The organism is Vibrio pomeroyi, from assembly GCA_041879425.1.
In the GTDB taxonomy this organism is placed as follows: Bacteria; Pseudomonadota; Gammaproteobacteria; order Enterobacterales; family Vibrionaceae; genus Vibrio; species Vibrio pomeroyi_A.
This window is the reverse complement of record CP090854.1, coordinates 3,460,286-3,517,956: the sequence shown is the minus strand read 5'-3', so window position 1 is coordinate 3,517,956 and position 57,671 is coordinate 3,460,286. Positions and strand designations below refer to the sequence as shown.

The following is a 57,671-nucleotide window of genomic DNA, read 5'->3' as shown; positions in this document are numbered from 1 at the left end:
TGGACTAGTCTTAGTTTTAGTGCTAATTTATCGCACGTTAATTGAACGAATTTCTCTTCTTGGTCGATCCTGCGTGACCAAATCCTTCTTAACTTAAGAAAACAGATCCTATTTTGACTAAACAAACTTCCACCACTATGAATCTTACTGAACTGAAGAACAGACCAGTGTCTGAACTTGTTAAACTTAGCGAAAGCCTAGGTCTTGAAAATCAAGCTCGCTTAAGAAAACAAGACATTATCTTCTCCATCCTTAAAGCGCATGCAAAAAGTGGTGAAGACATCTTTGGTGATGGTGTTCTAGAAATTCTTCAAGACGGTTTTGGTTTCCTGCGTAGCGGCGACAGCTCATACCTTGCTGGGCCAGATGATATTTATGTATCACCAAGCCAGATTCGTCGTTTTAACCTTCGCACAGGTGATTCTATTGGCGGTAAAATCCGCCCACCTAAAGATGGCGAGCGTTACTTTGCACTGCTTAAAGTAAACACGGTTAACTACGACAAGCCAGACAACGCACGTAACAAAATCCTTTTTGAAAACCTTACTCCTCTTCATGCCAACGAACGTATGGTGATGGAAGCTGGTAATGGTGCGACTGAAGATATCACAGCCCGAATCCTTGACCTTGCTTCACCAATTGGTAAAGGTCAGCGTGGTCTGATTGTTGCTCCGCCTAAAGCGGGTAAAACAATGCTGCTGCAAAATATCGCTCAAAGCATTGCTCGCAACCATCCAGAGTGTGAACTAATGGTTCTACTTATCGATGAGCGTCCAGAAGAAGTAACAGAAATGCAGCGCCTAGTTAAAGGTGAAGTAATTGCATCGACTTTCGATGAGCCAGCATCTCGCCACGTACAAGTAGCAGAAATGGTAATCGAGAAGGCGAAGCGCCTTGTTGAACACAAGAAAGACGTGGTTATCCTACTGGACTCAATCACTCGTCTCGCTCGTGCTTACAACACCGTGATTCCTTCATCTGGTAAAGTTCTTACTGGTGGTGTTGATGCGAATGCTCTACATCGTCCAAAGCGCTTCTTTGGTGCGGCACGTAACGTAGAAGAAGGCGGTAGCTTAACTATCATCGCAACAGCACTGGTTGATACTGGTTCTAAGATGGATGAAGTTATCTACGAAGAGTTCAAAGGTACAGGTAACATGGAACTGCACCTTAACCGTAAGATTGCGGAAAAACGCGTATTCCCAGCGATTGATTTCAACCGCTCTGGTACTCGTCGTGAAGAGCTTCTTACTAAGAACGATGAATTACAGAAGATGTGGATCCTGCGTAAGATTGTTCACCCAATGGGCGAAATCGACGCGATGGAATTCCTTATCGACAAGCTAGCAATGACTAAAACGAACGATGAGTTCTTTGACGCAATGCGCCGTCAGTAACCTTGACGGGTTTATAGTTATCAAAAAGCGCTGCCTTCGGGTGGCGCTTTTTATTTGCATTTTACAGCGCTAGCTTGCAGAATGACCAAAAGTGTTAAAAGGAAGTTAAAATGCAACATGGACTGTTGTCATCATTACTCCTGTCTACTTCACTGTTATTTTCACCGGTTGGTATGAGCTATGCCACCGAGATGTCTCCACTTACAGTTGAGTCTTGGCTTGAGAATGATCAAGTAAAACTGAAAACTGCTGAATTACTCGAGCTTGTTGTGCGTGATGAAGTCAATTCGTTACGTTTCGCGCTTGAGCGTCTGACATTTCCTCAGCAAGAGGTAGCTCGTTACCAACTTTTGAAGAAGATTGAGCAACAAAAAATTGCACTCACTCCTAAGATGTCTATCTTCATCGAGCAACAACTTGATCTCACGCCGACTTACCAAGTTTTAGAGCGTGGTGATGGATATGAGTTCACGGTACCTGCCTTTAATTACCCTTCGATTGCTAATCGATTAATCAAACAGTGGCACCAAGACCAAACAACATTGGTATTTGTGTTAGATGCAGAAAAACAAGAGCTCGACCTAAAAGAGTGGCTATCTGGCCCTGAGCATCAAGTTCAAACGCGAGAGGCTCTGTTAATAAGAGAGCTAGATAGTTTGTCACCTGAAGCGGTTGATTATCTGACTAAGCAACTCACCGCACCTTCTATTGTTAGTTGGTTACCTTCTACAGAGGTGGTGGTTCGATTAGCGCAAGTCAGCGAAGACCCGGAGGTCTACAAGATTCTATGGCGAATGAAGGCCGATTATCATAGTCAAGCCGAACTAGTGCGCCTTGCTGAAACTAAACAAACGTTCGCGCTTGAACAGGTAATGGCAGCGACTAAGAATCCGCGCTTGAAAGATGAGGCGATAACTTTGCTTACCAAGGTTAATCCGTTATCAGAAGAAGTGAAGCAGTTCCTTGTCTCTCGGATGGCGATTGCCGATGAAGCGCCATTAGTCGCGCGTGAACTGGCCAAACAAGGTCACACTCGCTGGTTGCAAGACCTCGTCAATGATAACCCTCAGGTGAAGAGCTCTTTGATCGAGCAAGCATTACCGTAAAGTGGATTTTGCCTCTCAATAACCACATTAAAAAGGGGGATCTCAGCGTCACCCTTTTTGATATACTGAGCGCAGAATAATCAGCATGTAGAAGTCCTATGAGTTTTAAAGATTTACGTGATTTTATCGACCATCTTGAAAGTATTGGTCAGTTGAAACGCATTTCTCACCCTGTCGATCCAGACTACGAAATGACCGAGATTAGCGACCGTACTCTACGTGCTGGTGGCCCGGCTCTTTTGTTTGAAAATCCTGTAGGCTATGACATGCCTGTTTTGACTAACCTATTTGGTACACCTAACCGTGTGGCTATTGGTATGGGTCGTCAGGAAGTAAAAGAACTGCGTGAAGTGGGCAAGTTGCTTGCTTACCTAAAAGAGCCTGAGCCCCCAAAAGGCTTTAAAGACGCTCTTGATAAGCTGCCAGTGTTTAAGCAAGTCTTAAACATGCCGGCTAAACGCCTTCGCAAAGCGGCTTGCCAACAAGTGGTTTGGCAAGGTAATGAGGTCGACCTAGATAAAATTCCTGTGATGAGTTGCTGGGCCGACGATGTCGCGCCATTGCTAACATGGGGTTTAACGGTTACTCGTGGTCCAAATAAAAAACGCCAAAACTTAGGTATCTATCGCCAGCAAAAGATCGGTAAAAACAAAATCATCATGCGTTGGTTAGCCCATCGTGGTGGTGCGCTTGATCTACGCGATTGGATGGAAACCAACCCAGGTAAACCATTTCCGATATCTGTAGCATTTGGCGCAGACCCTGCCACCATTCTTGGCGCGGTGACACCAGTACCAGATACCTTATCGGAATACGCATTTGCAGGATTGCTGCGTGGTAGTAAAACTGAGGTCGTTAAATCAATCAGTAATGACCTAGAGGTACCAGCAAGTGCGGAAATCGTAATGGAAGGCTACATCGACCCGAATGAGTTCGCGGACGAAGGCCCATACGGAGACCACACGGGTTACTACAACGAGAAAGAAAAGCACCACGTATTTACGATTACTCATGTAACCATGCGCGAGAACCCTATTTATCACAGCACGTATACTGGCCGTCCGCCTGATGAGCCAGCGGTATTGGGTGTTGCACTAAATGAAGTGTTTGTTCCTATTCTTCAAAAGCAGTTCCCTGAGATCGAAGATTTCTACCTGCCGCCTGAAGGTTGTTCGTACCGAATGGCGGTAGTGACAATGAAGAAGCAATACCCAGGTCACGCTAAGCGAGTGATGATGGGTGTATGGTCTTTCTTGCGTCAATTCATGTACACCAAATTTGTATTGGTGTGCGATGAGGATGTGAACGCACGTGATTGGTCTCAAGTAACCGCTGCGATGTGTAAATATATGGATCCGTCACGCGATAGCTTGATGATAGAGAACACACCGATCGACTCGTTAGATTTTGCGTCTCCAGTGGTTGGATTGGGTTCTAAGATGGGCTTAGACATCACCAAGAAGTGGGATGCGGAGTTAGCATTATCGCCAGACGTTGAATCTGCGCCTGTAAGTAGTGAACATATCGAAGGTAGCCTGGCTGAGTTAACTAAGGCTCACCCTGAAATTATTGATATTCATCTACAGAACGACAACGCCAGCATGGTTGTTGTGTCTATTGATAAGCAAGTTGCAGGGAATGGTAAGAAAATCATGGAAGCGGTTTGGTCTCAATTTGATGAGAACAAGTTTGTTATCGTGTGTGATGGTGATGTCAACGTGAGTGACTGGAATGACATCATTTGGGCGGTAACCACCAGAATGGATCCGGCCAGAGATACATTGTTCCTACAGAACGAAACTGGACACTCCAAAATGGGACTAGATGCGACCAATAAATGGGAAGGCGAATGTCTTCGCGAGTGGGGCGTTCCTATTACAAAAGATCCTGATGTGGTTAAAAAGATTGATAGCATCTGGGAACAGCTAGGAATTTCATGAGCTACCAAGTAGTCTTATATCCAGAAAACATCAGTTTCACAGTAGAAAAAGGGCAAACGGTCTTGGATGCTGCGCTCAACAGCGATATCTATTTCCCAAACCGTTGCCAAGTTGGCGCATGCGCGATGTGTATGTGCAAAAAATTAGAAGGACAAGTGAGTTACCACCTTGAACCCATGCTCACAGAGAAAGAGCAGGAACAGGGCTGGATTTTCGCTTGCCAAGCATTTGCAGAAAGTAATTTAGTTCTAACCTTTGCCGATTAAGGGTTAGTAAGAGGAAGAACATGACTATTAAATGTAAAGTGAAGTCTATCGAGCCTTTGGCTTGTAACACTTACCAAATCCTACTTCACCCAGAAACACCAGTCGCTTTTAAAGCGGGTCAGTACCTGATGGTTGAAATGGGCGAGAAAGATAAACGTCCATTTTCTATTGCAAGCAGCCCATGCCGCCATGAAGGTGAGCTTGAGTTACACATTGGTGCCGCTGAGCACAATGCTTACGCATTAGAAGTTGTTGAGGCGATGAAGAAAGCACAAGCTGAAGATGGCGATATTGCTATTGATGCACCACACGGTGATGCGTGGGTTAAAGAAGAAAGCGAACGTCCTCTATTATTGATTGCTGGTGGTACTGGTTTTAGCTATGTGCGTTCTATCCTAGACCACTGCATCGCGCAAAACAGCAAAAAAGAGATTCACTTATACTGGGGTGCAAAAGACGAGTGCCAGCTATACGCAAAAGAAGAGCTAGTAGGCATCGCAGAAAAGCACAGCAATGTGCACTTTGTACCAGTAGTAGAAGAAGCACCTGAAGTATGGCACGGCCAAACTGGTAATGTACTTGAAGCAATTACGCAAAGTTTCGAATCACTGGCTGATTTCGATATCTATATTGCAGGTCGTTTTGAAATGGCAGGTGCTGCAAGAGACCTATTTACTCAGAATAAAGAAGCAAAGCGTGACCATATGTACGCTGATGCTTACGCCTTTATCTAATAATACTCTTAGATTTTGAGTAAAAAGAGAGCAGAAATGCTTTCTTTTTTACGTTTAGGTGAACTATTAGGCAGTTAACCTCTATTTATTCATTTTTTATGAAAAAGTAGTTGCTAACCTGAGAGGGTTCCCTATAATGCGACCCCACTGAGACGGCAGACGCCACAAGGCTTCAGCAAGAATCAGTAAGACGGAAAGCGACAAAAAATTAATTTTCAAAAAGTGTTTGACACTGAATGTTAATTCGCTAGAATGGCCGTCCACTTCGAGAGGCTCCTTACTTAAAAGGAACGCTCAACAAGTAAAGCTCTTTAACAATTTAAACCTATCAATCTGTGTGGGCACTCGTTGATGAATATCAAAACGTTTTATCGTTAGATAAAACAGATTCTTCGGAATCAAAATGATTTCAATGAACTGAGTGACCAATACAAATAACTTCGGTTATTTGGCACAGTCAATTCATTATCATTCTGTTGGAATGATAATAACTTTAAAATTACACAGTAGTTTTGAAGTCAGTATTCATTGAGTCGACAAAATCTTAAATTGAAGAGTTTGATCATGGCTCAGATTGAACGCTGGCGGCAGGCCTAACACATGCAAGTCGAGCGGAAACGACACTAACAATCCTTCGGGTGCGTTAATGGGCGTCGAGCGGCGGACGGGTGAGTAATGCCTAGGAAATTGCCTTGATGTGGGGGATAACCATTGGAAACGATGGCTAATACCGCATAATGCCTACGGGCCAAAGAGGGGGACCTTCGGGCCTCTCGCGTCAAGATATGCCTAGGTGGGATTAGCTAGTTGGTGAGGTAATGGCTCACCAAGGCGACGATCCCTAGCTGGTCTGAGAGGATGATCAGCCACACTGGAACTGAGACACGGTCCAGACTCCTACGGGAGGCAGCAGTGGGGAATATTGCACAATGGGCGAAAGCCTGATGCAGCCATGCCGCGTGTATGAAGAAGGCCTTCGGGTTGTAAAGTACTTTCAGTTGTGAGGAAGGGGGTGTAGTTAATAGCTGCATCTCTTGACGTTAGCAACAGAAGAAGCACCGGCTAACTCCGTGCCAGCAGCCGCGGTAATACGGAGGGTGCGAGCGTTAATCGGAATTACTGGGCGTAAAGCGCATGCAGGTGGTTCATTAAGTCAGATGTGAAAGCCCGGGGCTCAACCTCGGAACTGCATTTGAAACTGGTGAACTAGAGTACTGTAGAGGGGGGTAGAATTTCAGGTGTAGCGGTGAAATGCGTAGAGATCTGAAGGAATACCAGTGGCGAAGGCGGCCCCCTGGACAGATACTGACACTCAGATGCGAAAGCGTGGGGAGCAAACAGGATTAGATACCCTGGTAGTCCACGCCGTAAACGATGTCTACTTGGAGGTTGTGGCCTTGAGCCGTGGCTTTCGGAGCTAACGCGTTAAGTAGACCGCCTGGGGAGTACGGTCGCAAGATTAAAACTCAAATGAATTGACGGGGGCCCGCACAAGCGGTGGAGCATGTGGTTTAATTCGATGCAACGCGAAGAACCTTACCTACTCTTGACATCCAGAGAAGCCAGCGGAGACGCAGGTGTGCCTTCGGGAGCTCTGAGACAGGTGCTGCATGGCTGTCGTCAGCTCGTGTTGTGAAATGTTGGGTTAAGTCCCGCAACGAGCGCAACCCTTATCCTTGTTTGCCAGCGAGTAATGTCGGGAACTCCAGGGAGACTGCCGGTGATAAACCGGAGGAAGGTGGGGACGACGTCAAGTCATCATGGCCCTTACGAGTAGGGCTACACACGTGCTACAATGGCGCATACAGAGGGCAGCAAGCCAGCGATGGTAAGCGAATCCCAAAAAGTGCGTCGTAGTCCGGATTGGAGTCTGCAACTCGACTCCATGAAGTCGGAATCGCTAGTAATCGTAGATCAGAATGCTACGGTGAATACGTTCCCGGGCCTTGTACACACCGCCCGTCACACCATGGGAGTGGGCTGCAAAAGAAGTGGGTAGTTTAACCTTTCGGGGAGGACGCTCACCACTTTGTGGTTCATGACTGGGGTGAAGTCGTAACAAGGTAGCCCTAGGGGAACCTGGGGCTGGATCACCTCCTTATACGAAGATATTCACGATAAGTGTCCACACAGATTGATGGTTTAGATTTAGTTAAAGCCAGAGCTTTAATTAATAACGCAAGTTATTGATTAAAGCTTTTTGCTTTATGCTCTTTAACAATTTGGAAAGCTGACTGATTGATTACTTACGAGTAATTCAATCAAATTTAAAAGTTCTCAATGTTTATCTGCTCTTAGTTAATAAGAACGGTATAAACACAACAAACACATTCAAGTGTCTTGTATTCGAATCAAACTTAGTTTGATTCACATTGAGTCCGGCAAACAGTCATTGAGAATTAACCCTTCTTAATGACAACCAAAAACCTTGGTTAGTTGCCATACTAGTTTGTTTTCACTTTTCAAAAGTGAAAGTAAAACAGAGACCCTTTCGGGTTGTATGGTTAAGTGACTAAGCGTACACGGTGGATGCCTTGGCAGTCAGAGGCGATGAAAGGCGTAATAACTTGCGATAAGCCCAGATTAGGTAGTAATAACCTTTAAGTCTGGGATTCCTGAATGGGGAAACCCACTTACATAAGTAAGTATCCTGTTGTGAATACATAGCAACAGGAGGCAAACCGGGGGAACTGAAACATCTAAGTACCCCGAGGAAGAGAAATCAACCGAGATTCCGAAAGTAGCGGCGAGCGAAATTGGATTAGCCCTTAAGCTTTTAATGAGACAGATGAAGGCTCTGGAAAGTGCCGCAATAAAGGGTGATAGCCCCGTAATCGACATCTCATCATCAGTGAAAACGAGTAGGGCGGGACACGTGATATCCTGTCTGAATATGGGGGGACCATCCTCCAAGGCTAAATACTACTGACTGACCGATAGTGAACCAGTACCGTGAGGGAAAGGCGAAAAGAACCCCTGTGAGGGGAGTGAAATAGAACCTGAAACCGTGTACGTACAAGCAGTAGGAGCACCTTCGTGGTGTGACTGCGTACCTTTTGTATAATGGGTCAGCGACTTAATTTTAGTAGCAAGGTTAACCGTTTAGGGGAGCCGTAGGGAAACCGAGTCTTAACTGGGCGTACAGTTGCTAGGATTAGACCCGAAACCAGGTGATCTAGCCATGGGCAGGTTGAAGGTTGAGTAACATCAACTGGAGGACCGAACCGACTAATGTTGAAAAATTAGCGGATGACTTGTGGCTAGGGGTGAAAGGCCAATCAAACCTGGAGATAGCTGGTTCTCCCCGAAAGCTATTTAGGTAGCGCCTCGGACGAATACTACTGGGGGTAGAGCACTGTTAAGGCTAGGGGGTCATCCCGACTTACCAACCCTTTGCAAACTCCGAATACCAGTAAGTACTATCCGGGAGACACACGGCGGGTGCTAACGTCCGTCGTGGAGAGGGAAACAACCCAGACCGCCAGCTAAGGTCCCAAAGTATAGCTAAGTGGGAAACGATGTGGGAAGGCTCAGACAGCCAGGATGTTGGCTTAGAAGCAGCCATCATTTAAAGAAAGCGTAATAGCTCACTGGTCGAGTCGGCCTGCGCGGAAGATGTAACGGGGCTAAGCTATACACCGAAGCTGCGGCTACGTACCTTAGGGTGCGTGGGGTAGGGGAGCGTTCTGTAAGCCGTTGAAGGTGGTCTGTAAGGGCTGCTGGAGGTATCAGAAGTGCGAATGCTGACATGAGTAACGATAAAGGGAGTGAAAAACTCCCTCGCCGGAAGACCAAGGGTTCCTGTCCAACGTTAATCGGGGCAGGGTAAGTCGACTCCTAAGGCGAGGCCGAAAGGCGTAGTCGATGGGAAACGGGTTAATATTCCCGTACTTCTTACAATTGCGATGGGGGGACGGAGAAGGCTAGGTGGGCCTGGCGACGGTTGTCCAGGTTCAAGTATGTAGGCGGAAAGTTTAGGTAAATCCGGACTTTCTTAACGCTGAGATACGATGTCGAGCTACTACGGTAGTGAAGTCATTGATGCCATGCTTCCAGGAAAAGCCTCTAAGCTTCAGATTGTAAGGAATCGTACCCCAAACCGACACAGGTGGTCGGGTAGAGAATACCAAGGCGCTTGAGAGAACTCGGGTGAAGGAACTAGGCAAAATGGTACCGTAACTTCGGGAGAAGGTACGCTCTTATCAGTGAAGTCCCTTGCGGATGGAGCAGACGAGAGTCGCAGATACCAGGTGGCTGCAACTGTTTATTAAAAACACAGCACTGTGCAAAATCGTAAGATGACGTATACGGTGTGACGCCTGCCCGGTGCCGGAAGGTTAATTGATGGGGTTAGACTTCGGTCGAAGCTCTTGATCGAAGCCCCGGTAAACGGCGGCCGTAACTATAACGGTCCTAAGGTAGCGAAATTCCTTGTCGGGTAAGTTCCGACCTGCACGAATGGCGTAATGATGGCCACGCTGTCTCCACCCGAGACTCAGTGAAATTGAAATCGCTGTGAAGATGCAGTGTACCCGCGGCTAGACGGAAAGACCCCGTGAACCTTTACTACAGCTTGGCACTGAACATTGAACCTACATGTGTAGGATAGGTGGGAGACTATGAAACCGCGTCGCTAGATGTGGTGGAGTCGTCCTTGAAATACCACCCTTGTAGTTTTGATGTTCTAACGTTGGTCCCTGAATCGGGATTACGGACAGTGCCTGGTGGGTAGTTTGACTGGGGCGGTCTCCTCCCAAAGAGTAACGGAGGAGCACGAAGGTGGGCTAAACACGGTTGGACATCGTGTGGTTAGTGCAATGGCATAAGCCCGCTTGACTGCGAGAATGACAATTCGAGCAGGTGCGAAAGCAGGTCATAGTGATCCGGTGGTTCTGAATGGAAGGGCCATCGCTCAACGGATAAAAGGTACTCCGGGGATAACAGGCTGATACCGCCCAAGAGTTCATATCGACGGCGGTGTTTGGCACCTCGATGTCGGCTCATCACATCCTGGGGCTGAAGTCGGTCCCAAGGGTATGGCTGTTCGCCATTTAAAGTGGTACGCGAGCTGGGTTTAGAACGTCGTGAGACAGTTCGGTCCCTATCTGCCGTGGGCGTTGGAAAATTGAAGGGGGCTGCTCCTAGTACGAGAGGACCGGAGTGGACGAACCTCTGGTGTTCGGGTTGTCATGCCAATGGCATTGCCCGGTAGCTAAGTTCGGAATCGATAACCGCTGAAAGCATCTAAGCGGGAAGCGAGCCCTGAGATGAGTTTTCCCTGACGCTATAAGCGTCCTTAAGGGTTGTTCAAGACTAGAACGTTGATAGGCAGGGTGTGTAAGTGCTGCGAGGCATTGAGCTAACCTGTACTAATTGCCCGTGAGGCTTAACCATACAACACCCAAGGGGTTTTGTGGACTCAAAGACAGACCTTGAATGAGTTTGAAGAGACACTTTTAAATACAGTTTTCCAGATTATTTTGCCTTCAGTTTTAAAAAACTGAAAGTAAAAGCAAAATTTGCTTGGCGACCATAGCATTGTGGACCCACCTGATTCCATGCCGAACTCAGAAGTGAAACACAATAGCGCCGATGGTAGTGTGGGGCTTCCCCATGTGAGAGTAGGACATCGCCAGGCTTTAATTTCGACTTTGTTTACTAAGTAGACAAGTCACCATAGAGTTCTAAGTTTTCTTAGTATTTTATGTTGACTTTCAAAGTAGAAAGCGTATTATACGCGTCCTGCTTAAGTGCTAAGGCACTGAAAGCAAAGCTCTTTAACAATTTAAACCTATCAATCTGTGTGGGCACTCGTTGATGAATATCAAAACGTTTTATCGTTAGATAAAACAGATTCTTCGGAATCAAAATTGATTTCAATGAACTGAGTGACCAATACAAATAACCTCGGTTATTTGGCACAGTCAATTCATTACCATTCTGTTGGAATGGTAATAGCTTTAGAATTACATGTTTACTTCGGTAAATATTAGTTTTGAAGTCAGTATTCGTTGAGTCACAAAATCTTAAATTGAAGAGTTTGATCATGGCTCAGATTGAACGCTGGCGGCAGGCCTAACACATGCAAGTCGAGCGGAAACGACACTAACAATCCTTCGGGTGCGTTAATGGGCGTCGAGCGGCGGACGGGTGAGTAATGCCTAGGAAATTGCCTTGATGTGGGGGATAACCATTGGAAACGATGGCTAATACCGCATAATGCCTACGGGCCAAAGAGGGGGACCTTCGGGCCTCTCGCGTCAAGATATGCCTAGGTGGGATTAGCTAGTTGGTGAGGTAATGGCTCACCAAGGCGACGATCCCTAGCTGGTCTGAGAGGATGATCAGCCACACTGGAACTGAGACACGGTCCAGACTCCTACGGGAGGCAGCAGTGGGGAATATTGCACAATGGGCGAAAGCCTGATGCAGCCATGCCGCGTGTATGAAGAAGGCCTTCGGGTTGTAAAGTACTTTCAGTTGTGAGGAAGGGGGTGTAGTTAATAGCTGCATCTCTTGACGTTAGCAACAGAAGAAGCACCGGCTAACTCCGTGCCAGCAGCCGCGGTAATACGGAGGGTGCGAGCGTTAATCGGAATTACTGGGCGTAAAGCGCATGCAGGTGGTTCATTAAGTCAGATGTGAAAGCCCGGGGCTCAACCTCGGAACTGCATTTGAAACTGGTGAACTAGAGTACTGTAGAGGGGGGTAGAATTTCAGGTGTAGCGGTGAAATGCGTAGAGATCTGAAGGAATACCAGTGGCGAAGGCGGCCCCCTGGACAGATACTGACACTCAGATGCGAAAGCGTGGGGAGCAAACAGGATTAGATACCCTGGTAGTCCACGCCGTAAACGATGTCTACTTGGAGGTTGTGGCCTTGAGCCGTGGCTTTCGGAGCTAACGCGTTAAGTAGACCGCCTGGGGAGTACGGTCGCAAGATTAAAACTCAAATGAATTGACGGGGGCCCGCACAAGCGGTGGAGCATGTGGTTTAATTCGATGCAACGCGAAGAACCTTACCTACTCTTGACATCCAGAGAAGCCAGCGGAGACGCAGGTGTGCCTTCGGGAGCTCTGAGACAGGTGCTGCATGGCTGTCGTCAGCTCGTGTTGTGAAATGTTGGGTTAAGTCCCGCAACGAGCGCAACCCTTATCCTTGTTTGCCAGCGAGTAATGTCGGGAACTCCAGGGAGACTGCCGGTGATAAACCGGAGGAAGGTGGGGACGACGTCAAGTCATCATGGCCCTTACGAGTAGGGCTACACACGTGCTACAATGGCGCATACAGAGGGCAGCAAGCTAGCGATAGTGAGCGAATCCCAAAAAGTGCGTCGTAGTCCGGATTGGAGTCTGCAACTCGACTCCATGAAGTCGGAATCGCTAGTAATCGTAGATCAGAATGCTACGGTGAATACGTTCCCGGGCCTTGTACACACCGCCCGTCACACCATGGGAGTGGGCTGCAAAAGAAGTGGGTAGTTTAACCTTTCGGGGAGGACGCTCACCACTTTGTGGTTCATGACTGGGGTGAAGTCGTAACAAGGTAGCCCTAGGGGAACCTGGGGCTGGATCACCTCCTTATACGAAGATATTCACGATAAGTGTCCACACAGATTGATTAGGTTTAGAAAAGTTAAGAGACGATATTGGGTCTGTAGCTCAGCTGGTTAGAGCGCTCGCCTGATAAGCGGGAGGTCGGTGGTTCAAGTCCACTCAGACCCACCAATATCGACCTAGATGGGGCTATAGCTCAGCTGGGAGAGCGCCTGCCTTGCACGCAGGAGGTCTGCGGTTCGATCCCGCATAGCTCCACCATCTTTAAGGGTTTTTCCCTAAGAATCTTTAAAAATGGTTTCGAAAGAAATCAAGCTCTTTAACAATTTGGAAAGCTGACTGATTGATTACTTACGAGTAATTCAATCAAATTTAAAAGTTCTCAATGTTTATCTGCTCTTAGTTAATAAGAACGGTATAAACACAACAAACACATTCAAGTGTCTTGTATTCGATTCAAATTCGTTTGAATCACATTGAGTCCGGCAAACAGTCATTGAGAATTAACCCTTCTTAATGACAACCAAAAACCTTGGTTAGTTGCCATACTAGTTTGTTTTCACTTTTCAAAAGTGAAAGTAAAACAGAGACCCTTTCGGGTTGTATGGTTAAGTGACTAAGCGTACACGGTGGATGCCTTGGCAGTCAGAGGCGATGAAAGGCGTAATAACTTGCGATAAGCCCAGATTAGGTAGTAATAACCTTTAAGTCTGGGATTCCTGAATGGGGAAACCCACTTACATAAGTAAGTATCCTGTTGTGAATACATAGCAACAGGAGGCAAACCGGGGGAACTGAAACATCTAAGTACCCCGAGGAAGAGAAATCAACCGAGATTCCGAAAGTAGCGGCGAGCGAAATTGGATTAGCCCTTAAGCTTTTAATGAGACAGATGAAGGCTCTGGAAAGTGCCGCAATAAAGGGTGATAGCCCCGTAATCGACATCTCATCATCAGTGAAAACGAGTAGGGCGGGACACGTGATATCCTGTCTGAATATGGGGGGACCATCCTCCAAGGCTAAATACTACTGACTGACCGATAGTGAACCAGTACCGTGAGGGAAAGGCGAAAAGAACCCCTGTGAGGGGAGTGAAATAGAACCTGAAACCGTGTACGTACAAGCAGTAGGAGCACCTTCGTGGTGTGACTGCGTACCTTTTGTATAATGGGTCAGCGACTTAATTTTAGTAGCAAGGTTAACCGTTTAGGGGAGCCGTAGGGAAACCGAGTCTTAACTGGGCGTACAGTTGCTAGGATTAGACCCGAAACCAGGTGATCTAGCCATGGGCAGGTTGAAGGTTGAGTAACATCAACTGGAGGACCGAACCGACTAATGTTGAAAAATTAGCGGATGACTTGTGGCTAGGGGTGAAAGGCCAATCAAACCTGGAGATAGCTGGTTCTCCCCGAAAGCTATTTAGGTAGCGCCTCGGACGAATACTACTGGGGGTAGAGCACTGTTAAGGCTAGGGGGTCATCCCGACTTACCAACCCTTTGCAAACTCCGAATACCAGTAAGTACTATCCGGGAGACACACGGCGGGTGCTAACGTCCGTCGTGGAGAGGGAAACAACCCAGACCGCCAGCTAAGGTCCCAAAGTATAGCTAAGTGGGAAACGATGTGGGAAGGCTCAGACAGCCAGGATGTTGGCTTAGAAGCAGCCATCATTTAAAGAAAGCGTAATAGCTCACTGGTCGAGTCGGCCTGCGCGGAAGATGTAACGGGGCTAAGCTATACACCGAAGCTGCGGCTACGTACCTTAGGGTGCGTGGGGTAGGGGAGCGTTCTGTAAGCCGTTGAAGGTGGTCTGTAAGGGCTGCTGGAGGTATCAGAAGTGCGAATGCTGACATGAGTAACGATAAAGGGAGTGAAAAACTCCCTCGCCGGAAGACCAAGGGTTCCTGTCCAACGTTAATCGGGGCAGGGTAAGTCGACTCCTAAGGCGAGGCCGAAAGGCGTAGTCGATGGGAAACGGGTTAATATTCCCGTACTTCTTACAATTGCGATGGGGGGACGGAGAAGGCTAGGTGGGCCTGGCGACGGTTGTCCAGGTTCAAGTATGTAGGCGGAAAGTTTAGGTAAATCCGGACTTTCTTAACGCTGAGATACGATGTCGAGCTACTACGGTAGTGAAGTCATTGATGCCATGCTTCCAGGAAAAGCCTCTAAGCTTCAGATTGTAAGGAATCGTACCCCAAACCGACACAGGTGGTCGGGTAGAGAATACCAAGGCGCTTGAGAGAACTCGGGTGAAGGAACTAGGCAAAATGGTACCGTAACTTCGGGAGAAGGTACGCTCTTATCAGTGAAGTCCCTTGCGGATGGAGCAGACGAGAGTCGCAGATACCAGGTGGCTGCAACTGTTTATTAAAAACACAGCACTGTGCAAAATCGTAAGATGACGTATACGGTGTGACGCCTGCCCGGTGCCGGAAGGTTAATTGATGGGGTTAGACTTCGGTCGAAGCTCTTGATCGAAGCCCCGGTAAACGGCGGCCGTAACTATAACGGTCCTAAGGTAGCGAAATTCCTTGTCGGGTAAGTTCCGACCTGCACGAATGGCGTAATGATGGCCACGCTGTCTCCACCCGAGACTCAGTGAAATTGAAATCGCTGTGAAGATGCAGTGTACCCGCGGCTAGACGGAAAGACCCCGTGAACCTTTACTACAGCTTGGCACTGAACATTGAACCTACATGTGTAGGATAGGTGGGAGACTATGAAACCGCGTCGCTAGATGTGGTGGAGTCGTCCTTGAAATACCACCCTTGTAGTTTTGATGTTCTAACGTTGGTCCCTGAATCGGGATTACGGACAGTGCCTGGTGGGTAGTTTGACTGGGGCGGTCTCCTCCCAAAGAGTAACGGAGGAGCACGAAGGTGGGCTAAACACGGTTGGACATCGTGTGGTTAGTGCAATGGCATAAGCCCGCTTGACTGCGAGAATGACAATTCGAGCAGGTGCGAAAGCAGGTCATAGTGATCCGGTGGTTCTGAATGGAAGGGCCATCGCTCAACGGATAAAAGGTACTCCGGGGATAACAGGCTGATACCGCCCAAGAGTTCATATCGACGGCGGTGTTTGGCACCTCGATGTCGGCTCATCACATCCTGGGGCTGAAGTCGGTCCCAAGGGTATGGCTGTTCGCCATTTAAAGTGGTACGCGAGCTGGGTTTAGAACGTCGTGAGACAGTTCGGTCCCTATCTGCCGTGGGCGTTGGAAAATTGAAGGGGGCTGCTCCTAGTACGAGAGGACCGGAGTGGACGAACCTCTGGTGTTCGGGTTGTCATGCCAATGGCATTGCCCGGTAGCTAAGTTCGGAATCGATAACCGCTGAAAGCATCTAAGCGGGAAGCGAGCCCTGAGATGAGTTTTCCCTGACGCTATAAGCGTCCTTAAGGGTTGTTCAAGACTAGAACGTTGATAGGCAGGGTGTGTAAGTGCTGCGAGGCATTGAGCTAACCTGTACTAATTGCCCGTGAGGCTTAACCATACAACACCCAAGGGGTTTTGTGGACTCAAAGACAGACCTTGAATGAGTTTGAAGAGACACTTTTAAATACAGTTTTCCAGATTATTTTGCCTTCAGTTTTTAAAAAACTGAAAGTAAAAGCAAAATTTGCTTGGCGACCATAGCATTGTGGACCCACCTGATTCCATGCCGAACTCAGAAGTGAAACACAATAGCGCCGATGGTAGTGTGGGGCTTCCCCATGTGAGAGTAGGACATCGCCAGGCTTTAAATTATGAACGACTTGTCAGCGACGACAAGTAGTCCACTGCGGAGTGGTAGTTCAGTTGGTTAGAATACCGGCCTGTCACGCCGGGGGTCGCGGGTTCGAGTCCCGTCCACTCCGCCACTTATTAGAAAAGCCCTGCTAGAAATAGCAGGGCTTTTTTACATTTGAATCATTGTATATTCCCTTCGGTCGAAAGAGTTCTAATCGTGTGCGATTCCGATGGAATACCAGACACTCCTATACTTATTAGAAAGCCTAGTCTCACGACTAGGCTTGCGTCGTTTCTGGTTATAGATAATTTGGTCTCTGGCCAATGAGTTCCGCTCGCCAGAGACCTCAGCCACAGCGCCACTTATTAAGAAGTCTCGCTAGAAAATAGCGGGACTTTTTTACGTATAAATAATGGTGTTTTGCCTTAGGTAGAAAGACTCCCACATATGGCATGTCAGTAACTCGCAGCCTCGATGTTTGCCCGGATGATGAAAGAGTTTTTATTGGGCTGCCTGCTTTCCGCTACTCTTCGACTCTATCTGTATTAGAAGGCTCTGCTCTCAATAGTGATATTTATGCCTGTAGGTTCTGATAATTTAGAGGGCGAATTGCGGATAAAGCCTAGTTGATAATAGTTGTATGGTGAGTATAGCTGTTGAGTGGTCTAGACTCCCTAGCATAAAGGAAGAGTTACTTGGTTGACTGGCTCTATAGTTGGAAATGGATCGTCGAATTCTGAGTTCACACCTAATCTAAAACCTTCTGAGGTATTTGATCTTTCTGTGGTATAGCGGTAGCCAGGCTAGATGTGGTACTGCGGATATTTGTCAGCTCTAATCACTTCTAAAGAGCTTATTTTCTATTTAAATACTCTCTTTAGAGTTCGAACTAAAGCCTCTCTAACTTCCACTGGAAGCCCTCAATGAATTATTTTATACAGCTCAACTCTGCTAGCTCTAAATTCACACTTAAAGCTGCTTAATCTATTGGATTCGCCCCTATGTTTGGTGTCTAGAGGTTGTTGGAGTTGGTGTAGTTCCTAGACAGATATTTAAGTTTGAATTGTAGCTAATGAAAGGTTGGGTTATTGGATGCTATCTTGGGGTAAATCGCAGATACAAAAATGTATGGTCCGCCCCGTTATTGCAACTACAATTAAGTAATAACGGAGTTGGTTTGCGCTAATGTATTCGGAGTCCTTGTTGGGAGCACTAGCTTCCCAGCTCCACGATGATATCCGCGCCAGATTATCCTTAAAAAGCCCAAAGCATTAATTGCTATTTTTTGTGTCAGGTTCTTAATCTGGCCGATTGACCGTTTTTGTCATCACGTTCATTGGCGTTGCAAACTTGGTTATAGCTAAACAGCCTTAAAAGCTTGGCGGTGGTATAACACCGCCCAAGCTATCCTCACTAGCTTGTTGGCTAATGCGACTACCACTACATTAAATGGTTTGGTGGCTCGTAGATTCACAAGCCACTCTCCAAACACTTTCCCTGTCGTCTCTAGTCTAGAGAGTACAGCCCTTGCCCCATGGATAAACAGAGTTCTGAGGTGTTTATTCCCTCGTTTACTCATACCAAGTAGCTTGGTCTTTCCTCCCGTTGAGAATTGCCTTGGCACAAGCCCCAACCAAGCCGCCATCTCACGGCCATTGGTAAAGTTACTCGGAGAGCTTACATCGGCAATACACAATGTGGAGGTAAGATCACCAATTCCAGGGATAGTTTTTAATAATTGAGCACTTTCGTTATTATTAACAATAGTTTGAAGCTTGTTATCTTGAGTTTTGATTTGTTCATTAAGGTACTTGTAATGTTCGTGAATAGATATCAATTCACATAGCAAGCTTTTTGGTAATGAGACGGTTTGTTCTGCTAACCATTGAAACAGAGACTTCATCTTTGCATGCCCTTTGGGAAAGCTAAGGCCGAACTCAAGTAAGATCGCGCCGATCCGCGACATAGTGGCGGTTCTCTCCTTGATATAACTATCTCTGACTCGATGAATCGCTGCGATGACTTGAGCCTCTTCACTTTTTACAGCTACAAACCTCATGGTCGGTCGACCCGCAGCCTCTGCGATCGCTGAAGCATCGATGAAATCGTTTTTATTGCCTTTGACATAAGGTTTAACATACTGAGGAGGAATAAGTCGGGGTTGATGTCCAAACTCACTACACTTTCGAGCAAGCCAATGAGCACCGCCACAAGCTTCGAAAGCAATGGTTGTTGGTTCTATTTTACTAAGAAAGATTAAGAGTTGAGTGCGATTAAATTTACGACGCAGCACCTCCACGCCACAACGGTTATGTGCGATAGCATGGAAGCAATGTTTACCTAGGTCGATACCTAAAATATGAATAGAAGACATATGGTTCACCTCATTCTGAGAGCCTACTCTAAGCTTAAGGGCTTGAGAGTGAGGCGGACCATATAATTAAGCCGATGCTTGGCATCGGCTTCATGTTAAGTAAGTGTATTTTCTTAAGCTGGTTGAACTAAAGCGAGTGCTTTACGAGATACCTCGTGAGCCGCTTTGGTTAGGTTCTGCTTCTCTAATGCATCAGATAGGTATCCGTAATCTGAAACATTAGAGCGAAGTGCTAGTGCTTTTTCGAAGTGGCTTTGCGCTTCTGCCCATTTTTGCTCTCTTAGGTAGAACTGAGCCAATGCACTGTGTGCTTCTGCATTGTTGCTATCTTTACTGATTGCGCGCTCTAGCATCACAACTACTGGGTGGTGATCGGCTAGATTAAGTTCAGGAAGCAACATGTAGAGTTCGTTTGAACCATTCTTCGCAATGTTCTCTTTAATCACAGTGAAGGCTTCTGAATCTGCTTTACGTGCGATCAGCTGCTTCACAAAGCACGATACAAGGTGTGAACTTTGCTTCTGTTTTCTTGGAAGCTTATTCCAGTGACTGATTAAACCTTCGCTGCCTTGTTGCTGTGCGACGTCGTGAAGCAAACCGCATTGTGCTTTCTGCTCAAGTTCACGCTGCTCATCTGCTGTTAGGAGCTTGTTCTTAGCAAGTTTTGGCGTCAACTCTAACAATGGCTGCCATAACTTAAGTTGCATGTAGGTCGCTTTTAGCAATCCAAGCACTGCAGTGTTGTTCGGGTGTGAACCTTTAAGATTTGAAAGCGTATCGAAAGCGGCTTCGTAGTTTGATTCGCTGATTTGTTGCTTAGCCTTGGTTAGTTCAACGGCCAATAGAGAGTCGTCTTGCTGGCTAGCAAGCTTGATGTACTTATCGCGCTCAGCAGTATTACCTTGCTCATGTGCCGCTTGTGACGCCACTAAGTAACAAAGTAGAGGCATGTCATGGTGATTCGCCCAGCGAGTTACTTTCTTCTCTGCACCTTTCCAATCACCCTCAAGAAGCTTGATGATGCCTTCATTGGTATAACGACGAGAGCGTTTTAGTTTACGAACGCTGAACCAGTTCCAAGTTGTTGAGCTCGCGTAAATAAGCTTCTTAAATAGGTACTCTAAGCCAAACAGTGCGGCCAAAAGGGCAATCACAAAGATAGCCATTGTTGTCACACTCATCTCAATTGTCTTATTGGCAATTGAGATCAGCACATAACCTTGTTGACCTGAGAACTGAGTGCCGACAAACAGGCCCGCACCGAGTACAAGGAAAAGAAAAATCAAACGAATCATTATTTCTCCTCCGTGGTCATTACCGTTACCTCACGGCGTAGACGTTCGCGAATCACATCTGACAACTCATTTTGAGACTCAAGTTTTACAGGGTATTTCACAGAAATATTCTGCTCACTTAACTGTTTAATCGCCTTTTCGAACTCGATTACTGAGTTGTTATCTTGGTTTAGGTACGACTTCGACCACTCGTTAGCTGTCTTAAGAGCTGCACTATAGACTTCGTCTTGCTCTTTGTAGACCGCGCGAATTGCTGTCTCTAGCTTGCCTTTGATGTTTTCTCGCAAGTAGAAGTGCTGTTCTGGTGATAGTAGTGGGATAACCTCACCATCACGACTACGGAAAGTGATGAAGTTTTCTGAGAAGTCTTTCATCGACGTCATTAAGTTGTTCTGCCAATCATTGATGTCTTGCGATACCGCTTGTTTCTCAACTACTGCAGCTTCTGGAAGAATAGCGTTAGCTAGAGGCAGATTATCGACTTGTTGTTGAAGGCTGGTGATACGCAGAACTAAACCATCGCGGTCAATCAGAGGGATAGTGCGAAGCTTAGTAATGTCATTGGTCATGGATTGACGTAGAGATACCAAGCTTGGGTCGTTCAGTGCTGCGATACGCTGATCGGCACTTTCCATTAGTTTGGTTGCGCTAACCGCATCATGCTCAAGGAATAGTTTACGGCCAGCAAGTTTTACAAGGTAATCGGCTTCGGCAAGTAACCAGTCATTCGGGCGACGGCCTTTAACGTCAGCAACGGCTAACTGCAGGCTTTGAATGCTTTTCTGTTGTTGGGATTGAACTACCTGAGTTTTTTCCACCGCATGTGATGCTTCTTGGATGGTCTCTTGCTTGATGGTTTGTAGGTCTTTGTTTACTGCAGATTGGGTATTTTGTAGTTGTGCTTGAAGCGCTGCGATTTGAGCTGAGTAATCGGAGCTCTTTTGTTGCATTTGAAAGGCAATGCCACCGCTGAAAATAATAGAAATAGCAATCGCAATTGCGCCTAGTTTGACACCGCGCTTACCTTGCTTTTCCGCTTTCTCTATTTGCTCTTTATGTTCAGCTTGAGACTGTTCATTTTGAGTGGTACTTGATGCAGAGGCATCAAGTTTTTGTTCGGGCTGTTTTGTCTCTGTAGATTCAGCTTTTTCGTTTTCAACAACTACTGGCTGAGTATCTTGTTTCTTTTCAGGTTCAATATGCTCATTATTTTTTTTGCTTGTCATGCTTATTTCCTGTTTCTAGCTAAGGCCGGAGAGCAGCCAGTAATATTTGGTTCGTAGCACTTTGAGTATTAATCACATTGGAGAACCCGAGCTGTTGTGCTCGTTCTGCTATGCGCTGACTTGGGACAAATAGTTGTCTTGTTGAAAGCCAAGCCAAATACTCGTCAGGGGTTATTGAGCAGAGATACTCCAATTGTTCCTGACTAGTGATGACAACTTTTGATGTATTTTGGTTTACCCATGTTTGATAGGTATTGTGGTCGCTAATGGGAATATATTCTCTACGGTAGGTCTCACAATAAGAGACTTGTGCACCTCGATTGAGTAAAGAATCTCTAATGAGCTCACGCCCACCATTACCACGTAGTATCAAAATGGATTTATTATCGACACCATTAAGTTCAGTAAGTTTAAGAAGATGTTCACTATCACTAACTTGAGGATAGTTTACTTTTTGTTTACAGACTTTGCTTAAAACGTGCGCAGTTTTTTGACCAACGCCAAGATAAAGCGGCGAAGTAGGCCAAATAGATGAGGTTTTGGAAAGGATGCTTTGGGCAGCGGTCACAGCATGATGACTGACTGCAATTATGATATCGCTGTTATTGAGCTGAGTGCTTAAATCCGCAGAGTCTGGATTATCAACGATACGAATAAGCGGATGATGGATTGCTTGAACCCCTTCATCCGCTAGTTGTTGGCAAAGCGATTGTCCCTCTGAGCCGGGACGAGTTACCAACACTGTCATGATTATTCTTGGTCTGCGTAAAGCTTGGTTAAGATTTCTCTCGCACCGTCATCCAGCAATTGATTAGCCAGAGTCACGCCAAGTGCTTCAGCATCTTTACGAGGGCCAGAGATCTCACCGCGAACCATCTTAGAACCATCAGGTTCACCAACAAGTGCGCGCAGCCAGATGTTGTCGCCATCTAACAGTGAGTAGCTACCGATAGGTACCTGACAACCGCCTTCTAGAGTTAGGTTCATTGCACGTTCGCAAAGCACGCGATCGGCTGTGTCTGGGTGGTTCAGTGGCTCAAGAAGCTTAATCAAACGCTCATCATCAAGACGACATTCAATGCCCACAGCACCTTGACCGACAGCAGGCAGAGACTGTTCTGGTTCGATAAAGCTACGGATACGCTCTTCAAGTTTTAGGCGCTTAAGACCAGCTGCCGCTAGGACGATAGCATCGTATTGGCCGTCATCGAGTTTACCTAGACGAGTACCCACGTTGCCACGCAGTTCCTTGATGATTAAATCAGGGCGGTATTCTAATAGCTGACATTGACGACGTAAGCTACATGTTCCTACGACAGCACCTTGTGGTAGCTCATCAATGTTGTTGTAAGTGTTTGATACGAATGCATCACGTGGGTCTTCACGTTCACAGACCGTTACCAGACCTAAACCTTCAGGGAAGTCGACAGGTACATCTTTCATTGAGTGAACCGCAAGGTCAGCACGACCTTCTAGCATTGCCACTTCGAGTTCTTTAACGAACAGTCCTTTACCGCCAACTTTAGCAAGTGGTGTGTCTAGGATTATGTCACCTTTGGTCACCATAGTTACCAACTCAACCTCTAAACCAGGGTGAGCAGCTTGCAGTGCATCCCTTACAAAGTATGCCTGCCAAAGGGCAAGAGGGCTTTTTCTGGTTGCGATACGGATTGGTGCTGAATTTGTCATGGTGTTTCCGATATAGGTTCTGTAATAGCCTAATCCTACCATTGTGAGGCGAAAATTCTTACTGTTTGATCATTCCATGCTTTGATAGCTGAGAGATTTTCATGAGTTCACCAAAATAGTGTGATTAGTATCTCATTTGAAACATGGGCTATTATTAGAAATAGTCAATAAAGAGGACACTACGGCGCCGTGAGTTTAACTTTCTGTCATTAAGGAATTGGCCAGTATGACGGGTTCCTTTACTTTACCATTAGGGGTAAAAGTGTTAAATTGATCACGTTTTGTTGCTGCTTTCGTTCAGTAACTAAACAGAAGTGCATTTAATCTCAAACCAAGGACTTACCTTGCAGGCTTACACTCAGACTTTGATTCAACGATTAGACAATCTAAATCAGCAGCGCATTGATCGTGCGTTGGTGTTGATGAATGTCCAAGGCCAGCGAGTTTTTAACCTAATCCCCGCACTTCTTCATTTCAATCATCCAATGATGCCTGGTTACTATGACCAACAAGTTCCTTTTGGAATTCGTAGCTTCACGCTTAATGAATTCCAAAAGCAATTTGTGTCTGATACAGAATTAACGCTTGGCGGAACACTTACCGAGGCTGCTGAACCTGCAATCCTTGGTCTTTACACCATGGGTAGTACCTCTTCAATTGGTCAAAGCACCTCAAGTGATCTAGATATCTGGGTATGTGTTTCTTCTGATATGGATGGCCCGGCGCGTGATAGCTTGACGAACAAGTGCCTGCTGATTACCGACTGGGCTGAAACCTTAGGTGTTGAAGCTAACTTTTTCTTGATGGATGAACAGCGTTTCCGATCGAACCATTCTGAAGAGATGACTGGTGATAACTGTGGATCTTCACAGCACTTGTTGTTGCTTGATGAGTTCTATCGTTCGGCTGTTCGTTTAGCCGGCCAACGCTTGTTATGGCAAATCATTCCGCCAGAAATGGAAGAGTGTTATGACCAATACGTTCAAGGCTTATGTCAGGATGGTTATCTTGATTGTTTGCAGTGGATCGATTTCGGCAAGCTGAATCGCATTCCTGCGGAAGAGTACTTCGGTTCTAACCTATGGCAGCTTTATAAGAGTATCGACTCACCGTATAAGTCGGTGTTAAAGGCGATCCTGTTAGAAGCTTATTCATGGGAATACCCAAACACCCAACTATTGAGTATCGATACCAAGCGCCGCTTCTTTGCGGATGAACCTGATCTGTATGGCATGGATAGCTACTATCTGATGCTAGAGAAGGTAACTCGCTACCTAGAGCGTATTAACGACCACACTCGTTTGGACTTGGTGAGACGCTGTTTCTACCTTAAGACCCACGAGAAGTTGTCCCGTGAAGCTGGTATCGGCTCTGTTGCATGGCGTCGTGAAGCCCTAACCGAGATGACTAAGTCATGGAACTGGGGACAGGAAACCATTGCTGAACTCGACAACCGCCGTAACTGGAAGGTTGAACAGGTGAAAGTGGTGCACCATGCGCTGCTTGATGCCTTGATGCTGAGCTATCGTAACCTGATTCAATTTGCACGTCGTAACGACATCACTTCGGCAATTAGCCCACAAGATATCAGTATTTTGGCACGTAAGCTTTATGCTGCGTTTGAGGTGTTGCCGGGCAAAGTGACGTTATTGAACCCGCAAATTTCTCCGGATCTGCATGAACCTGACTTGAGCTTTATTGAGGTTCGCCAAGGGCAATCCAATAAAGCGGGTTGGTACTTATACAAGCAGCCGCTGATTGCGCACCGCATTCTTGGTCAACCTTCACTTGAGCACCATGAGTACTTGAGTAAGCTGGTTGCTTGGTCATTCTTTAATGGTTTGATTACTGAATCGACACGTTTGCATTCTGTGGTTCGTGACGCCCACATTGATATCGATAAGTTCTATCAAATGGTGAGCGACCTTCGTAATACCTTCTCTTTACGTAAGCGCCGACCAAGTATGCAGGCACTGGCGAGCCCATGTGAGATTAGCCAGCTGGCGATGTTCATCAACTTTGAAAACGACCCAACTTCTGAGTTGAGTGGTCGTGCCTTGAAGGTTGATCTGAAGAATGCCGATATCTTCAGTTTTGGTGAAGAAGGCAAGAGCTTAGTCGGCAGTGTCGATCTGGTTTACCGTAACTCTTGGCATGAAGTGCGTACGCTGCATTTCCAAGGTGATACGGCAATGCTAGACGCGCTTAAAACAGTTCTTGGCAAAATGCACCAAGATGCGTTGCCGCCAGAGTCGGTTGATGTGTTCTGTTACAGCAAAAACCTGCGCGGTGTAATGCGTAACATGGTGTACCAGCTGCTTGCTGAGTGTATCGAATTACGCTTAAAACCGATTGAACCAGAGAAACGCCGTCGATTTAAGGCTATTCGCTTAGCTAACAAGATGTTTGGTCTGTTCTTCGAGCGCCGTGGTGTGTCGGTACAGATGTTGGAAAACTCGGTCGATTTCTACCGTAGTATCTCAACTAATAAGTTGAAGGGTTCGCCTTTGCTGATGCTCGACAAAGAGCAAGAGTACCAATTGCCAGAAGTGGTGGATGGTTTTGCGAGTGAGGGCTTAATTCAGTTCTTCTTTGAAGATACCGACAAAGGTTTCAATATTTATGTATTGGACGAGTCGAATCAGGTTGAGGTGTATCATCAGTACAGCGGTGAAAAAGATGAGATGATCGCGAGCGTTAACTCTTTCTACACGTCGGTAAAAGATGAGTCGAAGATGTCGTCTAAGTTGATTAACTTTAACTTACCTCAGTACTATCAAATCGTTCATCCAGAAGAGGGCAATTCTTACGTTGTGCCTTACCGTAACGATGCGACGTTAGCTTCTCGGAGTTCAAAGATAGTTAACATCTAGGCTTATTAAGACTGATTGATATTAAAAAAGGAGTGATTGATTCACTCCTTTTTAGTTTTGCTTACAAATGATTAGACCCAATCGATCTCTTCACCTGCGTGCTTAACGCATTCTTCTTTCACCATCTCGAACAGCTCCATGCCCGTCTTAGAACATGTCCACTTGTCATCGATTAATTTAAAGTGGAAGCCACCAGATTTAGACGCCAACCAGATTTCTTTCATTGGTTCTTGGCGGTTAATGATGATTTGGCTGCGGTTCTCAAACTCCAGCGTCATCACGTTACCAGTCACTTCGTAATCAATATCTGCCTCTGATTCATCGATAGCTTCTTCGATGTTTTGCATCTGTATATCGACCAGCTGATGAAATTCAGTCTCGTTCATCCTTTCTATCCTATTGCTTTTCCTGAGTGTGGTGCGATTATAGGGGGCATTGAGTTAATAATCACGATATGCAAAATGAAAAAATTAATTACCGCTCTGTTTATGGTGTCCGTTATTGGACTTTCTGGTTGTGGTCAAACGGGTCCGTTATACGATCCTGATGAAGTTCAGCAGACTGAACAATCACAATAAGTGAAACACGCAGAAATCGTTATTTATAAGGGATAAGAACTTTGGATTACTTCAACTATCAGGAAGATGGCCAGCTTTGGGCTGAGGACGTCGCACTTTCACAACTAGCAGAGCAATATGGTACACCGCTGTATGTATATTCTCGTGCAACCTTAGAACGCCACTGGAATGCGTTTGATTCATCGGTTGGTGAGCATCCACACTTGGTGTGTTATGCCGTTAAAGCTAACTCGAACCTTGGCGTATTGAACACTTTGGCTCGTTTGGGCTCAGGCTTTGACATCGTTTCTGGCGGTGAGCTAGAGCGTGTGGTTGCTGCAGGTGGCGATCCGGCGAAAGTTGTGTTCTCTGGTGTCGGCAAAACAGCCGCTGAAATGAAGCGTGCGCTTGAGTTGAACATTAAGTGTTTCAACGTAGAGTCTGAACCAGAACTAGAGCGACTGAATAAAGTGGCTGGTGAGCTTGGTGTTAAAGCGCCGATTTCACTGCGTATCAACCCAGATGTTGATGCAAACACTCACCCTTACATCTCTACAGGTCTGCGTGATAATAAGTTTGGTATTGCTTTCGACCGTGCTCCAGCTGTTTATGCGTTTGCACAAACACTTGATAACTTGTCTATCCACGGTATTGATTGCCACATCGGTTCTCAGCTAACGGATATTGAACCTTTCATCGATGCAACCGATCGTCTGCTTGCTCTTATCGACCAGCTGCGTGCTAACGGTATTAACATCAAACACCTTGATGTCGGTGGTGGCTTAGGTGTGGTTTATCGTGATGAATTACCACCACAGCCTTCTGACTACGCGAAAGCCTTATTGGCTCGCCTAGACAATCATTCTGATCTAGAGCTGATTTTCGAGCCTGGAAGAGCGATTGCTGCTAACGCTGGTGTATTATTAACGAAAGTCGAGTTCCTGAAGCCAACTGAGCATAAGAACTTTGCCATCATCGATGCCGCGATGAACGACCTAATGCGTCCAGCGCTTTACCAAGCGTGGCAAGACATTGTCCCAGTAAGCCCGCGTCAGGGTGAAGCCGTGACTTACGATTTGGTTGGCCCTATCTGTGAGACAGGTGACTTCCTAGGTAAAGACCGTGACCTTGTTCTTGAAGAAGGCGATTTACTGGCAGTTCGTTCTGCGGGTGCTTATGGCTTCGCGATGTCATCTAACTACAACACTCGTTCGCGTGCGGCTGAAGTGATGGTTGATGGCGATAAAACTCACTTGGTTCGTCAGCGTGAAGAGCTTACGAGTCTGTGGGAACTTGAAAACATTCTTCCGGAGTAATTTTAAGCGTTATGCACTTCCACTTTTCTAAAATGCATGGTTTGGGCAATGATTTCATGGTCGTGGACTGCATTACTCAAAATATTTTCTTTTCTCCAGATTTGATCCGTCGTTTGGCGGATCGTCACACTGGTGTGGGCTTTGACCAGCTACTTGTGGTTGAGGCTCCCTATGATCCAGAAACTGACTTCCATTACCGCATATTCAATGCGGATGGCAGTGAAGTGGAGCAGTGTGGTAATGGCGCGCGTTGTTTTGCACGATTCGTTCGCATGAAAGGCTTAACGAATAAATACAGCATCAACGTGAGCACCAAGAAAGGCAAAATGGTTCTTAAGATTGAAGAGAATGACCTGATAACAGTCAACATGGGCATTCCTGAGTTCGAACCAGGCAAAATTCCATTCAAGGCCAAGCAGCCAGAGAAGACGTATATCCTGAGAACGGATGTACACACCTTGTTCTGTGGTGCGGTGAGCATGGGTAATCCGCATGTGGTGACTGTTGTTGATGACGTCGACACAGCGGATGTAGATACCTTAGGTCCACTTCTTGAATCACATGAACGTTTCCCGGAGCGTGTTAATGCTGGCTTTATGCAGGTGGTTAACCGTGAAGAGGTTCGCTTACGTGTTTACGAACGTGGTGCAGGCGAAACTCAAGCGTGTGGCAGCGGTGCATGTGGCGCGGTTGCGGTAGGTATTACTCAAGGTTTACTGGCTGAGAATGTGAAAGTTCGTCTACCTGGTGGTGACTTGCACATCAGTTGGCAAGGTCCGGGTAAACCTCTGTTTATGACCGGCCCTGCAACGCATGTGTTTGATGGTCAACTTTCTTGCTAATAACGATTTATAACCAATAGATTCATAAAACATAAAGGATAGGTTTTGTCTTACGTTGAAGCCGACGCACTCACCGCAGAAGTGGTCGCGGAATATTTACGTGATAACCCAGATTTTTTCCAAGACAGAAAAGATTTGGTTGATCGCCTTGCTATTAATAACGTTGAGCAGGGTGCTGTTTCTCTGGTTGAGATTCAACTTAAACGCCAACGTCATCGAATCGAAGATCTCGAAGAAGAGATCACTGGCTTGATGTCGCTGGCGGCGAATAACGATAAAACCTTTTATGAGTTTATGGATCTGCAAGCTCAAGTGCTGAAATGCAGCGACTTCATGCAGGTGATTAAGGCCGTTGAACAGAAAGCATTAGACCTTGGGCTTAAAGCGCATGTTCGAATTCTTTCTCAATCGGGTTTTTATCAACTGAGTGCCGAGGGTTATTCGAAGTTTTCGCTTAACCATTTTAATGGCAAAGATGCTTATCTAGGACGCCTGAGAAAAGCCGACAGACACGATTTGTTTGGTGATTTTCAGGTTCCAGAGCTAGGCTCTTATGTAGTACTTCCACTTGCTAAGCAGTCTCCATTGGGGTTGCTCGCTTTCTCTAGTGAAGATGGCGGACATTTCCAACCTCATATGGATACGCTCTTTTTACGTCATTTGGCGCTTGTTGTTGCTCACTTGGCGGACACCTTACCTTGGCAGATAAATAATGAGCCTAGAGCCCAAAATACCTCTTCCTAACAGCCTTCAAAAGCCACTTTCTCGCTTCTATGAATATCTCAGAAGCGAGAAGGGACTCAGCCTACACACCCAACGTAATTACCGACAACAACTTGAAACTATGGCCGCTCATTTAGTCACTCTTGGACTAAAAGATTGGGGTCAAGTTGATGCTGCGTGGGTAAGACAGCTTGCCAGTAAAGGCATGCGTGAGGGGATGAAAGCGAGCAGCATTGCAACGCGTTTGTCTTCACTACGCAGTTTTTTTGATTTCCTTGTGTTGCGTGGCGAAATGACTGCCAACCCTGCGAAAGGGGTCTCGGCACCTCGAAAACAACGCCCTCTGCCTAAAAACCTCGATGTCGATGAAGTCGGTCAACTGCTTGATGTGAATGAGGACGATCCACTGTCGATTCGTGACCGAGCGATGATGGAAGTGATGTACGGCGCTGGTTTGCGACTGGCAGAACTGGTCGGTATCAACCTTAAAGATGTGTTGGGGCGTCAAGGCGAGATCCGAGTGATTGGTAAGGGCGACAAAGAACGCAAGGCGCCGTTTTCTGGTTTAGCCAAAGAGTGGGTCGATAAATGGCTCAAGGTCCGCGGAGAATTGGCTTCGCCGGGCGAAACTGCACTGTTTGTTTCTAAACTGGGGACACGCATCTCTCATCGTAGTGTGCAAAAGCGTATGGAAGAGTGGGGTAAGAAGCAGGCTGTGGCGAGCCATATTAGCCCGCACAAACTACGTCACTCGTTTGCTACGCATGTACTTGAGTCGAGCCAAAACCTTCGTGCTGTTCAAGAGTTATTAGGGCACGAAAACATCTCGACCACACAAGTGTATACCCACTTGGATTTCCAGCACTTAGCGCAAGCTTATGATCAGGCTCATCCGAGAGCTCGTAAGAAGAACAAAGATTAGATTAAAGGTTTTACTATGCGAATTTATCGAGGCTTAAAGCCCATCAAAGCTATGACCTTTGACTTGGATGACACCTTGTACGACAACTGGCCTGTGATCATGAAAGTTGAAAAAGAGATGGCGCAGTGGCTTTATCAAAAGCACCCTGTGTCGGCTTCTTTATCACTCGAAGAGTGGCAGGGCATTAAGCAGCAGGTCGCCACTGAAAATCCAATGTTAAAGCACGATGTCACCGTGTGGCGTGAGACTCAGATAAAGGTCGGTTTACTGCAATTGGGTTATTCACAGCAGCAAGCTGAACAGGCGGCTCGTGAAGGTATCGAGCATGCTTTATGGCTGCGTAATCAAGTCGACGTTCCTCAAGAAACACATCGAGTGATGGCAGAGCTTAGCCAACGCATTCCTTTGGTTGCGATTACCAATGGCAATGTAGACCCGCATAAAATTGGCTTAGGACAGTACTTCCAATTAATCCTTAAAGCTGGCCCTGATGGCAGAGCCAAACCCTACCCAGATATGTTTGATAAAGCGCAGCAATACCTAGGTTTTGATGCGAATAATATTCTTCATGTGGGTGATCACCTGCGAACTGATGTCTACGGAGCCAAGAAAAACGGCTTCCAAGCATGCTGGTTTAATGACACTGGTTCCAATTTATACCTCTCTTCGAAGGCGAGTGTGCTTCCTGATGTTGAAATAGAGCAACTCAGCGATCTTATGCGACTAATTTAATGGCTACTGTAAGCTTATTGTGTCGCATTTATGATAGTGAATTGTTACATTAGTCGCCAATAAAAGCCTGTTTAGGCTAGGATAATTGGCGACTACTTTTTATCGATTCATTCAGTCATAGCAGTGGTTGCGGGTTCTCACTTCACTCGATTTTGAACAAGGGTTGGCATGCAAACATTTACATTTCTCGCAAATACTGAGGAGTTATTTAAATCTCAATTTGATCTGCGAGAGTGGTGTGACAGCAAACAGTACCTTATTCAAATTTTCTCCGCTCAATCCTCTGATATAGCTCGTCGAATCGCGAATGTTGCCCTCAATCGTTTAAACAGCGCGATGTTAATCGGGCAGAGTGCTCGTCATGTTATCTGTAATAACTGTCTTGAGAGTGCATGCACATTAGTCATTATCAGTGAGTTCAACGAAACTCATTTAACCTCAGCGGTTCAGCCTTTTACGGGCAACCCAAATCAAGACAGCCAAGCGCTTGCTTCTCAGCTAGGCCTAACCAAAGACACCAAAACGGTTATCAGTCTGTGTGATCAGGTAGAAGGTCGTGATTATCCTATCTATAGTGCCTTCGAAAACTTGCCTTATGCGTTACCGGTGGCTGGTGGACTGTGTCATGAGAACGAGTTTGGCCGTTGGGTTATGCATAACGAGCAAACTTACCAACATGCTTGTGTTGCGGTGGCTTTGGCTAACCCAAGGTTGAAGGTGTGGTCAGATGCGTACTCTGAGTGGAATCCAATTGGGATGAAGCTGCGCGTGACTCACGCGGTGGGGAATCGCCTGTATGCGCTAAACGACAAGCCTGCGATTGAGGTGTTCAAACATTACCTCGCTGATGGCAAAGATCTCCCTTTCAGCCAGCTGATGAGCTTCCCGCTGTATCGAGAACTTGGCCGAAAGAAGGGTATCTCGACACCTCTTCGTATCAACGATGACGGCAGTATTGAGTTTGATAGCCCTTGGCAAGTCGGAGAAGAGGCGCAGTTTTGCTATAACCATCCTTCTTTGACCGCGGAAAAAGTGCGTCACGGAGCGGAGATGCTTGCCATGCATCAGCCTGAATCTGTGATCATTTATAACTGTGTCTCTCGCCTTGAGTTTATCGACAGTAAGGTCGAGCTGAAACCATTTGAAGGGATTGTGAACACGTGCGGTGCTTACTGCATGGGTGAGCTATACCGCAATGAAGATCGCCAAGAGATCTTGCACCACAGTCTCACCTATATTGCGATGAGAGAGTCGGACGAGATTAATGAATTTCGTTGCGAAGATTTTAAGTGTGATTCAACGGTATCACCGCTGCTCAATCTCGTAAGAAATGCAGTGGCCGATCTCGATAGCATGAATACTCAAATGGAAAAGAAACTCCATCAACAAGCTCGCCGTTTAACCGAGAGCTACCGTATTGATTCCCGTACTGGGTTACCGAATCGAATCGTATTGAAAGAGCGCCTTAATACGATTCTGTTCAGTGAACATCTGCTGACCTTAAAGCTAACTAACTTCCATCAGGTTAACGAGAAATATGGTTATCAAGTGGGGGATCAACTGCTACTCGATCTGTCTAATCACTTTATCGAGCGATTACAGCTTCGTGTGGTTAAAGAGCCTAAGGTCAAGGTAGAGCTGTTCAGTATTGGTGTTGGTGAGTGGGCGATCATCTTTAACGCAAGTGTTGATAGCTCTAAGATAAAAGAGCGTTTCGTTGAGTTTGCGGATGACATCGAACACATTAACTTTGAGCCTTATGGCTTAACTGATATTGATTATCTGTCGGTTTCATTGTGCGGTGGTTTTGCCAGTCGCTGTGATTTCTTAACCGACAGCGGTGATGAGATCTTATTGAAAGCGATTGAAGCTCGACGCTATGGGGTGCGAAATAACACCCACATCACCAATGCCAAAGACATTCAGGTGAGTGAAGAAGACCGGAAAGAGCAACTCGGTTGGTTGAGCTGTGTAAGCCGCGCGATCTTAGATCAGAATATCATCACTTACTCACAACCTATCGTGGCATCAGGCACCCATGAAATGATTGGACAAGAGTGCTTGGTCAGAATCATGGAGTCAGACGGGACGATAGTGCCGCCAGGTAAGTTCCTACCTATGATTGCCGACACGCACCTCTACACTCGTCTTAGCCGACACATGATTAAGAACACTATAGGTTATATGGCGGACAAGCAGAGCTCGTTTTCCATCAACCTATCACCACAAGATTTACTGAGCGACAAAACGCTCGAGGTTCTTGAGACTGCAATTAGTGGGATGAACGATCCCACTCGACTGGGTCTAGAGGTGCTTGAGTCTGAACAGATTCGAGATTATGGCCGCATGATTGAGGTGTGTGACCACTTCCGTTCGTTAGGTGCAAGAATCATTGTGGATGACTTCGGCTCTGGCTATTCCAATATTGATGAAATTATTAAGCTAGAGCCTCAGATCATTAAGCTCGACGGCAGTTTGATTCGCAACATCGACAAAGACCAAAAGCAAAGAAATATCGCCTCTCAGCTGGTGCGCTTGTGCCAAGTGTTCAATGCCAAAACGGTTGCTGAGTTTGTCCATAACCAACAGGTTTGTGAGATAGCAGAGCAGATGGGTGTCGATTACCTGCAAGGTTATTACTTTGGTGAGCCTAAGCGACTGTTTTAGTTGTTAAAGCTTTCACTATTCTAGAACTACTGGATACAAAAGCGCTCAGACGCCATTAATGACTGGTTTTTTGTTGAATGAGTGATGTCTAACTAACCTCACATTATTCGTAAGACGATCGTAAATATTCCGTGCAAGCCTTATCTATAATAAGCACAATAACAAATCATTAACGCAACGATTAATGTGAATATGCAGTCGACCTCTCTCCTGATACAAGACATAGAACAAACCCAACGTGAATTGGAAAAGATAGATTTTCATCAACATGAAAAGCTACTGATTCAGGTGTTTTCGTCTTTCGAGAAAGGTGCGGTTTTGGCTGCCTGCCAAGTGATTCAATCGACTTTTCCTAATGCCAAACTGATTGGTTGTAGTGCTAACCACTACATCAGCCAAGGTGTCATTCTCCATCAAGGTCTGTACCTCATTGTCACTCGCTTTGAGGCGACGTCTTACACCTGTGGCGTTGTCGAATACAGCGAAGACCCACAAGCTGATAGCCAAGCGATGTGGCAGCAGCTTGAATGTCATGAGGGTACTCAAAGCGTCATCTGCTTTGCTGATCGCTTGCAGATAAATGACCGAGCACTGTTTGCCGCATTTGAGCAATCGAGATATTCATTACCTATCTGTGGCGGCGCATCGACCATCACAGATAATGGCCGGTGGGTGATGCTTGATGGTATCTGCTATGAAAATGCTTATGTAATGGTGGCGCTACACAGCGTTGAACTGGCCATTACCAAAGGGTATTACACTGAGTGGAATCCAATTGGACGAACCTTTCGAGTCACAGGGGCTCGAGGTAACCGATTAGCGGAATTGGATGGTATGCCGGTTCGCGATCTCTATAACCGTTACTTGGCCGATGGTCTTGAAGTGCCTTTTGAGCAACTGCATAACTTTCCCTTAATGGTGGGTGACCCCAAAGCGCAGAACATTCATTTGCCTCTCAAGGTACTGGAGTGTGGAGACATAGAATTCAGCGGTCAGTTCCAAGTAGGTGAAGAGGTTAGATTCTGTTATGACCATCCTTCGCTGACCTTGGAACAAATTCGACTTGGCGTTCAACAAATAGCTTCCCATAAGCCAGAGCAGTTCTTCATTTATAACTGTACTTCTCGCATCGATTTTATTGATGGCAACCAAGAGGTGGAGGTTTTCCAGAAACTGGCCGACACCTATGGCGTGTACTGCATGGGAGAGCTCTTTCAAGAGAGTGACCAACAACGAATTTTGCACCATAGCTTGACGTATCTTGCACTCAGGGAGGGTGAAGGCAAAGCTGTGCAACCATTAGAAACACAACCCGCGACCAATATCTCTCCTCTGTTTTCACTAATTCGTAATGCTTTGCTCGATGTCGATGACATGAACAACAGCATGGCCAGCAAGATTCAACAACAAGCCACTGCATTAACAGCAAGCTACCGAATTGATCGCCGTACAGGTTTACCCAATCGAAGTGTATTGCGGGAGAAGCTGTCGAAGATGAGTGGGGATAGTCACTTGTTGGCTTTGAAGGTGACGACATTTGGTCAGATCAATGAGAAGTATGGCTATCGCGTCGGTGACAAGCTGCTGCATGATTTGAGTGAGTACTTTCAAAAAGCACTGTGGCAATTCTTTGATAAAGGGTGCCAGCTTTATAGCATCGGTATTGGCGAGTGGGCGGTGGTGTTTGATAGCTGGGCAAGGCAAGAACATATCCATCAACGTTTCTCTGAATTTGCCGATCAAACCGAGCATGTGAACTTCGAGCCTACTGGTTTACCCGATATTGATTACCTGTCGGTGTCTATCTGTGCAGGTGTTGCGAGTCGTCGAGATTTCCCTGATACCTCGATAGATGACTTATTGTTGAAGGCGATTGAAGCGCGTCGCAGTGCTGTCAGTCAGAACAAACATTTAGTGAGTGCCAAGGCGCTAATTCAACTAGAAAAACATCGCCAAGAACAATTGGGTTGGTTGTCGTGTGTCAGTCGTGCAGTGCTCAATCAAAACATTGTCGCGTGTTCTCAGCCAATAGTCTCGGCACACAGTCATCAGGTAGAGAGCTATGAATGCTTGGTTCGAATCGAAGAAGACGGTCAGTTGATTGCTCCGGGTAAGTTCTTACCCATCATTGAAGGGACTCACCTCTATACTCGCTTAAGCCGCCAGATGATAACGCGTACCTTTGATTTTATGAGTCAGCGAACCGATTCGTTCTCAATCAACTTGGCGCCACAAGATTTCAACAATGAGAAAACCATTCTTCATCTTGAGCAAGCGATCAAGAAAATCAGTCACCCACAACGCATCGGTTTAGAGGTATTGGAAACGGAGCAAATTCAAGACTACGGTCGCTTGATTGAGGTGTGTAACCATTTCCGTGACCTTGGCGTGAATATTATTGTGGATGATTTTGGCTCAGGTTATTCGAACATTGATGAGATATTGAAGTTAGAGCCACAAGTGATCAAGCTAGATGGCAGCCTGATTCGAAATATCGACCAAGATAAGAAGCAGCGAAAGATAGCTCAGCAGTTGGTGAGTCTATGTCAGATTCTGAATGCTAAGACGGTGGCGGAGTTTGTTCATAACGAGAAAATATGTCGAATCGCAGAGGATATGGGTGTTGATTACCTGCAAGGCTATTATTTTGGAGAACCCAAACGCCTATTTTGATGGGATGGGTTATGTGCTGATCGTTTCACGTGAAACACTAGCCTGTTCAATGGATTAAATTTAGATATAAAAAGGGTGAGCTTATGGCTCACCCTTTTTGTTATCGCAATTTATCTTAAGCATCAGTACTTCGCTATTTTAGCGCGTGACCACTCTTGTCGGCTTGGAATACCTTGAGATAGTGCTGATAGTAATCGTTAATCAATCTCGCGGGTTCCTCTTCACCTAATGCTTTGAGTAGTTCGACACCCACCTCGCACGTGCACAGGTGACCACTGTCTTGGTTACGGCGCAAGGTATACGAAGACTCACTGGTAATATCGAGATGAACCTGCGGAATAGATTGTAACCACGGGCTCTTGTTGAGCATCTTCTTCGCTTCTTGCCATGTGCCATCCAAGATAATGAATAACGGTTCTCGGTCATTAGCTTTGTTCAATACTGCTTGCTGACATTCCATACTTTCATCACTTGGGAACAACAGAAAAGGCTGTCGCGTGTCATCTTCAAGTAATGTCATCAACTCGGCTGGTGGCATTTTTCGTTGCCACACGAACGACTCGCATTGTTCAAGCGATTGTTGAAGCAGCTTTCCTGTATTGGTGTCGCGTAACAATTCATTATCGTGAGTGAGCAACACAACATGGGTTTGGCTGCCAGTACTCGGTATTCGATGACAAATACATTGATGAGTGAAGCCACAACCACTGCAAGCTTGTTGATTACTCATGTTTACAGCTTAACTCCGCTTTGTGCTGGTGAGATACCATCAGCAAACAGAACTACGTCGCTGATGTCAGCGTCATTTGCAACCGGTGCGACACTTGGGTTGAGTGGGTAGCTAACACCAGTGTAAGACAGTACATGTTTCGCAGGTGTTGCTCCGCCGCCACTGACATTGAAGATAAGATCCTGCCAGCCATGATTTTGCGACTTACCTAAGCGTATATCGCCCTTAACCAATGTCACTCGACTATTGAAGCGCCAGTTGTCTTGGTGGTTTTCAAAGATAAGCAGTGTACAGCCACCAGAGCCACACCAGTCGAGTTGAGCAAACAGCTCTTCTTTGCCATCACCGTTAAGATCGTAGGTCAGCCAGCGGTACTTGGTATCGTCTGGTGAGCTGTTGTTGATCTTAAAATACTCGCGGATCGCTTGGTCGACTTTTGGATCAAGTTGATCACTCGAGTTAACCTGCTTTGCAGTTAGATCTACGGCCGTGGTTGTGTTCACTTGCGCCTGTTTACTCTTGGCCTCAAATAGCACTAGACCGCCATTGGCAATCGGATAGACAACGTTGCCCACTTTCTCTTTCTCAGCGACCAGCTTACCGTTATCGAGTGTGAAGATACGCTCTGAGATCAGGTATTGCTGCTGGTGGCGAGTCATCACAACTTGAACCTGATTTTGGTTGAGTTGCTGCCAGAAGCCTTGTTCAACAATCGAAGGGTCACCGTTGCTGTACGAGTAAGTCGTGATCGCGCTGTGGTCATCGTTGAGCTCTAGGTTGATAGAGAATCCAGAGTTTTGTGTTGAGCTTGCGAAGTAGAGTCCGCTCCAGTCCAGCGTAGGATCTTGGTTAGATACTGTTGCACAGCCGTTGTACTTGCTGTCATTAAGGTTGAGTTTCGCTTCCCAGCCATAGATAGAGTCGCTCATGCCGTCGCTACAGCTTTCTTTGATCAGGTTGAGTTCGCCTTGCGTTGATTGACCTTCTAGTTGGTAATCACGAGTGCTTGGAGTAGTGCGGCTGGATTCGATATTGAGGCGCTGAGGCTCTTCACCCATCTTGGTGTATTTCAGTTGGTCTTTATCAAAGGTCGCTGACCAGAAGGGTTCATTACCGAACACACGAGTAGAACGCAAGGGTTGGTCACAACGATCAGGGTTCTCTGCAGTGAGGATATTCAATTGGTCAACCACGAAGCGCGCGGTGAAGTCGGCATTGTATCCAGTTTGGCTTGGTACCGTTAGGTGACCGATGAGCTCACCATACAAGGCTTGATAAGGTCTGGTTGCTAAGCCTTGAGCCTCGAGTGCTAGCTCAGGAGATAAGTCTAACCAGTATTGTTGCTGGCTACCACAAGGGGTGAAGGTTCGGCTTTCATGGCCAACCACAACCTGACCACGCATGATGAAGGTTTGCGGTTGAATGCTTAGGGGCTCATCTAAGGTTGCTGGTGGAACTTCAGGTTGTTGCGGCGTATCTGGCGCCGTTACACAACCTTGTAGCGCGAATGCGACTAGCCATGTCACTGGGTTTTTCATTACCTTCATGTTATATCTTCCTCGGAGCAACCGTTAATTGGATTTATTATGGCATATTGGTTATTTAAAACAGAACCCGACACCTTTTCTATTCAGACTCTTAGAGTACAAAAAACCTCTTGTTGGGAGGGTGTACGCAACTATCAGGCTCGAAACATGATGCGTGATGACGTCAAGCTTGGAGACTTGGTGATGATATACCACTCATCATGTAAAAAAGTTGGTGTAGCGGGGATCGCAAAAGTAACCAGAGAAGCCTACCCAGATCATTTTCAATTCGATCCTGAGAGTGATTACTACGATCCTAAGTCTTCACCTGACAACCCACGTTGGATTATGGTGGATGTCGAGTTTGTACGAGTGACTGAGCGTTTGATTCCCTTAGCAACATTGAAAGCCATGCCAGAACTATCAGAAATGCCGTTGGTGAAACGCGGTAATCGCTTGTCCATCATGCCTGTGACTGAACAGGAGTGGCAGGCCATCTTAAGCAAAGAAGTACTCGGTTCTCGCTAACCTTAGAGGAAGCTTTTGGCGTAAGGTTCAAAAAAGGCAGCCATTGGCTGCCTTTATGTTTTATTGGGACTGCTTAGAGTAGGTGTTTTTCTAAGTAGTGAGCAACGGCGTCGTCTGCGTTGCTGCCAATCACTTCATTGTCTGGCAGAGCTTTCATCACTTTCTCGTGTGATGTGCCCATGATCAGGCCTTTACCCGCCATTGCTAGCATCTCAGCATCATTCATACCATCACCAAAGGCAATGCAGTTATCAAGAGTCAGGTTCAGTGACTTCGCAACCGCGTCTAAGGCGTGGCCTTTCGATACTTCTGCTGCCATCACTTCTAGACACCAAGGCGTAGAGAAAGCGATGTTCAGTTTGTCGCCAAACGTATCTCTTAGCTTTTGTTCAAACGTCACTAGGTATTCATGGTCTTGCTCTGGGTGTGTGAAGAAGACTTTCGCAATGCCATCACTCGGCGCGTTGTCAGCTTCAAAGCGCTTGTAGCTAAAGCCAGATTCACTGTGGAATTTAGCCAGCATTTCATCTTCACGATCCAGTAACCAATCTTCATTTTGGTACATGTGAATGAAGATGTTTGGATCTTGGCGAACCACATCAATAACAGGCTGAACTAAATCCTGAGGCACGTTCTGGCTATACATTAGCTGATCATTTTGGTCGTGTACGCGCGCACCGTTTGAAGTGATCATGTAGGCCGGAATCCCAGCTATCTCACGAATACCCGCAACATCGACATGGTGGCGACCCGTCGCGAAGATAAAGGTGTAACCTTGGTCGTGTAACTTCTTGAGTGTCAGCTTGGTAAAATCGCTTAACTGATGGTTGGGAGCCAGAAGCGTACCATCTAAATCAGAGGCAACGATTTTCACGGAATCTTTAAGTGCAGGAATAGTCATTTAACCCTCATTGCAAAATGCTTAACCAATATCGACACCAGCTAATGCTAGCGCCCTTTGAAATACAATATCTCTATCTAGAAATTGTATGCCAAATTCACGCAAGAAAAGAGGGCAAAGCTCACTTACTTCTCTTCCTCTTTAGCGCCTCTCTCTTTTGTCGTTACTTTTTTTGTTGTCACGCTAGCGCTAAGCAAAAAACTGAGTAATGGCATCCAATGTTGGATTGCGATACTCATCCTTCTCAAACAACACTTCATGTCTAGACCCTTCGATGACCTTAAACTGGCAATCGGAGTTGGTTTTCTTGAGCTTGTTGATGAACTTCACTTGAGCATCGTTACTGACAATCTTCTCTTCTCCAGCCTGAATCAAAAGCAGTGGGATTTTGATCTGACGAGTTTGCTGGATGGCTTGCTTGGCTGCCATTAACCCTTGCCACACCCAGCGCGTACTTGGTCCGCCTACTTGCAAAGAGGGTGACTCGTCATACAAACGGCGGAACCACTGATAACGGACCTTGCTGTGGCTCAGTAAGTTGTTTTCGAAAGGCTTTGAGTAATACGCTTGTTGGCCTGGCGCATAAGTTGGTTTGGCGTGATACGCGGTAAGCACTTGTCCAACAACCATCGCGATAGGTTTTAGATACCATTCCGTGTTGATGCCAAACATCGGCGCACACAGGGTTACCTTATCAAACGGGTGAGCCGGATGAGTCTGTAGATAGCGAGTCGCGATGGTACTGCCCATTGAATGTGCAAGAAGATAACGCTCGGTATATTTACTTAAGTCAAAATTGGCAATGATGTCAGACATGTCTGATGCATAATCATCGAACTCATGAATGTGACCAATGTCAGAGTCTGTTACCATACGTTCCGACTGGCCTTGACCTTGGTGGTCAAATGAATAAACGTCATAGCCTTGTTGATAGAAATCATAAAAGAGTTCTTGGTATTTTAGGCAGCACTCGATACGGCCATTTGAAATAACGATGGCTTTGGTATGAGTCGGTGAGGTTAGGCTACACCAGTACAGCTTCTTTTTACCGGATGATGTTACATACCCATCTTTTCGTTGTTGCCAAAGAGTGGGGATCGGGTGTTTAATCGCTTGCTCGAACTGAGGTTCTTGCGTGTACGAAAACGGGGCGGCGCTGTGGTTTTCCATGGGAAATTACCTGAACTGGTGCATGTGAGAGCTTTATCGCTACTAATGTTGTTAGATTAAAGAACTAGTAAGGAAATGCAAATGGATACTCATGTTTGGCTTGCTTATGTCGTCACGGCGATTTTGTTTAGTTTGGCTCCGGGCTCAGGTACCGTTAACTCAATCAGTAATGGCCTAAGCTATGGCACTAAGAAGTCACTCGCGTCGATCGCAGGCTTACAGCTTGGCCTTGCATTTCACATCATGCTGGTGGGAGCGGGTATTGGTGCATTGGTCGCTCAATCTGCATTGGCGTTCACCATCATCAAATGGGTGGGCGTGGTGTATCTACTTTGGTTGGGTATCCAAAAGTGGCGTGACAACTCTAGCTTAGTGGCCTCTGAAGAGAGCTCAACGCTATCGAGTGGCAAACTGCTGAGAAATGCTGTGCTTATCAACCTTACCAATCCAAAATCTATCGTGTTTTTGGTGGCTCTGTTTCCTCAGTTTATCGACCCGACACAACCGCAAGCACCGCAACTGTTAGTGCTGGGCGTGACAACCGTATTCATTGATAGCGTTGTTATGTTGGGTTACACGTCATTAGCTTCACAAATGGGACGCTTTATCCGCTCAGATCGTATAATGGGTAAGATAAATAAGATATTTGGTGGTATGTTCATGGGCTGCGGCGCGTTGCTGGCTGCCGCCAAAGCTTAGTGAAAGCAATAGAGTTATAGTTAAACCAATTAGAGTTATCAATAAATGACCGCTACGTACGTTGCTCGACAACCTATCTTAAATCGTAACAAGAACACGCTTGGTTATGAGCTGTTGTTTCGTGACGGAGAAAGGAATGCTTATCCAGCGCATATTGAGTCTAACAGAGCAACGTATCGCCTGATTGTTGAGAACTTCTTGTCGGTTGGGCTTAACCCTTCGATCCCATCTTCACGCTGCTTTATTAACTTTCCGTATCAAAGCCTGATTCGTCGTCTGCCTTTGAGCTTGCCGAAAGACAAGGTGGTGGTTGAGATCCTTGAAACCTGCCAACCGACCGACGAGTTATTAGAAGCCGTTAAAGAGCTCTACCAAGCGGGCTACATGATCGCCCTAGATGACTTTACTTCGACACCAGAATGGGAACGTTTCCTCAGATATACGCATATTGTTAAGCTCGATATCATGCAGATGGGCTTAGACGAGGCGTGTGATTTGGTTAGGGCGCATCAAGGGAAGAAATTTAGCTTTCTTGCTGAACGAGTCGAAACGGAACAAGAATTTCAGCAAGCGAAAGAGGCGGGCTTTAAGTTCTTTCAAGGCTACTTCTTTAGCAAGCCGGAAATCATCAAGACCAAATACATTAGCCCTGAACAAGTGATTGCCATGGAGCTGTTCCAAGAAGTGTGTAAGCCGGATGTCGACTTTCAACGTGTCGAGAGTATCGTCGCCAAAGATGTCGCTTTGTCCTATAAGCTACTGCGCTTTGTGAATACTATGTCGCCTCGTCTTGAGGTAACCATCTCGTCATTTCGTCAGGCCTTGGTTTACTTGGGGCAAGAGAAGCTGAAAATGTTTGTCTCTTTGGCGGTGGCGTCTTATGTCTCTGATAAAAAGCCGAAAGAGTTGTATGGCTTGTCTTTACAGCGAGCGCAATTTTGTCAGCGCATGTCTCGTTATCAGGCATTTGAAGGGCACACGGAGCAAGCCTTTATGATCGGTTTGTTCTCCTTGCTTGATGCTCTGCTCGACCTGTCGTTAGAGAACCTCGTAGAGCAATTACCGTTGTGTAAAAGTATTAAGGTCGCTTTGCTGCGCAGAGAAGGGCCTTATGGCACTTTACTCGCCCTTGAAGAGAGCTTTGAACACGCTGATTGGCAGCAGATTGATGAACACTGTGCCGATTTAGGATTAAGTGTGGAGCAGGTAAGAACGGAGCTCACCGAAGCTCGACGTTGGAGCCATACCGTGACTAATCAGCTCTGATTTCCTTTCGTTAAACTTTTATGACAATTGAAACGCACGCCTTGACGTGCGTTTTTTTATAACTAATATATACGCATATCCATATATGAGTATGTAGTTATGCTTCCTCACCAATTTTTTAAATTACTGTCTGATGAAACGCGAGTGCGTTGCTTAATGTTGATTGTGCGCCAAGAGTGCCTTTCTGTTGGTGAGTTGACTCAGGCATTACAAGAAAGTCAGCCAAAGGTTTCTCGCCACCTTGCGCAGTTACGCTCAAACGGCATTTTGACTGACGTTCGCCAAGGGCAGTGGGTGTTTTACCGCCTGTCACAAGATTTACCGGGTTGGATGCTAAAGTTAATTGATGACCTTATCGCATCGAACTGTTTGAAAACTGAATACCAACAAGACATTGAGCGCTTAGAAGCGATAGCTTCACGCCCTCAATGTTGCGTTTAAATATATTAAAACTTATTGCCGAAATAGTTGGAGTTGCAGCTAGGCGACAAGTGAGCTTATCCCTATGAGCATAGTGGTTCTATGTGATTTGGGCGGCCGGCGTTCCGGTAAGTGAACGTAGTCAACAACGCTGCGGCTTCAAATATGAAGGCAATTAACTGAGAGAAAATACGATGACAGTGAAAGTAGGTATTAATGGTTTTGGCCGTATCGGCCGTCTAGCACTTCGCGCAGCATTCGATTGGGCTGAGCTAGAGTTTGTACAAATTAATGACGTTGCTGGCGACACTGCGACACTGGCGCACCTTTTAGAGTTCGATTCAGTACAAGGTCGTTGGAACCACGAAGTTTCGGTTGAAGGCGATGAGATGATCATCAACGGTCAACGCATCAAAACCACCAAAGAGCGCGACATCGATGCGATCGATTGGTCTGGCTGTGATGTGGTTATCGAAGCGACAGGCGTTCACCGTAAGACATCTTTCCTAAACAAATACCTAGAGCAGGGCGTGAAGCGTGTTGTGGTATCGGCGCCAGTGAAAGAAGAAGGCATCGCAAACATCGTTGTTGGTGTGAACGACAATATCTTCGACCCAGCAGTACACAAAATCGTAACCGCAGCATCTTGTACAACAAACTGTATCGCGCCAGTGGTTAAAGTGATCAACGAGAAGCTTGGTATCGAGAATGCGTCTTTCACGACGATTCACGATCTAACCAACACGCAAACTATCCTTGATGCGCCCCACAAGGACTTACGCCGCGCACGTGCATGTGGCATGAGCCTTATCCCTACAACAACGGGCAGTGCTAAAGCGATTGTTGAGATCTTCCCTGAGCTTGAAAACCGTATCAACGGCCACGCGGTTCGTGTACCACTAGCGAACGCTTCTCTGACAGACATCATCTTCGAAGTGAAGCAAGATACAACAGCAGAAGAAGTTAACGCGATGTTGAAAGAAGCGTCTGAGAACGAACTGAAAGGCATTCTTGGCTTTGAAGAGCGTCCACTTGTTTCTATCGATTACAAAGGCGACCAACGCTCAACTATCGTAGATGCACTATCAACCATGTTGGTAGGTAAGCGCATGGTTAAGATCTACGCTTGGTACGACAACGAGATGGGCTACGCGACACGTACAGCAGAGCTTGTTCGTACAGTTGGTTTGGCATAAGCCTGCGTATTTAAGAAATAGTAGAATCTGGAGAATACATAATGACACATCCAACATGGCAACTAGATTTAGAAACTGGTGCGTTAGTGCTTACTCCGTGCCCAGGTACCAAAGAGGCTGACCTAGACGCATCTCTAGCTCAACTTAAAGCGCAAGGCGTAGAAGCGATTGTGACGGCTTTGGACAGTGAAGAACTGGCGAGCAAGAATGTTTCTGAGCTAGGTGAGAAAGCGCAAGCACTAGGCATGCAGTGGTTCCAAATCGAAATCGAAGACGATTGTGCACCAGGTGCTGATTTTGCTACGAAATGGCAAGCAGCGAGCCCTGCGCTACACCAAGTTGTCGATAACGGCGGTAAGGTAGCGATGCATTGCATGGGCGGTTCTGGCCGCACTGGTTTACTGGCTGCACACCTGCTGTTAGAGAAGAGCTGGGATCTGAGCAAGATTGTTCAAGAAGTTCAGGCGCTTCGTCCAGGTGCTTTTACTAAACCTATTCAGGTTGAGTACATTAATGGCGTAGCGAACAGCTAATAAGTCATCGTTGTTATACAAGGAGCTTTTGGTATCTGGAGTGTTGAACTTATCATGATCCAAAAGCTCTTTTTGTTTAGATTGCAGAGATAGCGTTATGTTTTCAAATCTAAGTAAGAGTGTTCGCCAATACATGTTGGTGACTTTCAACTACTGGAATTTCACCATTACTGATGGTGCACTTCGTATGCTGGTGGTTTTGTATTTTTACGACCTTGGCTACAGTTCGTTAGAGATTGCTTCACTGTTCCTTTTCTATGAATTCTTTGGTGTGGTGACTAACCTAATCGGTGGTTGGTTAGGCGCGCGTCTTGGTCTCAATAAAACCATGAACATCGGTTTAGGGATGCAAGTCTTCGCCTTGGGTATGCTCGCATTGCCATCGGCCATGTTGACTATTCCTTGGGTGATGGCGGCTCAAGCACTTTCTGGTATCGCTAAAGACCTTAATAAGATGAGTGCTAAGAGCTCAATCAAAACCTTGGTACCGGATGAACAACAAGGTGCCTTGTATAAGTGGATTGCGATTCTGACCGGGTCTAAGAATGCGCTTAAGGGTGCAGGCTTCTTTATTGGTGGTTTATTGCTTTCGACTATAGGCTTCCAATATGCAGTGCTTGCGATGGCCGCTGTGTTGACCTTGGTCTTCATTGGCAGTGTGCTGAGCTTAGAAGCGGATATGGGTAAGGCGAAGACCAAGCCTAAGTTCAAACAGATCTTCTCTAAATCTGAATCCATCAATATCCTGTCTGCGGCGCGTATGTTCCTGTTTGGTGCTCGTGACGTGTGGTTTGTGATTGCTCTGCCAATCTATCTGGGCAGCGTATTTGGTTGGGACCACTCATGGGTGGGTGGCTTCTTAGCGGCTTGGACTATCGCTTACGGCTTCGTACAGGGCATTGCACCCAAGATTACGGGTAAGGCGCAAGGCAAGGTTCCAGATGGTCACGCAGCGTTATTATGGGCGGGAGCTCTGGCTGTCGTGACAGGTGCTATCGCTTATGCGGTACAGGTAGGCTGGCAACCAGAGTTAGTGATCATTGGTGGTTTGATGGTGTTTGGTGCCATCTTCGCGGTGAACTCATCCCTTCACTCATACCTGATTGTGAGTTATGCGAAAGGCGATGGGGTATCGCTTGATGTTGGCTTCTACTATATGGCGAATGCAATGGGCCGCTTGATTGGCACAATCTTGTCAGGCTTAGTATTCCAAATGGGCGGCTTGTCTGCGTGTTTGTGGGTATCGTTCGTGTTCTTAGCGATAACGACGGTGATCTCTCTGCGTTTACCTAAGGTGCCGCAAACATCTGCCGCATAGGCCTCATTCGTAAGAGCGAAAGTTGCAACTGCTCATTCGTTTAAGATTAATTCGCGATATGCTTCTCCTTTAACAATAAGCTGACTTGGTATTTATTCCGGTCAGCTTTTTTATTGCTATAGTAGAATGATTGAATATTAATCAGGCATTTACATGAAGCAGCGAATTCTCTTTTTTGATTTAGCACGATGTGTCGCGGCCGTAGCGGTTATCGCGATTCATGTTTTGGCGCCTTATCGCAACGAACTAGGAACGATTCCTTTCGGCGAATGGTTAACAGCAATCACCGTCAATGGCTTCAGCCGATGGGCGGTGCCTGTCTTTATATTGATAACCGGCGCCTTGATGCTAAGCGATCAGCGCCCATTTGATGCTAAGTACTACCTCAAGCGACGCCTAGGTAAGGTATTGATACCTTTCATCGTCTGGTCGCTTTTCTATACTTACCTGTCTGGTTGGTCTGCGATGGGCTTTGATGCCGACGTCAGTTGGGATGTGTTGCTCAATAGCTATCATCACTACACCTACTATCACCTTGGTTTCTTCTATTACTTTATCCCGCTCTACTTTGTGATTCCTTTCTTACAGATCATGGTCAGAAAGTATGGCGACAAAGCTGTTTACGGCTTCACGGCGGTGTGGTTGTTCACGACGTTGCTGTTCTTACTAAGAATCGACGGCCCATGGAGTCATGAGTTATGGCTTTACACTGGCTACTTGCCACTGGGTTATCTGTTGTACAAGAAAGTGCCGCTTAACAAGTTCACCGTTGGTGTGAGCGCAGGACTCGGTGCGCTGGCGTTGTTAACTACAGTCTATATGGTGGTTGATGCGAGCCTAATCGCCGAGGAGTACACGGTTGGTCGTTGGTTATCATACAAAACGCTGAATACCGTATTGGCAGCAAGCATGGTGTTTATGCTGTGTCGTTACTACGGAGAAGGGTTATCTGAGAAAGGTAATCAAGTGGTTGGCTTTATCAGTAAGCACAGCCTAGGTATCTACCTGCTGCATCCTATCTTCTTGTGGCCGATGAAAGAGTTTGGTTGGTACCAAGGACACCCAGCATGGGTTATCCCATTGTGGATTGTGATCAGTGGCGCTGGTGCGCTGTGGATGAGCTGGATGGTATCTAAGTCTGAGAAAACGCGCTGGTTATTGCCTTAGTCGTTAATACTAAGGCCATTAGTTATTATCGCTGATGGCCGCTTTTGATGAATCGTTGAAGCGACTTATGATTAGCGCTTTAACGCAAAGTGCAAGAACTTATCGCCTTGGTAGGTTAAGGTTCCTTTATCACCAGGATTAAGTGCGTGGAAATAGTGGATTCCGACTTGGAATTCTCGTTTCGGACCAACCATACCGCGTTGAACGTAAATCCAGTATTCTTGATCTTCTTGGCCTGGTTCTGCGTCAGGAAGGTCGATGGACTGTTTATCTAATACCGTCACGTTCACTTTCTTTTCTGGTGCGTTCTCGCCTTGCATATGTTTTCGATAAAAAACAAGAAAACCCCAGGCGGCTAGACCTGCGAGTGCAAAGATGGCAAAAAAGAGTGAGTTAGGCATATAACCTCCATGTAGTCGTGATGGTTATTCTAGTCTTTCGGGCAATAGGGATATGTGTTTAAAGCCGCTATTCGTGAACTGCTGTAAGCAAAGCTGATTATTTTTCGGCTGATATCACATTTAATGGCCAGTTTGGGATAAAGCATTGTTATTTATTGTCTCTTTCTCACGTAAATAGCGATGATTTTGTATAAGAATAAGGAAATGCTCGACTAGAATTATAGTGTGGAGTGGGAGGCCAAAATGACCGACATTGAAAAAGTGGTGACAAGAACTCGCAATATAGAAAAATTATTGAGACTTCAATATCACGCTGAAGGCGAAGGATTGCACGAGCTTGTGACAAGCTGTGAAGAAAGGCTACCGCACGATATGGTAAGTAAGTTGCGTTATATCGCAACGTGTCGTAACAAGGTAGTGAATGAGCATGACGCTCAGTTGGAAGACCAGCATAAATTCATCATGATGTGTAACGATTGTGAGAAGGAGCTGACTCCACGAAGCGGTCGTTTTATCTGGCGTGTTGCGATCTTATTGATGATGGCAATGACTTTAGCCGCAGCAGGTTTCTACTATGCGAACTGGGATGTGTTAACACTGCATCTGTTTTCGAAGTGAAAAATTTGAACAAAAAAAGGGACGCTCATGGCGTCCCTTTTTTTATTTGTAACTTGCTTAGTACATCATCGGTAGTGTCATTAGACCTACAACTACCGCGATCATTACAAGTCCTTGTCTTTGCGAAGATGAAATCATAACACTACTCCTAAATTTGGTTGTCTCTCGCTATGTTTTAAAGAATAGCCCACTTATAGGATTAGATCAAGAATTACTTTCGAAAGCCTTAAAAGTGGTAGAAAACTATTGGATATTGGCTTATTTGGGGTTGTTTAACTGTGTTTTTTGGTGTGTTCTTATTTTGTTCGTTGTGATTCATGTTTGTTCTTATTTGATTTAAGTTGCTGTTTTATAATGGTTGTTATGTGTAATTTATATTGTTAAAGGTTGTTAAACTGTATTAATAGGGGCTGGTGGCTTCTGGGTTGGATTTGGTTTTGTTTGTGCATTTTTGTCTTGGTTTTGGTGGCTGATTTGACAAGGAGCTAGGAAAATCCTGACAAACAGGAGCTGAATTAACGCAAGTTACTTACTTTACAAAGCTAGGTATGTTTGAGGTTTTTAATTCCTTTTTAATTTTCATTTTTACTTTTTAAGTTTATGTATTTATTGATTTTTAATGTTGATTTTTCTAATTTTAAAGTGTGGTTTTTGGCTGTTTTCGATGGGTTTTTGCGATTTGGCTAGGTTAGAAATGACCAAAATGAAAAGCTGGGCGCTGTAAGGTGCTTTTCGATGGGTTTAACGAAGAATCGCTCTAGTTTTAAACGAATCATCGTTATCTCCGCGTAATTGTCATGGCTTCAACCGAAAGAGGCTCTTTTTAGTGGAAGCGTAATCAAGATCCAATTTTGAAAGGCTTAGGCTTTACATCAACACTCGTGTGCCTAGACTGGCGACGATTTAAAGCAATAGGGCAAGTGGTATGTGGAGTTGGTTAGCGGTTTCCTTATCTGGGATCGGAGCAATAGCAGGAACGAAGCATGGACATATCGGTCAGGCCTTATCGTATAAGGTATTTACCTTTGTATTATTAGCGACTATTGCTTTAACTCAGTCGGTTGTGGCTGACTTTACCTATTGGATAGTCGCGGGGTTGGCTATCTCTGCGATCGCAGATGTGCTGCATACACTCACTCAAAAACGTCCTCTACATTTTGTCTGCTTCTTATTGGCTCAACTCTGTTACAGCAAAGCTTTTTGGTTACAACTATCAGGAGAAATGGTTTGGTGGTTGTTCGCGCTGTTATTAGCGGCCTGCATTGTTGCTTTCTTTTTACTGCTGCCACGCTTAGACAAACTCGTCTTTCCTGTGGTCATAATGGGCATTGTGCTTATTCAGCTAGCATGGGCTTCTGGTGAGGTTTGGTTGCTAGATCCTCAGTTATCACACGCGGTCGGTTTTGCTGGTTGTAGCGTGCTGCTCCTTTCGGCCTTGGCCTATGCACTAAACAGTTACCGTAGCCCAATCAAGGGGGCTTATTTTTGGGTAACGAGCAGTTACTTTCTGGCACACGCACTTATTGTCGCATCTATTACTATTTAGGGTAGAGCTCTCTCAAGCCTGAGCTACATCAAAACGACGTTGCTAAAACTCGGTACTCTACGTGTAATTCATTAAAGATGAGATTGAGTTATGACGACTGAAATTCACGCACACAACGTTTTAAACCTGCTTAGTGAAAAGCCACTGACTCGCGAAGAGCTAACATTAGCGCTTGCTCAAACCTATGGGGAAGAAGCTCGCTTCCATACTTGTAAGCTCAATGGTCTGGATTTAGATAGCCTGTTGAAGTTTTTCTTGAAGATGGAAAAGGTTGTCGTGGTCGATGATAAGCTTTGTACTAACCGAGAACGTGTGTGTAATCACTAACTCTTAGTGGCTTGTTTTATTCGTGAATAGAGAGTGGGTGCATGTTTCGGCTCCACTCTTTTTATTACCCTTCAATCTGCTTTTACCCATTTTCCGTCTTATAACATTCCCCTTTAAAAGCATTAGTTAACCCGCTTATCACTGCGTTCGAAAATCAATGTTGAGGCTGCTATACTCCGCGCACTTACGCTTTTCGAGACAAACTTATGGAAATCTTATCTGCAGCAACCATGCTGTTTCTTATCATGGACCCGCTTGGCAACCTGCCAATCGTGCTATCTATCCTTAAGCATATTGACCCGAAGCGTCGCCGTATTGTTCTGATTCGTGAGCTGATGTTCGCACTGGTTATCTTGTTGCTATTTTTGTTTGCGGGTCAAAGCATCATGAACTTCCTGCACGTACAACCTGAAACCTTGAGTATCTCTGGCGGTATCATTCTGTTTATCATCGCGATTAAGATGATTTTCCCAAGCGCAGGCAGCATTACTGGCCTAGCGGCTGGTGAAGAGCCGTTTATTGTGCCGATGGCGATCCCTATGATTGCAGGCCCATCAGTGATTGCTGCACTGATTCTGCTATCGACACAGCATCCAGACAACATGTTAGAGCTTTCTGCCGCTGTGATGCTGGCTTGGGGCGCTACCTTCTTTATCCTGATGTTTAATGGTTTCTTCCTACGAGTATTGGGTGAGAGAGGGCTTAAAGCCATCGAGCGCTTGATGGGCTTGTTACTTGTTATGCTATCGACTCAAATGTTCTTGGATGGTGTGAAGGGCTACATGGGCTAGTGTTGCTATCATTATTCAATAAAAAAACGCCGCTCTACTGAGCGGCGTTTTTGTATCTGTGTCTTCGGTTTTTATTTCGATTACATCATGTGCTTACGACGGATATCGAGTAGGGCAAAGACTCCGAAAATCAATATTGACCATTTCTCCCAACGTGACATCTCGATCTTATCGCCGAAGGCACCGATAAAGATCAGCATCTGTAGGCCGTGCATGAAGAACAAGAATGCGGTCATGATATAAAGCGCAATCGCCGCATTACCCGGGAACGGGTAGAAAATATTGGCGATTAAGATAAACCAAACAAAGGCGATGGCTGTTTTTGCTAGTGGAAGCAAGAACTTCATTCAATAACTCCTATTCTTCAGTGATTCGATTAAACAGTCGGTAGCTCGATTGGCCGGTGGTCTTATCGCGATGCAATTCCCAGTTTTCTGGCATCGCTTCGAGTTTCAGCTCTTTCTCTGTCTCGACGTAAATGATGGCATCATCGGCAAGCCAGCCATTATTCTCAAGCAGTTGTACTGTCTCTACTAACAAGCCTTTACGAAATGGAGGATCAAGGAAAACCATATCGTAAGGGGTGCCAGGCTTCTTAAGGAAAGAGATAGCATCAGTATTTACCACATTGATGTTGTCTGCTTTGAGCTCTTTAGCATTATCAGAAAGCTGCTTGGCGGCCTTTTGATTCATTTCGAGCAGCGTCACCATTTTTGCTTGGCGAGAAGCTGCTTCAAAACCTAAACCACCAGAACCTGCGAATACGTCTAAGCAGGTCGAATTTGGGATATCTTGTGCCACCCAGTTAAAGAGGGTCTCTTTTACTCGGTCAATGGTTGGGCGTAAGCCTTCTAAATCATGAACAGGTAGCTTTCTGCCTCTCCATGAGCCACTAATAATTCGAACAAAGCCACCGGATGGCTTTTTTTGTGATGTGTTTTGCTGGCGACGTCTTACCATAGATTTTTTGACCGCTAATAAAGTGATACTATACCGAGCCCAATTTAAGTTGGTTCGAGTATTAAATAAATTTGCAATGACAAAGTGTATCAAGCTAAAAGCAAACTTATCACTGCTTTGTCATTTTTCTTTACTATTCGTTTGTACAAGCTTGTATTGTATAACAATAGCAAAGAGTCGACGTGCATTAAGTCAATACAGTTAATTAGTAGATCTAGGAAACTCCTCGGATGACGGAAAAAAAGAAGCGCGGATTATTATCGTGGCTTGGTTTTGGTGAAGAAGAACAAAGCCCAAAAACTCAGAATGAAGCGAACGTAGAAAACGTTGAAGATCAAACTGAAGTTGAATCACAAGTCGAGGCTGAACAGGCCGCGTCTGAAGCTGAAGTAATTAAATCAACTGAAGCTAAGTCAGTTGAATCTGAGCTTGCTGAATCAGAGCAAGCGCTTGAAGAAGCTCAACAAGAACAGCAACCTGTCCCAGCAGAAGCAGAAGCAGAAGCAGAAGCAGAAGCAGAAGCAGAAGCAGAAGCAGAAGCAGAACAGGAAGAAGTCGTTGCTCCTAAAGCTCAAGTTGAAGAAGTTCAAGAGAAGCCGACAGAAAGCTTCTTTGCTCGCCTTAAGCGTAGTCTAAGCCGTACTAAAGCAAACATTGGTGCGGGCTTCTTTGGCTTGTTCAAAGGTAAGCAAATCGATGAAGATTTGTTTGAAGAGCTAGAAGAGCAGTTGCTGATCGCTGACGTGGGTATGAATACCACAGTTAAGATCATTGAAAACCTGACAGAAAAAGCATCTCGCAATGACCTAAAAGACGGTGAAGCGCTTTATGGTCTGCTCAAAGATGAGATGGCGGATATCCTAAGCCAAGTTGAACAACCATTAGTTGTTGATACGACTAAAACACCTTACGTTATCTTAATGGTTGGCGTGAACGGTGTAGGTAAGACAACCACTATCGGTAAGCTAGCGAAGCAATTCCAAAACGAAGGCAAGAAAGTGATGCTAGCGGCGGGTGATACCTTCCGTGCAGCAGCCGTTGAACAACTTCAGGTTTGGGGTCAGCGTAACGATGTACCTGTTATCGCTCAGCACACAGGTGCGGACAGTGCGTCAGTTATCTACGATGCGATTGAAGCGGCGAAAGCACGTGGCGTTGATGTAGTGATTGCCGATACAGCCGGTCGTTTGCAGAACAAGAGCAACCTAATGGAAGAGTTGCGTAAGATTGTTCGCGTAATGAAGAAGATTGATGACTCTGCACCACACGAAATCATGCTAACGCTTGACGCAGGTACAGGTCAGAACGCTATCAGCCAAGCAAAACTATTCAGTGAAGTTGCACCGGTAACGGGTATTACGCTAACTAAGCTTGATGGTACGGCGAAAGGTGGTGTGATTTTCTCAATTGCAGACCAGTTCCAGATTCCAATTCGTTACATTGGTGTTGGTGAAGGCATTGACGACTTACGTCCATTCGAGTCAAAAGACTTTATTGAAGCGCTATTTAGCCGCGAAGAGTAACGCGAGTAGCAAAGTGGTTTATCCTTAACCTGCTACCGTTTTAAATTTGATATTAGTGATCGTAAGAGGAATTTTCGGTGATCAAATTTCAGCAAGTGAGTAAAGCCTACCGAGGCGGACGCCAAGCGCTCCAAAAAGTGGACTTTCACCTCAAACGTGGAGAGATGGCATTTTTAGGCGGGCACTCCGGTGCTGGTAAAAGTACCTTGCTGAAGTTGATCTGCGCGATAGAGCGTCCAACCGATGGACGCGTCTGGTTCAACGATCACGATATCACACGTATCCCAGCCAAAGACATCCCGTTTTTACGCCGTAATATCGGGATTGTCTTTCAAGACCATCGCCTGCTGATGGATCGCTCGATCTTCGATAACGTTGCTCTGCCTATGCGTATTGAATCTATTTCTGAAAATGAAATAAAGCGCCGAGTGAGTGCTGCGTTGGATAAAACTGGCTTGCTCGACAAAGCTCGTTGTTTACCAAGCCAGCTTTCTGGTGGTGAACAGCAACGCGTGGGTATTGCTCGCGCCGTGGTGAACCGTCCAACTCTACTTTTAGCGGATGAACCGACGGGTAACTTAGATCCTGAATTGTCCAACCGAGTGTTGCGACTGTTTGAAGAGTTTAACCGTGCCGGTGTGACGATCATCCTAGCGACGCATGATATCGGGTTAGTGAACACTCGCCCTCAATATCGTCATCTTGAATTAAACCAAGGCTTTTTGAGTGAGGTTGAAGACTATGGCCGCTAATAAGCGCATCAAGAAACCTCAATCTAATCGAGCAGCAAGCCGCGCTTCAAGTGATGGCTTCTTTGTTGTGCATTGGAAACAAGCCAAGTCATCGTTCTCGCAGATGTGGCAGCGCCCGCTGGGTAATTTGCTGACCCTTGCGGTGATCTCAATGGCGTTGGCGATGCCTGCGTGTTTGTACCTATTGGGTAAAAACGTGGGTGAAGTGGCGCAAGATGTCACAAGCCCGTCACAAATTAGTGCTTATGTAGAGGATGGCATTCCTGAGCCTAGGGTAATGGTGCTCAAGGATGAAATTGAAAGTTGGGAGCAAGTTGAACTGGTGGAATACATTTCACCGCAGCAAGGACTTGCTGATCTCAGCCAGTATTCTGGTTTCGAAGATGCCCTAACTATTCTAGATGACTATTCACTACCTGGTGTTCTAGTGATTACGCCAAGCGTACACAGCGATACTCAAATTAAAGAACTCGCAGGCACCGTTAAAAAGCAAGAGCTCGTCACCGATGTTCGCCTAGACGAAGATTGGTTGGCTAGACTAGACGCTATCAAAGCGTTAGCAGCCGTCATCGTGATTACCTTAACGGTATTAATGCTAGGCGCAGTATTTTTAATTATCGGTAATACATTACGATTTAATGTATTGGCGCATAAAGAAGAGATTCAAACCATGAAGCTGATTGGTGCGACCGACAGCTATATTCTTCGCCCATACCTTTATGCTGGGATGTGGTTTGGTGTTTTAGGTTCGATTAGCGCTTGGGTAATGACGGCATTGATTACCGTATTACTGAACAGTGCAGTGGATGACTTGGCTCAGTTGTATGACAGCCACTTCCGCTTAATTGGCCTGAGTTGGGATGAATCTTTACTGCTTTTGATCGTCGGAACCTTGCTTGGTAGTGTGGCTGCGAAGCTTTCTGCACAGCGTCACCTAAAAGAAATTGAACCAGTTTAGGTGAATAGAGTCATATTTAGACGAAAAATAGGCACTTCTTAACCAGTTTTTGCCTTGTATAGACGAATTGATTATGCATAATTACTTCCCCCTCCTTGAAACCTGTTCATTTTAGGTTCAAGATTGTCGGGTTTTAATAGATGTATTACTCCAGATCAGAGATTGATGAGGAACCGAATGGCAAACCAAGCGTATCAAATGGCTTTAGTCACACAAGATAGTTTAGATAGCTATATCCGCTCAGCGAACAGCTACCCAATGCTGACGCCTGAAGAGGAACGTGGACTTGCAGAGCGATTACATTACAAAGGTGAGATCGACGCTGCGAAAGGCTTGATCCTTTCTCACTTACGATTCGTGGTGCACGTTGCAAGAGGCTACTCTGGCTACGGGCTGCCAATGGCTGATCTCGTCCAAGAAGGTAACATCGGCTTGATGAAGGCTGTTAAGCGCTTCAATCCAGAAGTTGGTGTTCGATTGGTTTCTTTCGCAGTTCACTGGATCAAAGCTGAAATCCATGAATACGTGCTGCGTAACTGGCGCATCGTTAAAATTGCGACAACTAAGGCACAGCGTAAACTGTTCTTTAACCTTCGTAAGTCTAAAAAGCGTTTAGGTTGGTTTAACAACGGTGAAGTTGAGACGGTTGCTCGTGAGCTAGGTGTTGAGCCTTCTGAAGTTCGTGAAATGGAATCTCGCTTAGCGGCACAAGACGCGACGTTTGAAGCGCCTATGGACGATGACGACGGTGGTTCTGCTTACACAGCGCCAGTTTACTACCTAGAAGACAAAGCATCAGACGTTGCTGAAACGGTTGAAGCAGCTAACTGGGAGTCACATACCAATAATCGTCTAGGGCTAGCTCTAGCAAGCTTAGACGAGCGTAGCCAACACATTGTTCGCTCACGTTGGTTAGATGACAACAAAGCAACGCTACAAGACTTAGCGGATACCTACAGCATTTCTGCAGAGCGTGTTCGCCAATTAGAAAAGAATGCGATGAAGAAACTGAAACAAGCCGTTGGTGATTTCTAATAGCATTTAGTTTCTAATAATATTTGGTATCTAAATAGTAGCTAGCAAATAACTGAATTTTGAAAAGGCCGAGATCGAGAGATCTCGGCCTTTTTGTTTTGGATCGATTTCTCAAGTTTTGCGATCGAAATTTGCAAAATGATTTTGTGGATAACTCTGTGAGAAGTTTATTCGTCAGCTGTCTAAAAGCAGGGTGTAGTAAGGCTTTGAACGGGGTTTTCGAGTGGGGATATGTTTTAGTTAACCCACAGCTAGATCAGGATCATTACTACATGTTGTGGATCTATTTTTTAAAAGGCACTTTATTCACGCAATTCACAGATTTATCCACAAATGGTGTAAAAGTGATCGCTGGTGGATAACCTTATTAAGTGGATGTGATTGTTAGCCTTGGGATAGGTTACAATGGCAGCAAAGTAAATCAGTATAAAAAGAGAAAGTCATGGACCAGTTTAAACATATCGACGTTAAAGGTGCTCAAGCCCTCATTGAACAAGGCGACGCTCGACTTGTCGATATACGCGACCCGCAGTCTTTTGCGGTTGCGCACTCAAAAACAGCCTACCATCTTACCAACGATACAATGGTGTCGTTCATGGATGAGGTTGAGTTCGAACAACCTATCTTGGTGATGTGCTACCACGGTATTAGTAGCCAAGGTGCAGCACAATATTTAGTGAACC

General features: G+C 45.9%; 44 protein-coding genes, 3 tRNA genes and 6 rRNA genes (1 of these 53 cut by a window edge). 40 read left to right on the top strand and 13 right to left on the bottom strand.

From position 1 onward, the window contains the following. Positions 1 to 137 precede the first annotated feature (137 nt). From rho to L0992_15560, 14 genes are all read left to right on the top strand, one after another. Positions 138 to 1,397 carry a transcription termination factor Rho gene (gene rho, locus L0992_15625; GenBank protein XGB68745.1) on the top strand — a complete coding sequence of 420 codons (1,260 nt, stop codon included), beginning with the start codon at positions 138 to 140 and terminating at the stop codon, positions 1,395 to 1,397. A gap of 110 nt (positions 1,398 to 1,507) precedes the next feature. Further along, positions 1,508 to 2,503 carry a hypothetical protein gene (locus tag L0992_15620; GenBank protein XGB67078.1) on the top strand — a complete coding sequence of 332 codons (996 nt, stop codon included), beginning with the start codon at positions 1,508 to 1,510 and terminating at the stop codon, positions 2,501 to 2,503. A 98-nt stretch (positions 2,504 to 2,601) separates the two neighbouring features. Beyond that, a complete protein-coding gene (gene ubiD / locus L0992_15615; GenBank protein ID XGB67077.1) occupies positions 2,602 to 4,443 on the top strand; it encodes a 4-hydroxy-3-polyprenylbenzoate decarboxylase in 1,842 nt (613 codons plus the stop codon). Next, a complete protein-coding gene (locus tag L0992_15610; protein ID XGB67076.1) occupies positions 4,440 to 4,709 on the top strand; it encodes a 2Fe-2S iron-sulfur cluster-binding protein in 270 nt (89 codons plus the stop codon). Before ubiD ends, L0992_15610 begins: the two co-directional genes overlap by 4 nt. 20 nt (positions 4,710 to 4,729) lie before the next feature. Then, complete coding sequence (gene fre / locus L0992_15605; GenBank protein XGB67075.1) at positions 4,730 to 5,443, top strand: NAD(P)H-flavin reductase; 714 nt, start codon at positions 4,730 to 4,732, stop codon at positions 5,441 to 5,443. A 546-nt stretch (positions 5,444 to 5,989) separates the two neighbouring features. Beyond that, positions 5,990 to 7,544, top strand: a 16S ribosomal RNA gene (locus L0992_15600). A gap of 401 nt (positions 7,545 to 7,945) precedes the next feature. Beyond that, positions 7,946 to 10,837: ribosomal RNA gene (locus tag L0992_15595) — 23S ribosomal RNA — on the top strand. A 128-nt stretch (positions 10,838 to 10,965) separates the two neighbouring features. Next, a 5S ribosomal RNA gene (gene rrf, locus L0992_15590) occupies positions 10,966 to 11,081 on the top strand. A 390-nt stretch (positions 11,082 to 11,471) separates the two neighbouring features. Further along, a 16S ribosomal RNA gene (locus L0992_15585) occupies positions 11,472 to 13,026 on the top strand. 67 nt (positions 13,027 to 13,093) lie between these two features. Next, positions 13,094 to 13,170, top strand: a tRNA-Ile gene (locus L0992_15580). Positions 13,171 to 13,184: 14 nt separating this feature from the next. Continuing rightward, positions 13,185 to 13,260, top strand: a tRNA-Ala gene (locus L0992_15575). A gap of 345 nt (positions 13,261 to 13,605) precedes the next feature. After that, positions 13,606 to 16,497 (top strand): 23S ribosomal RNA (locus tag L0992_15570). Positions 16,498 to 16,626: 129 nt separating this feature from the next. Next, positions 16,627 to 16,742: ribosomal RNA gene (gene rrf, locus L0992_15565) — 5S ribosomal RNA — on the top strand. Together the 16S, 23S and 5S rRNA genes with 3 tRNA genes alongside form the textbook arrangement of a ribosomal RNA operon. A gap of 45 nt (positions 16,743 to 16,787) precedes the next feature. Beyond that, positions 16,788 to 16,864: transfer RNA gene (locus tag L0992_15560), tRNA-Asp, on the top strand. 1,230 nt (positions 16,865 to 18,094) lie between these two features. On the opposite strand, the gene L0992_15555 is transcribed toward L0992_15560, so the two are convergent. The 5 genes from L0992_15555 to hemC form a co-directional block, all read right to left on the bottom strand. After that, the gene (locus tag L0992_15555) at positions 18,095 to 19,108 is read right to left on the bottom strand and encodes an IS110 family transposase (GenBank protein ID XGB67074.1); all 1,014 of its coding nucleotides are present in this window, start codon (positions 19,106 to 19,108) and stop codon (positions 18,095 to 18,097) included. 113 nt (positions 19,109 to 19,221) lie between these two features. After that, positions 19,222 to 20,403: a heme biosynthesis protein HemY gene (locus L0992_15550; GenBank protein ID XGB67073.1), complete on the bottom strand. Its 1,182-nt coding sequence runs from the start codon at positions 20,401 to 20,403 to the stop codon at positions 19,222 to 19,224. Next, entirely contained in the window at positions 20,403 to 21,629 is a 1,227-nt protein-coding gene (locus L0992_15545) for a uroporphyrinogen-III C-methyltransferase (protein XGB67072.1), read from the bottom strand. The genes L0992_15550 and L0992_15545 overlap by 1 nt, the downstream gene beginning before the upstream one ends. A 19-nt stretch (positions 21,630 to 21,648) precedes the next feature. Next, positions 21,649 to 22,377, bottom strand: coding sequence for a uroporphyrinogen-III synthase (locus L0992_15540; protein ID XGB67071.1), 729 nt, complete (start codon positions 22,375 to 22,377; stop codon positions 21,649 to 21,651). A gap of 2 nt (positions 22,378 to 22,379) precedes the next feature. Beyond that, complete coding sequence (gene hemC / locus L0992_15535) at positions 22,380 to 23,318, bottom strand: hydroxymethylbilane synthase (GenBank protein ID XGB67070.1); 939 nt, start codon at positions 23,316 to 23,318, stop codon at positions 22,380 to 22,382. Between the two features lie 344 nt (positions 23,319 to 23,662). Here hemC and L0992_15530 point away from each other — a divergent pair, with 344 nt between their 5' ends. Beyond that, positions 23,663 to 26,191 (top strand): class I adenylate cyclase, encoded by a 2,529-nt coding sequence (locus tag L0992_15530; protein XGB67069.1) that lies wholly within the window; start codon positions 23,663 to 23,665, stop codon positions 26,189 to 26,191. A gap of 71 nt (positions 26,192 to 26,262) precedes the next feature. Here L0992_15530 and cyaY read toward each other — a convergent pair whose 3' ends face one another. Continuing rightward, the gene (gene cyaY / locus L0992_15525) at positions 26,263 to 26,577 is read right to left on the bottom strand and encodes an iron donor protein CyaY (protein XGB67068.1); all 315 of its coding nucleotides are present in this window, start codon (positions 26,575 to 26,577) and stop codon (positions 26,263 to 26,265) included. Between cyaY and L0992_15520 the strand changes: the two genes are divergently transcribed. The 8 genes from L0992_15520 to L0992_15485 all read left to right on the top strand — a co-directional run bounded on the left by L0992_15520 (position 26,557) and on the right by L0992_15485 (position 36,623). Next, positions 26,557 to 26,769 carry a lipoprotein gene (locus L0992_15520; GenBank protein XGB67067.1) on the top strand — a complete coding sequence of 71 codons (213 nt, stop codon included), beginning with the start codon at positions 26,557 to 26,559 and terminating at the stop codon, positions 26,767 to 26,769. The genes cyaY and L0992_15520 overlap by 21 nt on opposite strands. Positions 26,770 to 26,810: 41 nt before the next feature. Next, entirely contained in the window at positions 26,811 to 28,064 is a 1,254-nt protein-coding gene (gene lysA, locus L0992_15515) for a diaminopimelate decarboxylase (GenBank protein XGB67066.1), read from the top strand. Between the two features lie 11 nt (positions 28,065 to 28,075). Then, complete coding sequence (gene dapF, locus L0992_15510) at positions 28,076 to 28,906, top strand: diaminopimelate epimerase (protein XGB67065.1); 831 nt, start codon at positions 28,076 to 28,078, stop codon at positions 28,904 to 28,906. A 45-nt stretch (positions 28,907 to 28,951) separates the two neighbouring features. Continuing rightward, the gene (locus L0992_15505; GenBank protein XGB67064.1) at positions 28,952 to 29,650 is read left to right on the top strand and encodes a DUF484 family protein; all 699 of its coding nucleotides are present in this window, start codon (positions 28,952 to 28,954) and stop codon (positions 29,648 to 29,650) included. Beyond that, a complete protein-coding gene (gene xerC / locus L0992_15500) occupies positions 29,619 to 30,551 on the top strand; it encodes a tyrosine recombinase XerC (GenBank protein ID XGB67063.1) in 933 nt (310 codons plus the stop codon). The genes L0992_15505 and xerC overlap by 32 nt, the downstream gene beginning before the upstream one ends. Positions 30,552 to 30,566: 15 nt before the next feature. Beyond that, on the top strand, positions 30,567 to 31,283 hold the full coding sequence (yigB, locus tag L0992_15495; protein XGB67062.1) for a 5-amino-6-(5-phospho-D-ribitylamino)uracil phosphatase YigB: 717 nt from the start codon (positions 30,567 to 30,569) through the stop codon (positions 31,281 to 31,283). Positions 31,284 to 31,451: 168 nt separating this feature from the next. Beyond that, a complete protein-coding gene (locus L0992_15490; GenBank protein ID XGB67061.1) occupies positions 31,452 to 33,950 on the top strand; it encodes an EAL domain-containing protein in 2,499 nt (832 codons plus the stop codon). 192 nt (positions 33,951 to 34,142) lie between these two features. Then, positions 34,143 to 36,623, top strand: a complete 2,481-nt coding sequence (locus tag L0992_15485) for an EAL domain-containing protein (protein XGB67060.1) — start codon at positions 34,143 to 34,145, stop codon at positions 36,621 to 36,623. Positions 36,624 to 36,756: 133 nt separating this feature from the next. Here L0992_15485 and L0992_15480 read toward each other — a convergent pair whose 3' ends face one another. After that, positions 36,757 to 37,353 (bottom strand): DTW domain-containing protein, encoded by a 597-nt coding sequence (locus tag L0992_15480; GenBank protein ID XGB67059.1) that lies wholly within the window; start codon positions 37,351 to 37,353, stop codon positions 36,757 to 36,759. A gap of 2 nt (positions 37,354 to 37,355) precedes the next feature. Then, a complete protein-coding gene (locus L0992_15475; GenBank protein XGB67058.1) occupies positions 37,356 to 38,900 on the bottom strand; it encodes a hypothetical protein in 1,545 nt (514 codons plus the stop codon). Positions 38,901 to 38,939: 39 nt separating this feature from the next. On the opposite strand from L0992_15475, the gene L0992_15470 reads away from it, so the two are divergent. Continuing rightward, a complete protein-coding gene (locus tag L0992_15470; GenBank protein XGB67057.1) occupies positions 38,940 to 39,407 on the top strand; it encodes an EVE domain-containing protein in 468 nt (155 codons plus the stop codon). A 73-nt stretch (positions 39,408 to 39,480) separates the two neighbouring features. Here L0992_15470 and L0992_15465 read toward each other — a convergent pair whose 3' ends face one another. Both L0992_15465 and L0992_15460 read right to left on the bottom strand, forming a co-directional pair. Continuing rightward, entirely contained in the window at positions 39,481 to 40,308 is an 828-nt protein-coding gene (locus L0992_15465; protein XGB67056.1) for a Cof-type HAD-IIB family hydrolase, read from the bottom strand. 189 nt (positions 40,309 to 40,497) lie between these two features. Further along, entirely contained in the window at positions 40,498 to 41,478 is a 981-nt protein-coding gene (locus tag L0992_15460; protein XGB67055.1) for an alpha/beta fold hydrolase, read from the bottom strand. 81 nt (positions 41,479 to 41,559) lie between these two features. On the opposite strand from L0992_15460, the gene rhtB reads away from it, so the two are divergent. From rhtB to L0992_15425, 7 genes are all read left to right on the top strand, one after another. Next, positions 41,560 to 42,177 carry a homoserine/homoserine lactone efflux protein gene (gene rhtB, locus L0992_15455; GenBank protein XGB67054.1) on the top strand — a complete coding sequence of 206 codons (618 nt, stop codon included), beginning with the start codon at positions 41,560 to 41,562 and terminating at the stop codon, positions 42,175 to 42,177. Between the two features lie 45 nt (positions 42,178 to 42,222). Further along, positions 42,223 to 43,443 carry an EAL domain-containing protein gene (locus L0992_15450; protein ID XGB67053.1) on the top strand — a complete coding sequence of 407 codons (1,221 nt, stop codon included), beginning with the start codon at positions 42,223 to 42,225 and terminating at the stop codon, positions 43,441 to 43,443. Positions 43,444 to 43,542: 99 nt separating this feature from the next. Continuing rightward, positions 43,543 to 43,884: a metalloregulator ArsR/SmtB family transcription factor gene (locus L0992_15445; protein XGB67052.1), complete on the top strand. Its 342-nt coding sequence runs from the start codon at positions 43,543 to 43,545 to the stop codon at positions 43,882 to 43,884. A gap of 173 nt (positions 43,885 to 44,057) precedes the next feature. Then, the gene (locus L0992_15440; protein ID XGB67051.1) at positions 44,058 to 45,059 is read left to right on the top strand and encodes an ArsJ-associated glyceraldehyde-3-phosphate dehydrogenase; all 1,002 of its coding nucleotides are present in this window, start codon (positions 44,058 to 44,060) and stop codon (positions 45,057 to 45,059) included. 41 nt (positions 45,060 to 45,100) lie between these two features. Then, a complete protein-coding gene (locus L0992_15435) occupies positions 45,101 to 45,592 on the top strand; it encodes a cyclin-dependent kinase inhibitor 3 family protein (GenBank protein ID XGB67050.1) in 492 nt (163 codons plus the stop codon). 97 nt (positions 45,593 to 45,689) lie between these two features. After that, positions 45,690 to 46,910 carry an organoarsenical effux MFS transporter ArsJ gene (gene arsJ / locus L0992_15430; GenBank protein XGB67049.1) on the top strand — a complete coding sequence of 407 codons (1,221 nt, stop codon included), beginning with the start codon at positions 45,690 to 45,692 and terminating at the stop codon, positions 46,908 to 46,910. Between the two features lie 153 nt (positions 46,911 to 47,063). Continuing rightward, a complete protein-coding gene (locus L0992_15425; GenBank protein ID XGB67048.1) occupies positions 47,064 to 48,077 on the top strand; it encodes an acyltransferase in 1,014 nt (337 codons plus the stop codon). Between the two features lie 71 nt (positions 48,078 to 48,148). Here L0992_15425 and L0992_15420 read toward each other — a convergent pair whose 3' ends face one another. Beyond that, on the bottom strand, positions 48,149 to 48,478 hold the full coding sequence (locus L0992_15420; GenBank protein ID XGB67047.1) for a DUF2500 domain-containing protein: 330 nt from the start codon (positions 48,476 to 48,478) through the stop codon (positions 48,149 to 48,151). Positions 48,479 to 48,721: 243 nt separating this feature from the next. On the opposite strand from L0992_15420, the gene L0992_15415 reads away from it, so the two are divergent. The 4 genes from L0992_15415 to L0992_15400 all read left to right on the top strand — a co-directional run bounded on the left by L0992_15415 (position 48,722) and on the right by L0992_15400 (position 51,760). Beyond that, positions 48,722 to 49,096: a DUF4145 domain-containing protein gene (locus L0992_15415; GenBank protein ID XGB67046.1), complete on the top strand. Its 375-nt coding sequence runs from the start codon at positions 48,722 to 48,724 to the stop codon at positions 49,094 to 49,096. 925 nt (positions 49,097 to 50,021) lie between these two features. Then, the gene (locus tag L0992_15410) at positions 50,022 to 50,642 is read left to right on the top strand and encodes a lysoplasmalogenase (GenBank protein ID XGB67045.1); all 621 of its coding nucleotides are present in this window, start codon (positions 50,022 to 50,024) and stop codon (positions 50,640 to 50,642) included. A 90-nt stretch (positions 50,643 to 50,732) separates the two neighbouring features. Beyond that, positions 50,733 to 50,969 (top strand): YecH family protein, encoded by a 237-nt coding sequence (locus L0992_15405; GenBank protein ID XGB67044.1) that lies wholly within the window; start codon positions 50,733 to 50,735, stop codon positions 50,967 to 50,969. Positions 50,970 to 51,175: 206 nt separating this feature from the next. Continuing rightward, entirely contained in the window at positions 51,176 to 51,760 is a 585-nt protein-coding gene (locus tag L0992_15400) for a YhgN family NAAT transporter (protein ID XGB67043.1), read from the top strand. 80 nt (positions 51,761 to 51,840) lie between these two features. Here L0992_15400 and L0992_15395 read toward each other — a convergent pair whose 3' ends face one another. Both L0992_15395 and rsmD read right to left on the bottom strand, forming a co-directional pair. Further along, entirely contained in the window at positions 51,841 to 52,107 is a 267-nt protein-coding gene (locus tag L0992_15395; protein ID XGB67042.1) for a DUF1145 domain-containing protein, read from the bottom strand. Between the two features lie 10 nt (positions 52,108 to 52,117). Beyond that, positions 52,118 to 52,720, bottom strand: a complete 603-nt coding sequence (gene rsmD, locus L0992_15390) for a 16S rRNA (guanine(966)-N(2))-methyltransferase RsmD (GenBank protein XGB67041.1) — start codon at positions 52,718 to 52,720, stop codon at positions 52,118 to 52,120. 230 nt (positions 52,721 to 52,950) lie between these two features. Here rsmD and ftsY point away from each other — a divergent pair, with 230 nt between their 5' ends. From ftsY to glpE, 5 genes are all read left to right on the top strand, one after another. Continuing rightward, positions 52,951 to 54,243 (top strand): signal recognition particle-docking protein FtsY, encoded by a 1,293-nt coding sequence (gene ftsY, locus L0992_15385; protein ID XGB67040.1) that lies wholly within the window; start codon positions 52,951 to 52,953, stop codon positions 54,241 to 54,243. A 77-nt stretch (positions 54,244 to 54,320) separates the two neighbouring features. Beyond that, positions 54,321 to 54,995: a cell division ATP-binding protein FtsE gene (gene ftsE, locus L0992_15380; GenBank protein ID XGB67039.1), complete on the top strand. Its 675-nt coding sequence runs from the start codon at positions 54,321 to 54,323 to the stop codon at positions 54,993 to 54,995. Next, positions 54,985 to 55,953 (top strand): permease-like cell division protein FtsX, encoded by a 969-nt coding sequence (gene ftsX / locus L0992_15375; GenBank protein XGB67038.1) that lies wholly within the window; start codon positions 54,985 to 54,987, stop codon positions 55,951 to 55,953. The genes ftsE and ftsX overlap by 11 nt, the downstream gene beginning before the upstream one ends. A gap of 177 nt (positions 55,954 to 56,130) precedes the next feature. Further along, entirely contained in the window at positions 56,131 to 56,988 is an 858-nt protein-coding gene (gene rpoH, locus L0992_15370) for an RNA polymerase sigma factor RpoH (GenBank protein XGB67037.1), read from the top strand. Positions 56,989 to 57,430: 442 nt separating this feature from the next. Next, a protein-coding gene (gene glpE / locus L0992_15365; protein XGB67036.1) for a thiosulfate sulfurtransferase GlpE crosses the window boundary here: on the top strand, positions 57,431 to 57,671 show its 5' portion. 80 nt of this gene lie beyond the right edge of the window; only the first 241 of its 321 coding nucleotides appear in the window; it begins with the start codon at positions 57,431 to 57,433; its stop codon lies beyond the right edge, outside the window.

Excerpts from the sequence above, each read along its gene's own strand:
- rho (XGB68745.1), top strand. The coding sequence starts at position 138 with ATGAATCTTACTGAACTGAAGAACAGACCAGTGTCTGAACTTGTTAAA.
- L0992_15620 (XGB67078.1), top strand. The coding sequence starts at position 1,508 with ATGCAACATGGACTGTTGTCATCATTACTCCTGTCTACTTCACTGTTA.
- ubiD (XGB67077.1), top strand. The coding sequence starts at position 2,602 with ATGAGTTTTAAAGATTTACGTGATTTTATCGACCATCTTGAAAGTATT.
- L0992_15610 (XGB67076.1), top strand. The coding sequence starts at position 4,440 with ATGAGCTACCAAGTAGTCTTATATCCAGAAAACATCAGTTTCACAGTA.
- fre (XGB67075.1), top strand. The coding sequence starts at position 4,730 with ATGACTATTAAATGTAAAGTGAAGTCTATCGAGCCTTTGGCTTGTAAC.
- L0992_15555 (XGB67074.1), bottom strand. The coding sequence starts at position 19,108 with ATGTCTTCTATTCATATTTTAGGTATCGACCTAGGTAAACATTGCTTC.
- L0992_15550 (XGB67073.1), bottom strand. The coding sequence starts at position 20,403 with ATGATTCGTTTGATTTTTCTTTTCCTTGTACTCGGTGCGGGCCTGTTT.
- L0992_15545 (XGB67072.1), bottom strand. The coding sequence starts at position 21,629 with ATGACAAGCAAAAAAAATAATGAGCATATTGAACCTGAAAAGAAACAA.
- L0992_15540 (XGB67071.1), bottom strand. The coding sequence starts at position 22,377 with ATGACAGTGTTGGTAACTCGTCCCGGCTCAGAGGGACAATCGCTTTGC.
- hemC (XGB67070.1), bottom strand. The coding sequence starts at position 23,318 with ATGACAAATTCAGCACCAATCCGTATCGCAACCAGAAAAAGCCCTCTT.
- L0992_15520 (XGB67067.1), top strand. The coding sequence starts at position 26,557 with ATGAAATTCAGTCTCGTTCATCCTTTCTATCCTATTGCTTTTCCTGAG.
- cyaY (XGB67068.1), bottom strand. The coding sequence starts at position 26,577 with ATGAACGAGACTGAATTTCATCAGCTGGTCGATATACAGATGCAAAAC.
- dapF (XGB67065.1), top strand. The coding sequence starts at position 28,076 with ATGCACTTCCACTTTTCTAAAATGCATGGTTTGGGCAATGATTTCATG.
- xerC (XGB67063.1), top strand. The coding sequence starts at position 29,619 with ATGAGCCTAGAGCCCAAAATACCTCTTCCTAACAGCCTTCAAAAGCCA.
- yigB (XGB67062.1), top strand. The coding sequence starts at position 30,567 with ATGCGAATTTATCGAGGCTTAAAGCCCATCAAAGCTATGACCTTTGAC.
- L0992_15490 (XGB67061.1), top strand. The coding sequence starts at position 31,452 with ATGCAAACATTTACATTTCTCGCAAATACTGAGGAGTTATTTAAATCT.
- L0992_15485 (XGB67060.1), top strand. The coding sequence starts at position 34,143 with ATGCAGTCGACCTCTCTCCTGATACAAGACATAGAACAAACCCAACGT.
- L0992_15480 (XGB67059.1), bottom strand. The coding sequence starts at position 37,353 with ATGAGTAATCAACAAGCTTGCAGTGGTTGTGGCTTCACTCATCAATGT.
- L0992_15475 (XGB67058.1), bottom strand. The coding sequence starts at position 38,900 with ATGAAGGTAATGAAAAACCCAGTGACATGGCTAGTCGCATTCGCGCTA.
- L0992_15470 (XGB67057.1), top strand. The coding sequence starts at position 38,940 with ATGGCATATTGGTTATTTAAAACAGAACCCGACACCTTTTCTATTCAG.
- L0992_15465 (XGB67056.1), bottom strand. The coding sequence starts at position 40,308 with ATGACTATTCCTGCACTTAAAGATTCCGTGAAAATCGTTGCCTCTGAT.
- L0992_15460 (XGB67055.1), bottom strand. The coding sequence starts at position 41,478 with ATGGAAAACCACAGCGCCGCCCCGTTTTCGTACACGCAAGAACCTCAG.
- rhtB (XGB67054.1), top strand. The coding sequence starts at position 41,560 with ATGGATACTCATGTTTGGCTTGCTTATGTCGTCACGGCGATTTTGTTT.
- L0992_15450 (XGB67053.1), top strand. The coding sequence starts at position 42,223 with ATGACCGCTACGTACGTTGCTCGACAACCTATCTTAAATCGTAACAAG.
- L0992_15445 (XGB67052.1), top strand. The coding sequence starts at position 43,543 with ATGCTTCCTCACCAATTTTTTAAATTACTGTCTGATGAAACGCGAGTG.
- L0992_15440 (XGB67051.1), top strand. The coding sequence starts at position 44,058 with ATGACAGTGAAAGTAGGTATTAATGGTTTTGGCCGTATCGGCCGTCTA.
- L0992_15435 (XGB67050.1), top strand. The coding sequence starts at position 45,101 with ATGACACATCCAACATGGCAACTAGATTTAGAAACTGGTGCGTTAGTG.
- arsJ (XGB67049.1), top strand. The coding sequence starts at position 45,690 with ATGTTTTCAAATCTAAGTAAGAGTGTTCGCCAATACATGTTGGTGACT.
- L0992_15425 (XGB67048.1), top strand. The coding sequence starts at position 47,064 with ATGAAGCAGCGAATTCTCTTTTTTGATTTAGCACGATGTGTCGCGGCC.
- L0992_15420 (XGB67047.1), bottom strand. The coding sequence starts at position 48,478 with ATGCCTAACTCACTCTTTTTTGCCATCTTTGCACTCGCAGGTCTAGCC.
- L0992_15415 (XGB67046.1), top strand. The coding sequence starts at position 48,722 with ATGACCGACATTGAAAAAGTGGTGACAAGAACTCGCAATATAGAAAAA.
- L0992_15410 (XGB67045.1), top strand. The coding sequence starts at position 50,022 with ATGTGGAGTTGGTTAGCGGTTTCCTTATCTGGGATCGGAGCAATAGCA.
- L0992_15405 (XGB67044.1), top strand. The coding sequence starts at position 50,733 with ATGACGACTGAAATTCACGCACACAACGTTTTAAACCTGCTTAGTGAA.
- L0992_15400 (XGB67043.1), top strand. The coding sequence starts at position 51,176 with ATGGAAATCTTATCTGCAGCAACCATGCTGTTTCTTATCATGGACCCG.
- L0992_15395 (XGB67042.1), bottom strand. The coding sequence starts at position 52,107 with ATGAAGTTCTTGCTTCCACTAGCAAAAACAGCCATCGCCTTTGTTTGG.
- rsmD (XGB67041.1), bottom strand. The coding sequence starts at position 52,720 with ATGGTAAGACGTCGCCAGCAAAACACATCACAAAAAAAGCCATCCGGT.
- ftsY (XGB67040.1), top strand. The coding sequence starts at position 52,951 with ATGACGGAAAAAAAGAAGCGCGGATTATTATCGTGGCTTGGTTTTGGT.
- ftsX (XGB67038.1), top strand. The coding sequence starts at position 54,985 with ATGGCCGCTAATAAGCGCATCAAGAAACCTCAATCTAATCGAGCAGCA.
- rpoH (XGB67037.1), top strand. The coding sequence starts at position 56,131 with ATGGCAAACCAAGCGTATCAAATGGCTTTAGTCACACAAGATAGTTTA.